The organism is Paraburkholderia sp. BL23I1N1, assembly GCF_003610295.1.
Taxonomy (GTDB): domain Bacteria; phylum Pseudomonadota; class Gammaproteobacteria; order Burkholderiales; family Burkholderiaceae; genus Paraburkholderia.
Genome location: NZ_RAPV01000001.1, coordinates 2467218 through 2524148, shown reverse-complemented (window position 1 = coordinate 2524148; position 56931 = coordinate 2467218). Strand labels below are relative to the sequence as shown.

Below are 56931 nucleotides of genomic sequence, written 5' to 3'. Positions count from 1 at the left end.
CGTGCGGTGTGCTGCGGCGTGGGCGAAGACGGCCGGCTGAGGCCGGTCAGCATCGGAGAACGGGATGAAAAGACGGGTAGTGGTGCAGGTGGCGGCGCTGGTCTTGTGTGCGACGCCGTGGTTGACGGCCGCTGCGAAAGATACGCAGCTGAACGTGTATAACTGGTCCGATTACATTGCCAAGGACACCATTCCGAACTTCACCAAGCAGTCTGGCGTCCAGGTCAAATACGACAACTACGACAGCGACGACACGCTGCAGGCCAAGCTCCTCACCGGCAATTCGGGTTACGACATCGTCGTGCCGACCAGCAACTACGCCGGCAAGCAGATCGCCGCCGGCATCTTCGCGCCGCTCGACAAATCGAAGCTGCCGAACCTCAAATACCTCGATCCTTCGCTGATGGCCCTCGTGGCCGGCGCCGACCCGGGCAACAAGTTCACGGTACCTTGGGCATACGGCACGACCGGCCTTGGCTACAACGTCACCAAGGCGCAGCAGATCCTCGGCAAGAACGTGCCGCTCGATAGCTGGGACGTTCTCTTCAAGCCGGAAAATATTTCGAAGCTGAAGGCTTGCGGCGTGTCCGTGCTCGACGCGCCGGACCAGATGTTCGCCGCCGCGCTGCATTACATCGGCAAAGATCCGATGAGCACGAACCCGGCCGACTACCGCGCCGCGCTCGAGATGATGAAGAAGATCCGCCCGTACATCACGCAATTCAACTCGTCGGGCTACATCAACGATCTGGTCGGCGGCGACGTGTGCTTCGCGTACGGCTGGTCGGGCGACGTCGTGATCGCCAAGCATCGTGCGGTCGAAGCGAAGAAGGCCTACAAGATCGAGTATTACATTCCGAAGGGCGGCGCCCCGGTATGGTTCGACGTGATGGCGATTCCGAAGGACGCGAAGAACAAGGAAGCAGCGTTCGAGTGGATCAACTACATCGAAACGCCGCAAGTCCATGCCGCGATCACCAACGCCGTCTACTACCCGAGCGCCAACCTCGAAGCGCGCAAGTACGTGGACAAGGACGTGGCGAATGACCCGGCCGTGTACCCGTCGCCTGAAGTCATCAAGACACTGTTCCTGCTGAAGCCGTTGCCGCCGGAAATCCAGCGGCTGCAAACGCGGCTGTGGACTGAATTCAAGTCCGGCCGCTGATCCACGGTCAGAGTGAACGGGTAAGTATCATCATGAAGCCCTCGGTGTCCACCGGGGGCTTTGTTCGTCAAACGCCGGAGTAAAGCATAGTGATGAGTAGTGACCAGTCGGGCGCGCTGGCAGGGGCCGCCGCATCATTCCCGGGTCTGAACGCCGAAGCGGGCGATGCAGCAGAGAATTTCGTCCAGATCGTCGACATCGTGAAGAAGTTCGGCGAGACCGCCGCGGTCAAAGGGGTCAACCTGTCGGTGAAGAAGGGCGAGCTGTTCGCGCTGCTCGGCAGTTCCGGCTGTGGCAAGTCGACCTTGTTGCGCATGCTGGCTGGCCTTGAGTCGATCACGTCGGGCAAGATCCTGATCGACGGCGAAGATCTCGCGCTATTGCCGCCTTATCGCCGGCCGGTCAACATGATGTTCCAGTCGTACGCGCTGTTTCCGCACATGACGGTCGAGGCCAACGTCGCCTTCGGCCTGAAGCAGGAAGGCGTGCCGAAATCCGAACTGAAAGACCGCGTGCAGACCGCGCTCGATCTCGTGCAGATGGGCCGCTTTGCGAAGCGCAAACCGCATCAGCTTTCCGGCGGTCAGCAGCAGCGGGTGGCGCTCGCGCGCTCGCTCGTCAAGCGACCGAAGCTGTTGTTGCTCGACGAGCCGATGTCCGCGCTCGACAAACAGATTCGTCAGCGCACGCAGATCGAACTGGTCAATATTCTCGACAAGGTCGGCGTGACCTGCATGATGGTGACGCACGATCAGGAAGAGGCAATGACGATGGCCGACCGTCTCGCCGTGATGAGTGAAGGCGAGATCATCCAGCTCGGCACGCCGCACGAAGTGTACGAATATCCGAACAGCCGTTTTTCGGCCGAGTTCATCGGCTCGACCAATCTGTTCGACGGCAACGTTGTCGAAGACGAGCCCGATCACGTGTTCATCGAAACGCCCGACCTGCCGGTCCGTCTCTACGTGAGCCACGGCATCACGGGGCCGCTCGGCATGCCGGTGACGATCTCGGTGCGGCCCGAGCGCATTGCGCTCACCCGCAAGCCGCCCGAAGGCGCGTACAACTGGGGCAAGGGCGTCGTAACGAATATCGCTTACATGGGCGGCTATTCGCTGTACCACGTGAAGCTCGACGCCGGCAAAACGGTGATCGCCAACGTGACGAGCCTTGCATTGACGGAGATCGATCCGCCCACCTGGGGCGACGAGGTGTATGTGCGCTGGAGCGCATCGGCCGGCGTGGTGCTGACGTCATGAAGCGCTCGATCAGTTCTCTTGCGTCGTGGCCGGTGCGCCGTTTCAACCTGACCGGCCGCACCGCGGTGGTGGCCGGGCCGTTCATCTGGCTGCTGCTGTTTTTCCTCGTGCCGTTCCTGCTGGTCGTGAAGATCAGCTTTGCCGATTTGCAACTTGGCATTCCGCCCTATACGGAACTCACCACGTATACGGACGGCGTGATTCACGTCGCGCTGGACCTGTCGCACTATGCGTTTCTGCTGACCGACAGCCTGTATTTCGCGACCTATGTGAATTCGGTGGTGGTCGCGGCGGTGTCCACGTTGCTGTGTTTGCTGATCGGTTATCCGATGGCGTACTACATTGCGCGATCGAATCCGGCGAACCGCAATCTGCTGATGATGGCTGTGATGCTGCCATTCTGGACGTCGTTTCTGATTCGCGTGTATGCATGGATCGGTATCCTGAAGAACAACGGCCTGCTGAACAATTTTCTGATGTCGGTCGGGCTGATCCATACGCCGGTCGAGCTGTATCACACGAACACGGCGGTATACATCGGCATGGTGTATTCGTACCTGCCGTTTCTCGTGATGCCGCTGTACGCGCATCTGGTGAAGATGGACATGACTTTGCTGGAAGCCGCTTACGATCTCGGCGCGAAGCCGTGGCGGGCGTTCTGGCAGATCACTTTACCGCTGTCCAAGAACGGCATCATTGCCGGTTGTTTGCTGGTGTTCATTCCGGCGGTGGGCGAGTATGTGATTCCGGAATTGCTGGGCGGCGCGAACACGCTGATGATTGGCCGTGTGATGTGGAATGAGTTCTTCGACAATGCCGATTGGCCGATGGCGTCTGCCGTGACGTGCGCGATGGTGTTGTTGTTATTGGTGCCGATGGCGTTTTTCCAGTACGCGCAGGCGAAGGCGATGGAGGAACGGCGCTGATGAAACCGAACCGGATTTTGCAGTTCATTGCGTTGGGGATTGGGTTTCTGTTTCTCTACATTCCGATCGTGAGTCTGATTGTGTATTCGTTCAACGAATCGCAACTGGTCACGGTGTGGACGCGCTTTTCTACGCGCTGGTATGCGGCGTTGTTGCAGGACGACGAGTTGATTGCGGCAGCGTGGTTGTCGTTGCGTGTGGCGTTGTTGACGGCGTTTGCTTCGGTGATTATCGGCACGTGGGCCGGGTTTGTGTTGGCCCGCATGGGGCGGTTTCGTGGTTTTACCCTTTACACCGGGATGATCAATGCGCCGCTGGTGATTCCCGAGGTGATTCAGGGGATTTCGCTGCTGCTGCTTTTCATCGAAATGGCGAAGTGGTTGGGATGGCCTGCCGGGCGTGGCGTTTTCACGATCTGGATCGGGCACGTGATGTTGTGTATTTCCTATGTAGCCATCATCGTGCAGTCGCGTGTGAAGGAGTTGAATCCTTCTCTTGAGGAGGCTGCGCTTGATCTTGGGGCTACGCCGCTGAAGGTGTTTTTCTTTATTACGTTGCCGTTGATTTCGCAGGCTCTGGTTTCTGGGTGGTTGTTGTCGTTTACCTTGTCGATCGACGATCTGGTTTTGTCGGCGTTTTTGTCAGGGCCTGGGTCGACTACGCTGCCGCTGGTGGTTTTCTCTCGTGTTCGGCTTGGGTTGAATCCTGAGATGAATGCGTTGGCTACGCTGTTTATTGCTGTTGTTACGGTTGGGGTTGTTTTGGCTAACTATTTTATGCAGCGGGCTGAGAGGAAGAGGGCTGTTATGGCGGTATAGGTTTTTTGCCTGCTCGGCGCTTTGTTTGTCTGTGTTTTTATGGTGTTGGCCTTTCCTTGTTTTGTTAGTGGTCTATTAGCGTTGCCCCTGTGCGGGGCGGCACTCACTTCTCTTTGCCTGCCGCAAAGAGAAGCAACCGTATTGGAAGTCAAGCGGCGAGCAGTTACTCAAGATAGAAATTGTCAGCGTCAGGGAGCATTTTGCGCGCGCGAGTCGTCCTCGCGACCTGCACGATTGAGTGACCTGCACAAGGGTGGGCACGGGGGCCGCGAGTGCCTGGGTTAAAGCGCCACAGGCGGCTCAGCCATGCGGGAAGTCAGTCAGCCGATGGTCTCCATGGGGTCGAGTTGTGGACCATGGTGTTGAGCGTCACGATGAGCTTGCGAATGCACGCGGTCATGGCCACCTTGAACGGTTTGCCAGCCTTGCGCAGACGGTCGTAAAAGGCCCTGATCACCGGATTAAAGCGCAGCGCAGGTATGCAGGCCATGTAAAGCGCGCGCCGCACGATGGCACGACCGCCGTGAATGCGACGCTTGCCGGTGTGCTTGCCGCTGTCGCAATTGAACGGCGCGACGCCGGTAAGGGCGGCGATCTCGCGGCGGTTCAGCGAGCCGAGCTGGGGCATGAAGGCGATCAGCGTAGCCGCGGCACCGGGGCCGATACCGGGCACCGAGCGCAGCAGATCTTCCCTCTGGCGCCAGGCGGGCGAAGAGCGCATGAACGAATCGATGTCCTTGTCCGCGACGGTGAGCTGCTGTTTGAGCCATTTGATGTGGTCATTGAGGCTTTCCTTCGCCGCGGCGTGTGCGCGCTCCAGGCGGGCCTTCTCGGCCACGAGCATGTCGATGAGCTGGGCACGGCGCAGCAGCAGCGCTTGCAGCTGCTCGGTCTGCACATCGTTCAGTGGACGCACGACGGGTTTGATGACGGCGGCGAAATGGGCAATGACGAACGCGTCGATGCGGTCTGTCTTCGCCCGTTTGCCGGTGGCTTTGGCAAAGTCGCGCACCTGCCGGGGATTAACCGCGACAGCGGGCAGGCCGGCCTGACAGAGCGCCTTGAGCACGGCAAGTTCGAGCTTGCCGGTGGCCTCCATGACGATCAGGGTGGGACCCCGCGTGATCAGACGCTGGACCAGCTGGTCGATGGCGACGGTTTCATTGTCGACACTGAAATGTTCGGTCGTGTCGTGGATGGCAACGTCGAGGGTGCTACCGCTGACGTCGATGCCGATATAAACGGAAGAGGAAGTCTGGTTCATCACGGTAACAAAACAAGGAAAGGCCAGCGCCACAGGCAAACAACCAAGCGCCGGGCAGGCAAAAAAACCTTCAAACCTTATACCCAATCCGAACCCCACCCCAATGCCGCCCGGCGACAACCACAGGCGCCGACGCATCCTTCATCAAAACAAACTGCCCGCCACCCATATCACGCCGATACGTCTGCAACAAAAATTTCTTAACATGCGAAGCAGCCGCAATCCCGGTACGATCATCGAACATCCGCCGGTTCCGGCAATTAGCCATATTCCAGACCACGTCCTCGCGCTGCGGCAACGAAAACTTCAGATTATGCGTAGGCAGATAACCACGCACATCGACAGCAGCACAAAACGCAACACGTGGATCGAGTCCGAGGAAGGGCTCCTGAATAGCGGGCAACACCCGATCGGTAAAAGCAGTAAACCGGGTAGTGAACTGAGCCGGATTGCTCCCCGCAACGGGCACATAGTGCTGATCGAACAGATCCTCAATCGACACTTCGCCCCGGGCAACAGCCGTTTCAAATGCCTTGCTCACCGCGGCCGCAGCCCGTTGCACAGCGTCGATAAACCGCGTATCGCTCGTCTCGACCCCCGTTGCCGCAGTCAGCTCGATCAACGTCTCGGACACGCCGAGCAAATTCCCCAGCCGGTCCTTCGCCTGGACAAAGTTCTCGCTCGAATCTTCGACGCCACTCGCTATCTCCAGCACCTTCGCCTCAAGCCCGTTGCATTGCGTTTCGATCTCGCCTGTCAATGCAGCGATCTGCCCAGCCTCATCGTTGAGCTGCGTAATCGCATCGCCCGTCGCATGCACGACGTCGCCGATCTTGCGCGTGCCTTCGCGTACGCGATGCGCCCGCGCCGTGTTCACCGAGCCCTCGTTGATCAACTGTTCGGTCTGCTGAGTGAGCTGAGCCAGCGTCGTCTCGATCTGGCCGGTCGCCTGCGCGGTCTTTGCCGACAGGTTCTTCACCTCGGCCGCCACCACCGCGAAACTCTTGCCGGAATCGCCGGCGCGCGCGGCTTCGATCGCGGCGTTCAGGGCCAGCAAATGCGTCTGGCGGGCAATCAGCGAAATCTCCTCGGAAACGCGGCTCACATGGGCCAATGCGCTACGCAATGCACCAATCTGGCTCTCGATCACCGTCACGCCTTCCACCAACCCGTGGATGTCGGCGAGCGATGCCTCCAACGTCTGCTGTGACGCCTGCACGCCAGTAGCGGCTTCAGCCGAGACGCTGCGCATTGCGCGTGCGGCAGTGGCAATGCGATGGTTGCCCGCAAGCGTCTGCGCGGCGGATTCGCGCAGTGCGCGGCACACCTGCGCCTGGTGCTGTACGCGTGAGGCAACTTCGTCGACGTGGCCCGATACGTCGCAGATTTCAATTCCCAATTTGCCGGCTTGCTCGGCAATATCGCCGACGACCGTTGGTGAACGGCTGCCCCGGCGAAAGCTGAAACGCGTCATGCCCGTCTCCTTGATGGCGCGGATGGTGCGGTTGGTCCGGTTGGTGCGATTGGTGCGATCAATCAGCGCGGTCATCCGGTGCGGATGCCGCGTCTTCTCAATGCGTTTACGGCACACTTTCGATCGACTTGATGCGGGGTATCCCGCAGTCGTTATGATGTGTACTCGCCGTGCAAGTCCGCGCCATTCGTCTTCTTACCCGCCAACCATGATCGACTCCTTCGCACGCGTTTCAGGGTGGCAGCAGCTCTATCACCTGTGGGAGCTGATCGTGATGCTCTGCAAATTTCTCTGGGGACTGCTGCGCTTGCTCGGGGGCGGCTAAGCCGTTGATCGCACGCCGCGCAATCAGCAAGGGTCAGACCGGCGCGCGGTGCGCGCCTTCGGTCAACGGAGCAACCCCGGCGTTCGTGCCGAGAAACGCGCGCAAATCGGTCATCACGCGCTCGGGCGCTTCTTCCATGGGGATGTGACCGAGTCCTGGGTACATCACGGATTTCGCGCCTGGAATGCGGCTCGCAAATTCGGCCGCGTGAGCAGGCGGGATCCAGCGATCCTTTGCTCCCCACAGGACCAGCGACGGCACCTTGAGCGTCTTCAGCACGTCGGTGTCGACGTCCTTGAAGTCGAGCGTCGGCACCATCTTGCCGATGGCCGTGCGCGTCCCTTCGCCGTGGAAGAATTCGATGTAACGCCGCAGCGTCACTGCATCGAGCTTGCGCGGATCGCCATACACGTTGCGCACCGCGCTCTTGATAATGGCTTCGGGCAGCCACCACGGCGAACTGACCCGCACCAGCGCGCTATTGAAGAGGCCGATGTAAATCGGCAGCTTCATCGGAAAACCGGCCGAGTCGATCAGGACGAGCCGCTCGACAGCCTCGCGATGGCGCACAGCGTAATCCCACGAAATCAGGCCGCCGAGCGAATTGCCGATCAGCGTCGCGCGTGAAACGCCGAGCGCCTGCATGAACGTGTCGATGAAGCCCCGGTAGGTGGGCAAATTCATCGTTTCGATTTCACCGGCGCTGGAGCGCAGCGGTCCGGTCACGCCGAACGGCGGCAGATCGAGGCGAATCACGCGGTGCGTGCGCTTGAGTTCGTCCGCGACACGATTCCACGTATGCAAGGAAGACGCGAAACCGTGAATCATCACGATCGTGTCGCCGCTGCCTTCGTCGACATAGTGCACGTCGGCGCCCATGATCTTGACGAACTTCGAACCGCTTTGTGTGTAGCGCCGCTGCAATTCGGTGCGCGGCACGCTGGTGATGCCGAGGCGCGCGGCGAGCGAGCGGGGCGGCAGGGGCGTTGTGGATACGGGTGTCGCGGATTCGATGCTTGCCATGGTTGTTGTCTCCCTTTAGTTCGAATTAGATCGCCGCTGTATCAGCCTCCGCCCCAGCCTCGCGAACAGCCCCTCAGTGGCCGCACGCCGCTTTAAGGCGCGAAACGATAATCGTGCGGCCGCACCCGCCGCGTGCGTTTGCGAAAGCTGAATGTGAAGCCCGGCCACAACGCCGTGACCTTGCCGCTTTTCGTTTGATACCAGCTATGGCAGCCACTGACCCACACGGAGTGCTGCATCTGCTTCTGCAGACGCTCGTTGAAATCGCGCTGGACGTCTGGCCGCAGGTTCATGGTTCGAGCCTTGCGCCGGCGCAATACGCGCAGGCAATCGGCGATGTACTGCACCTGCGACTCGATCATGTAGATCATCGAGTTATGACCGAGCCCGGTGTTCGGGCCAACCATCATGAAGAAGTTCGGGAAGTTGGCGACACTGACGCCGAGGTAGGCCTCCGGCCCGTCGCGCAGCCACAGTGCGCCGAGATCCGTGCCATTGAGCCCGGTCACCTCGAATGGCGCGCCCACGTTGTTGACCTGAAAACCCGTGCCGCAGATGATAGCGTCGGCCGGGTGGTGTGCGCCGTCGTCGGTCACGATGCCATCGGCGACGATTTCGCGAATGCCGGTCGTCACCACGTCGACGTTCGCTTGGCCAAGCGCCGGATAGTAATCGCTCGACAGCAATACGCGCTTGCAGCCGAGCCGGTGGTTCGGCGTCACTTTGGCGCGCAGCACGGGGTCCTTGACGCGCCGCTCCAGGTAGCTCAGGCCGAACTTCATCGGCATTTTCATCAGTTCCGGATTGACGACGAACGCAATCGCGCGCGATTCGAGTTGCCAGTAGATCGCATTGCGCACGAAGCGCTGCGTGAACGGCAGGTGGCGGAACAGCCAACGCGCGCGCGGGCCGACCGGCTTGTCCGGCTTGGGCATGATCCACGGCGCGGTGCGCTGGAACAGCTCGAGTTGCGCCACGCGCGGCTGGATCCGCGGCACGAACTGGATCGCGCTGGCGCCCGTGCCGATCACCGCGACGCGCTTGCCTTCGAGCGGATAGTCGTGGTCCCAGCGCGCCGAATGAAACAGCTTGCCTTCGAAACGGTCGAGCCCTGCGATCCGCGGCATGGCCGGCCGCGACAGCGGACCGCTCGCCGCGATCACCACGTCGGCCTCGATGCTTTCGCGTGTGCCGTTCGAGTCGATCTCGACTTGCCAGGTTTGCCGCGCTGCGTCGAAACGGGCCGAGGACACGCGCGCATTGCAACGCACGTAGCGATCGACGCCGTATTTGCGCACGCAATGCTTGAGGTAGGCGAAGATCTCCGCCTGGCCGCCGAACGCACGCGACCACGCGGGATTCGGCTCGAACGAAAACGAATACAGATGCGACGGCACATCGCAGGCCGCGCCGGGATAGGTGTTGTCGCGCCACGTGCCACCAATATCGCCGGCCGCCTCGTAAATCGTGAACGACGTGATGCCCATCCGGAGCAGACGGATCGCCATGCCGATGCCCGCAAATCCACTGCCGACAATGGCAATGCGTGGCGCGGCGGGTTGGGCGGATGAGGCAGGCGTCACGGCAGGTCTCCGGAGATAGGCAAAATTCGGATGTCTACAGTTGTCTACATCCGCATAACGCGCAGGGTAGACAACTGTACACTTCGCGTCAAGATCGTTTAGAGTACGACTATTAAACGCACGAGCCGCGCTCTGACTGAAAGCTCATGAACCCAGTACCTGAAGCGGCGCCCGCCGCGGACCATGGCGCTGGTGCCGGGCAGGACCTTCCGCCCGGCAAGCGCAAGCTGATCGAAGCCGCGTTGCGTCTGACCGCGGGCGGGCGCAGCTTTGCAAGTCTCGGTTTGCGCGAACTGGCGCGCGAGGCGGGGCTGAATCCCAACACGTTCTATCGCCATTTCGACACGCTCGACGACCTGGCGCGCGAGGCGGTCGAATCGGTGAGCCGCCGCTTGCGGCCGATGCTGCGGCGCGAGCGCTGGCTGGCGGCGCACGATGAGCCGCAAAGCGTGCCGCGTCGCGCGTGTGTGGCGTTCTTTGCGTTTGCGCTGGAGAATCGCGAGGCGTTTCTGAGCGCGCTGGCCGAGTATCACGGCACCTCGCGGGCGCTGCGTGAAGCGGTGCGGGCGAATCTGCACGAGGTGTCGGCGGAAATGGCGGACGACGTGGTGCAACTGGAGCTGATGCCGACGCTCGCCCGCGCAACCGTCGACGAAGTCTGCACGCAGATCGTGCTGCAACTGTTTCACCTGTCGGCGGAATACATCGAAGGGGATGCCGCGCGCCGGGAAGCGCTGGTCGCGTATGCAGAGCGTTTCATCGTCCGCCTGTTCGCGGGGTCGATGCTGCTGGCGCAACATGAGCCGGCGAGGGCGTAAAGAGAATCGACATAAAAAAACAGGCTCCGTTCAGGAGCCTGTTTTCATTGCGCTTGATTGTTCAGCGTTTGATTAGCTGCATCTCAAGCAAACTGGCGCTGCGTTTCTCAGGTATCGCTCCAACTGCTGGAATCGTCATTGCTACCCAAGTCGACGCCGCCGCCGCTGTTGTCGCTCCAGTCATTCGAGCCCTGGCCAAAGTCGAGGCCGCCGCCATTGCCGCCGTCACCGCCCCGGCGACGCGTTTCGTCATCGACGATGACATCGCGCTCCACGACGCGATCACGCCCGGAATTCAGCGCCTCGCCAAGCAGCACGCCGGTCAGCAGACCGCCCATGCCGCCGCCGAAACCGCTGCCACCTTGTTGCACGATGACCTGTGGCTGCTGCTGCGGATAGGGCGCCTGCGGCGGGTTGCCGAAACGCTCGGCTTCCTGCGCATACGGCGACTGCTGCGTGCCGGCGGCCGGTGCGGCATACGGATCGGGCCGCCCCTCGGCGCGGGCGCGCATGCTGGCGATGCGCTGCTCCAGTTCGTCGAGCTGATACGGCGGCACCGGATTCTTGCTGTTCGACAGCGATTCGACGAGACCACGCAATTGCTCTTCGGTCGATTCGACTTCTTTCTCCAGCGCCTCATGGCCTGGCACGGTGGAGAGCTTCACGTCGAGCTTCAACGAACGCACGGCGTTGAGCATCTCGGTGGCGCGCTTGAGCTGCACGCGACGATCGTCGTCGGCGCGCGAATCGTCTTGCGAGCGGGCGCGGCGCAATGTCCAGCGCAGCACCAGCGCGATCACGCCGATCAGGAGAATGATGCCGACCCACATGCCCATGCCGGGACCATGCCGTTGCGGCGCTTGCGGCACCATCGCCGACTGCTGCTGCACGGCTGGCGAATTCTGCTGCACGAACGGGTTGGCCGCGCGGCTCGTGGTGTTGCCGCCGGCGGCGCCGGCGCGCTCCGCGTTCTTGCGGATACGCGCTTCGGTTTGCGCGAAACGGGTCGGGTCGGTGAAGCGGATTTGCGGGTCGAGCGTCTTGGCCTGTTGCACCTGGGCGAGGGCGTCGGCAGAGCGGCCTTCGCGATCGAGCACCTGGCTGTACAGATAGTGCGCGCGTGCATTGTTCGGATGCGCCTGCAGCACTTCGCTCAAACCGGCATCGGCTTGTTGCCAGTTGCCTTGCGCCATGGCGGATTCGATCTGCTGGACCGTCGGCACTGCGAACGCCGCGGCCGATACGAACATCAGTGAGGCGAATGCGCTTGCGAGAAATTTTTTCATTTACGGACCGGGTGCGTTGCACCCGTCTCCTTCAATCGATTCCGGCGGCCGGCATTCCGGTGGCCCGGCATACCGGCTGCGCTCGTCGCGGCAGCCGGTATTCAATGCTGACGTAATTACTGGGCAGGCGTGTTGATCTGCTTCTTCAACGCTTCGAGACGATCTTCGACGGACGGGCCGCGGTTCAGATCCGCGAGCTTGTCGTCGAGCGCTTTGCCGCTCTTCACGTCGGCCGTATTCAGGCGCGCGTCGGAACGGGCATTCGACAACGCAACCTTGTCTTCGAGCTTCTGGAAATCTTCGGACAGATTCTTGCCACCGATACCGCCCAACGCGGTAGCTGCAACGTCTTTAGCCTCAGCGATCTGCTGCTTGGCTTGCAGAATGTTCGAGCGCGCGTTCAGGTCGTTACGACGGGTACGCATGTCGTCGATCTGGCTCTTCAATTGATCAACCGACGGCTCCAGCGTAGTCAGTTCCCGTGCCAGCGCATCGCGCTCGGCTTCGGCCGTGGCTTGCGCGCCGAGGGCTTCGCGCGCAAGCGCTTCGTCGCCGGATTGCAGCGCGCGCTTCGCGCCGTCTTCGTACTTCTTCGCCTTGTCGGCGGCAACATCGCGCTTGCTTTGCTGCGTGGCGACTTGCGCCTGAATCTCGATCAGCGAGTTCTCGGCTTTAGCGATGCTCTCGTCGAGTTCGCGCACAATCTGGCGCGAATCGCGCGACGGATCTTGCACGGAATCGGCTGCGTCGTTCAGGAGACCTTTAAGCGTGCGCGAAATGCTGTCAAAAAGCGACATGAAAACCTCCAAAGAATGAAATCGGCGCTGAATAATTCCCACGCGCTTTAACTGCTTTCCAATGCTACTTTACGCCGCTGCGCGAGAAGCTGCGCAACGTTCGGACCGGAGTTAGGGGCGCACTCGCCAATTGCAATAGCGGCGCCGAAAATTTACGGTTTTGAAACTGAATTGCAAACTGCCTTGGTGGTTAAAACGCGCGGTGTATCAATCAGCCGTTCGCGGATATTACACCACGCATTCTCTTAAAACCGCCTTAAAGGGCGCGATGACATAATCGCCGAATTTGTGTGCGGCGGGCATCCGTGCGGCGGGCATCCATACGGCGGCTGTCCGCAGGGCGAGTGTCCACGTGACGGGTGTCGCGCATGTGAACAGGCGCGGCGTGAGGGCGGCTTGCTGGCGTTTGAGCAGCCGCGCACTGATACGCATCGATGCGCCGTGGGCCAGGCCGTCTCGCCGCTCAACCTCCGTTTTAGGCGAAGCGGCCACCTTCCGTGCTCGGATCGCTTTGCGGATCGTCTTCGTCCCGCGCGGCATCGAGGCGCGGGCGCTTGAGCACATTGCGCAATGGCGTTTCCACGTCGCCTGGTTTCTGCGCCGAGTCCGCAATGGTCACCGCTTTGGCAGCGGCGACGCGCGCCACGGCTTCGGCGGCCGCGGCGGCTTCGATTTCCTCGGCGGTGGCGGTGAGCGCGGCCATAACCCCGGCCGGCAACAGCGGCCCTGGGCTTGCACCCGCGGGCGTGCCCAACAATTCTTCCGCCTGCGATGCGGTCGCGCTTTGCGCCGGTGCAGCGGCTTCGTTGTCACCGTGGGTTTGCAAGGCCGGCGGGAGCGCCGCGCGTGCGTGGCGCGTACCGCGCGCGACACGCTGCAGCGCCGCGTCGAGCGCGTCCGGCGCACGCGGCGCGCGCAACCGGTCGACGATGCTGGCCGCTTTCACCTGCTCGCTGGTCGCGCCGAAGCTCAACACCGCGCGCCGCATCAGTTCGCTGACGCTAATCCCCAGGTCTTCGGCGATGGCGGCGATCGCGCGTTTCTGCGCGGTCGTGACAAATACGACGATGCGTTCGCTGGGCTTGTTCATGGTCGGCTCGCATACTTGTTGGCATTGGCGGTTCAAGGCGTGTATTTTGCGTACGCCGTCGCGCGCGTCGATGACGACTCGCGCGCCGAGTCCATCATATGACGAGTTGCACCGATGCGGAACGGGCGCGACATGAAAATCCCGTGACATCAACGAGTTGTAACGTTTCCGGCGGGCTTGTCCACAGGCCTTTCAACATTTTCTGGGGATAACCCGGGCAGGCGGCGCCGGGCGCTTGTCTGACTGCCGCGATCTACTGTCGCGACACCACACGAAGGGAATTCTTACAAAAAAACTGTCTTGGACGGCGCTTGATTTCTTTAAAATGCGCTGTTACGTTGCGCCGGACGATGCTCTGGGCGTGCCGTGCGGCCGCCCGGGGGCGTAAGGGCCGCGCGGTGTTTTGCGCCTCATGCAGCCCGCTTGCTGTGACGCGCCCACTATTCCAGTCATGCCAATCATCAAACGACCGCATTCTTCAAATTCTCCGGCTGGTGAAGACCGGGACTCCTACCACCGCACTCCAGGACGCAACGCTGCTTCGCGCGACGCTGAGCCCGGCCGCCGTTCGATCGGCGCGAGCATCACCATCTGGTTTGTCAGTCTGCTGGCGACGATCGCCGTGGTGGGCGCGCTGATTGTCGGTTACGCGCTCGTGGTGATGGGGCCGCAACTGCCGTCGCTCGACGCGCTGACCGACTATCGCCCGAAGGTGCCGTTGCGGGTGTACACCGCGGATCACGTGTTGATCGGCGAGTTCGGCGAAGAGCGGCGCAGCATCGTGCGCTTCCAGGACATTCCGGATCAGATGAAGAAGGCCGTGCTCGCGATCGAAGACTATCGCTTCTACGAGCATGGCGGCGTCGACTTCGTCGGCATTTTGCGCGCGGGTATTTCCGACATTACGCACGGCGGTGCCTCGCAGGGGGCGAGCACGATCACGATGCAGGTGGCGCGTAACTTCTTCCTCTCGAGCGAGAAGACCTACACGCGCAAGATTTACGAAATGATGCTCGCGTACAAGATCGAGCGCGCGATGACCAAGGATCAGATCCTTGAGGTCTACATGAACCAGATTTATCTGGGCGAGCGCTCGTACGGTTTTGCCGCGGCCGCGCGCGTGTATTTCGGCAAGGATCTGAAAGACATTACGCTTGCCGAAGCCGCGATGCTGGCGGGCTTGCCGAAGGCGCCGTCCGCGTATAACCCGGTGGTCAATCCGAAGCGCGCGAAGATCCGTCAGGAATACATTCTGAAGCGCATGCTCGAACTGAAATACATCAGCCAGGATCAGTACGACCAGGCCGTCAAGGAAGAGATCCACACCAAGAACGCGGGCAACGAATACAGCGTGCATGCCGAGTACATCGCCGAAATGGTTCGCCAGATGATGTACGCGCAGTACAAGGACGAAACCTATACGCGCGGCCTGAACGTGACCACCACGATCGATTCCGCCGACCAGGAAGCCGCCTATCGCGCGGTGCGCAAGGGCGTGATGGACTACGAGCGGCGCCACGGCTATCGCGGACCGGAGGGCTTCGTGCAACTGCCCGCACCGGGCGACGACCGCGATCAGACCATCGACGACGCGCTCACCGATCACCCCGACAACGGCGAAATCATCGCCGCCGTGGTGACGGACGCGAATCCGAAGCAGGTGAAGGCGCAACTGGTCGACGGCACCGAAGTGACGATCAGCGGCGACGGCCTGCGCTTCGCAGCCGGTGCGCTTTCCGCGCGCGCGGCGGCCGCCACGAAGATCAAGCCGGGCTCGATTGTTCGCCTCGTTGCCGACGAGAACGGCAACTGGCAGATCACCCAGCTTCCGCAAGTGGAGGGCGCACTGGTGTCGCTCACCCCGCAGGACGGCGCGATTCGCGCGCTGGTGGGCGGCTTCGACTTCAACAAGAACAAGTTTAATCACATTACGCAGGCGTGGCGCCAGCCGGGTTCGAGCTTCAAGCCGTTCATCTATTCGGCGGCGCTCGACAAGGGGCTCGGACCGGCCACGATCATCAACGACGCGCCGCTGTACTTCCCGCCGAGCACGCCGGGCGGCGACGCCTGGGAGCCGAAGGACGACGACCAGCCGGACGGTCCGATGCCGATGCGCCTTGCGTTGCAGAAGTCGAAGAACCTGGTGTCGATCCGCATCCTGTCGTTCATCGGCACCAAGTACGCGCAGGATTTTGTCACGCAGCGTTTCGGTTTCGACGCCGACAAGACCCCGCCGTATCTGCCGATGGCGCTCGGCGCCGGTCTCGTCACGCCGCTGCAATCGGCGGGCGCCTACTCGGTGTTCGCGAACGGGGGCTACCGCATCAATCCGTATCTGATCAACGAGGTGACGGATGCGCGCGGCCAGCCGCTCTCGAAAGCGCAACCGTTGACGGCGGGCCGGGACGCGCCGCGCACGCTCGAACCGCGTAACGCGTACATCATGAACAGCCTGCTGCATTCGGTGGCCACGGCCGGCACGGGCGCGGGCACCAATGTGCTGCATCGTTCGGACTTGCAGGGCAAGACGGGTACGACCAACGACGCGAAGGACGGCTGGTTCGCCGGCTATCAACAATCGCTGGTGGCGGTGGCGTGGATGGGTTACGACCAGCCGAAGAGCCTCGGCAGCCGCGAGTTCGGCGCGCAGCTCGCGTTGCCGATCTGGGTCGAGTACATGCAGCGCGCGCTGCGTGGCGTGCCGCAAAGCGAGCCCGCGCAGCCGGACGGCGTGACCGCGATCGACGGCGAATTGTTCTACACGGACATGACGCCGGGCAACGGTTTCGTGGCCAGCATCGGTCTCGATTCGTCGAATCCGACTGCCGGTGCGAGCGACGCGGTGGGCGGTGTGGGGCCGGCGGGTATGACGCCGCCGGCGGTGCCGCCGCCGAGCGTCTCGTCGAATGAAAAGAAGCAGATCCTGGATCTGTTCGAGTCGAACAAGCCTTGATATAAGGCGAGCGTGTGCGGCTTGCCTCGGCCGCACACGCAAGCTTTTGAAAAGGCAGGGAAATCGCTGCCTGGCGCCGGTTGGGTGGCGCTATTCGGGTAAGCCCGGCCGGCAGTTTTTGTGCCCACCCTTTGCGGTGTGTTTTAATCACACCTGCGGTGCTTTCGTACGGGTCCTATACGGACGTTCGATTCCTAAGAGGTTTCAGCCTTCCGCACCGCAGCGTCTGGCCGTGAGCGAGGCGCCCATCGCCAAAAGTCGCGCCGCGTGAGACCCGTTTGACGCGCGCGTGCCACTTCGCTCGTGGGCAACACTCAGGTTGCCGCGGCCGGCGTGTTTGTCATCCAGCATCAACCGGGTCTTTACCGCGTGAAAAGTCGAATTCTCATCTGTCTGATGACAGGTCTGCTGCGTGCATTTGCCTTCCTGCCGTACGGCGTTGTCGCGCGTATCGGCACCGGCATCGGTGCGCTGCTATACCGCATGCCGAGCTCGCGCCGGCGTGTCGTGCATACCAATCTGAGGCTCTGTTTTCCCGACATGAGCGACGAGGAGCGTGAACGTCTCGCGCGCGCGCATTTCTGTCATGTGATCCGCAGTTATGTCGAGCGCGGCCCGCAATGGTTCGGCAACGCGCAGTCGCTGGCGCGTCTCGTCGAAGTGGAAAGTGCGATTGATCTCGACGATATGGAAGGCAAGCCGACGATTTTTGTCGGCTTCCATTTTGTCGGTATCGAGGCGGGTTGCATGATGTATTCGACGCGGCACCCGGTTGCGTCGCTCTATACGCCGATGTCGAACCTGTTGCTCGATTCGATGGCCAAGCGGCAGCGTGCGCGCTTCGGCACGGAAATGATTCCGCGTAGCGATAGTGTGCGGAAGGCTTTGCGTGCCTTGCGTGATGGCACGCCGGTGATGCTGGCCGCCGATATGGATTTTGGGCTGCGGGATTCGGTGTTTGTGCCGTTTTTTGGGGTGCCGGCTTGTACCTTGACTTCTGTTTCGCGGATGGCGAAGGCTGGGAATGCGCGGGTTGTGCCGTTTGTGACTGAGGTTTTGCCCGACTATCGGGGTTATAAGCTGACTATTTTTGATGCGCTAAGCGATTTTCCTTCGGATGATGTTGCTGTGGATGCTCGGCGCATTACCGAGTTTCTTGAGACGCAAGTGCGACGGATTCCTGATCAATATTATTGGGTCCATAAGCGGTTTAAGAATCGGCCTGTGGGGGAGGCTGGGGTTTATTGATCGGGTTTTTTGCGCGTGGCGCTTGGGCGTCTGTGTTTTTATGGTGTTGGCCTTTCCTTGCTTTGTTAGTGGTCTATTAGCGTTGCCCCTGTGCGGGGCGGCACTTACTTTCTTTGCCGCCGCCCCTCAAAAGAAAGATAAGCAAAGAAAGCGGCCCACACCGCTAATTCTTAAGCGGGTCCCCGCGCAGCCACGGTAGTGGTGCATCTGGAATCTGGGTTCTCGCACATTCGGCGTGAGTGACAAGGCCGTCATACCTCCGGCGGCGCTGCGCGCGCCGAGGCGGTACCTCGAACCACTGGGCGTGTGGCCGGCGCCTGAAATGTCTATGTCTGATTTCGTTGCGCGTTCAACGACTTACGTCGGATGTCCAGGTGTTATCAACAAGCCTCTCCACAAAATCTGTGGATAAGGCGTCTGCTCGAAATTTGGCCGGCCCCGCGAGCCGCGTTGTCGATCAGCCCTGCATCCGGCCGCACCGTACGAAACAAACCGATCCGTATCAAGCACTTAAGCGCGTAGCCCCAGAGTTATCAACAACCCTGTCAACATAAACTGGGGATAACGTTGTGACATGTTGAGGCCTCCCAACGGCCTCGTCTGCGAATAAAAAGGGTATTCGGCGCCCTCTGGTTCATTCCGCACCTCAGTCAGAAAACCCCGTGCGCTCAAGACGTTAGCGCGCTTGTCAGAATGTTTTCAACAGCCTCATCAACATAAACTGGGGATAAGTCCGCTAACGTCAGTACGGAATCCCAGGTTTAGTTAGATACCCCCACGCCCGACGCAGGAACCGCCGTTGCCGATGCCGTTGCGGAGGGGCCTGGCTCCACCGGCGGATTTCCCATCGCCTGGAATAAGGCCGCGGTGTCCGTCAGCCGCGCGCTCGTGTAACGGATCTCGTCAAGCTGCGCGTTGCGGAACTGCTGTTCGCTCGACCGCGTCGACGCAATCGGTAAGGCACCCAGCCGGTACCGTCCCGATGTCTCGTCGAAAATTCCCTGCGCCGAGCGCGCGGCAACGCTCGCCGCGTCAAGCGCCTGCGTGTCGTGCTGCAACGCTGCAAGCGTATCGGCAACGTTCTGGAACGCGGTCAGCACGGTCTGCTTGTATTGCGAAACTGTAGCGTCATAGGTGTCGACCGCGGCGCGGCGCTGTGCGAACAGGGCGCCGCCGTGAAACAGCGGTTGTGACAGCGAGGCGCCAATGCTCCAGATCGCCCCCGCGCCGGATAGCGCCACCGGCCAGCTAAAGCCGCCTTGTCCCATCGATGCACTCAGCGAAAGACTCGGGAACATCTGCGCGGTCGCGACGCCGACATCGGCCGCGGCGGCCTTCAGGGCCGCGTCCGCGGCCTGAATGTCGGGTCGGGTGCGCAGCAGCTCGGATGGCACCACGACAGGCACCTGCTCAGGTACGTGCAGTTGCGCAAGATCGAGGTCGTCCGGCGCCGCATCGGGCGTGCGGCCAAGCAGCACCGCCAGAGCATGGCGCGTCGTCAGCCATTGCTGCTTCAAACCCGGCAAACTCGCCGACAGACTCGCCGCGCTTTGTTGCGCGCTCAACTGGTCGGCGTGCGAGACGGCGCCCAAGGCGTAGCGCCGTTGTGTGTCGCGCGCCTGATCGTTGGCAAGCGTCACGAGGCGCTCGGTCGTGTCGATCTGTGCTCGCAACGCCGCACTCGTGATCGCCGCCGTTACGATGTTGGCGGCCAGCGCGCGGCGCGCGGCGTCGAACTGGTAGGCCTGCACATTCACGCGGGCCGCAAGCGCGGCATCGGCGAGACGCGAAGCGCCGAACAGGTCGAGCGTGTAGTGCGCCTGCAATTGACCGACGAAGATGTTGTACAGGAACGTATTCGGACCGGCCTCAGGGATCGCCAGCGCGCGATTGCGGGTGGCCTGGCCGCCCGCGTCAATGGTCGGCAGCAGCGAACTGCCGATCTGTGCGCGCAGTTGCTCGCGCGCCGCGGCGAGGCTCTTGTCGGTCGCGGCAAGCGTCGGGCTGTTGCGCAAGCCTTCGTCGACCAGCGCGTTCAACCCTTCCGATTGATATAGCTTCCACCATTCGGGCACGGGCTTTGCGCCAACCACGAATTGCTGGGTGACGCCCTGTGCGGGCACGGTTTGCGTCGGCTGCACTTCGGCGCCGTAGTGAGCCGGTTGCGGCATCGCGGGCGGCTCGCCGTTCGGGCCGAACGAGCAGGCGGCGAGGGCCAGTGCGGCGCCGCTAAGCAGCGTGAGACGCAGGTGTTGAGGGAATGCAAAGGTAGCCATGATCTCAGTTCCCCGAATGCGTCGTGCCGGACGGCGGCGGTGGCTCGCGCTCGTCGTCGCGTACTCTGAACGACATTGCGTACAGGGCCGGCAGATAGAACAGCGTGAGAATGGTCGCGCTCGTAATGCCACCCATCAGCGCGGTTGCCATCGGGCCGAAAAAGTTCGAGCGCAACAGCGGAATCAGCGCGAGCACGGCGGCCGCCGCGGTTAGCGTGATCGGCCGGAACCGCCGCACCGTCGCGCCGACAATCGCGTCGAAGCGCTTATGCCCCGCAGCAATGTCCTGCTCGATCTGATCGACGAGAATCACCGAGTTGCGCATGATGATGCCGAACATGGCGATCACCCCGAGCATCGCGACAAAGCCAAACGGCTGGCCGAACAGCAGCAGCGTCAGCACCACACCGATCAGACCGAGCGGCGCGGTCAGCACCACCATCAGCACGCGCGCGAAACTCTGCAACTGGATCATCAGGAGCGTCAGCACGGCGATGATCATGATCGGCATCTGCGCGTTGATCGATGTTTGCCCCTTGCCGCTTTCCTCCACCGAGCCGCCGATTTCGATCCGGTAGCCCACCGGCAGCGTGGCGCGAATCTGGCTCAAGGCTTTATCGACGGCATGCGTGACGTCGATCCCTTGCGCGCCCGGCGCGACGTCGGACTGCACGGTGATAGTGGGCTGCCGGTCGCGTTCCCAGATCACGCCGTATTCGAGGTCGTTGCGCAGATGGCCGAGCGTGCCGAGCGGCACGGGGCCGTTCGGCGTCGGCATCGCCAGTGTGAGGAGTTTCGAAGGGTCGACGCGTTCCGCCTTGGGTGCGCGCAGATCGACGCTGATGAGCTTGTCGCGCTCGCGATACTGCGTGACGGTGTAGCCGGAGAGCGTCATGGCGAGGAAACTCGAAACGTCTTCGGAGGTCACGCCGAGTTCGCGTGCTTTTTTCTGATCGACTTCGAAGTGCACCGAGCGCTCGGCAGGCTCGTCCCAGTCGAACTGGACGTTGCGGGTGCCGTGGTCGGCACGCAGGGTCGCAGCGACACGCTCGGCGATCGAACGCACGGTGGCGATGTCGTCGCCGCTCACACGGAACTGCACGGGATAGCCCACTGGTGGTCCGTTCTCGAGGCGCGACAAGCGTGTGCGGATCGCCGGAAAGTTATTGCGCAATTCCGGTTCGAGCCACTGCGCGAGCTTCTCGCGATCTTTCACGGATTTCGCCGTGATCACGAACTGCGCAAAATTCGGTTGCGGCAGTTGCTGATCGAGCGGGAGATAGAAACGCGGCGCACCGGTGCCGACGAAGTCCACCGTATGATCGATTTCCGGGCGGCCCACCAGCACTTTTTCCAACCGCTCTGCCTGGCGTAACGTTGCGTCGTACGAAGCGCCTTCGGGCAAGCGCACGTCCACCAGCAACTCGGGACGGTCCGAGCTCGGGAAGAATTGCTGCGGCACCAGCGTGAAGCCTGCCATGGCCAGAATGAACAGCCCGACGGTGATGGCCAGCACAACAAAACGCCGCTCGATGCACCAGCTGATCCAGCCACGCAACCGCTTGTAGAAGCGGGTGTCGTAGATGTCGTGTTCGTGGTCGTCCGCTTCGTGCGCCTGACGTTTGCGCTCCGGCAGCATGTGATAGCCGAGCAGCGGAATCAGCACCACGGCCGCGAACCACGAGGCGATCAGCGCGATCGCCGACACTTCGAAGATCGAGCGCGTGTATTCGCCGGTGCTCGACTTCGCCAACGCGATCGGCAGGAAGCCGGACACGGTCACGAGCGTTCCGGTCAGCATCGGAAAAGCGGTGCTGGTGTACGCGAAGGCCGCGGCGCGCGTGCGGCTCCAGCCTTGCTCCAGTTTCACCGACATCATTTCGACCGCGATGATCGCGTCGTCCACCAAAAGCCCCAACGCAAGCACCAGCGTGCCCAGCGACACTTTGTGCAGCCCGATGTCGAACAGATACATGCACAGCGCCGTGACGGCGAGCACCACGGGTATCGAGATCACGACCACCATGCCGGTGCGGACACCCAACGACAGCAGGCTGACCACCAGCACAATCGCAATCGCCTCGGCGACGGCTTCGAGAAAATCGTCGACAGAACGCGCGACCGCGTTCGGCATGCTCGACACTTCGACGAGCTGCAAGCCCGCGGGCAGGTAGCCCCGCAGCTTGACCATCTCCTGATCGAGCGCTTTACCCAGACGAATCACATCCCCGCCCGGCTGCATCGTGATGCCGATGCCGAGGACCGTCTTGCCGCCCGAGCGCATTTGCGTGACGACCGGATCGTCGTAACCGCGCTTGATGGTCGCGATGTCACCGAGACGGAACGAGCGGTTGTTGATGCGGATCAGCGTGTCGGCGAGCGCGTTGACGTCCTTGAACTGGCCGGTGGGGCGCACGAACACACGGTCGTCGGTGGTAGTCAGCGTGCCCGCCGGCGAGACGCTGTTCTGCGAATTGATGGCCTGGCCCAGTTGCTGCGGCGAGATACCAAGGCGCGTGAGTTGCGTGTTGGTGATCTCGATGTAGATGTGCTGATCTGGATCGCCGAAATAATCGACCTTGCCGACGCCCGGCACCCGCAGCAGCACCGTGCGCAACTGGTCCGCATAGTCGTGCAACTGCGCGGCGGAAAAGCCGTCGCCCTCGAGCGTGTAGATGTTGGTGTAAACGTCGCCGAATTCGTCGTTGAAGAATGGGCCTTGAATGCCTGGCGGCAAGGTCGCCGCGATATCTCCTACTTTCTTGCGCACCTGATACCAGGTTTCAGGCACGTCCTTGACGGGCGCCGAGTCTTTCATCGAGAAGAACATCAGCGATTCGCCGGGGCGCGAGTAACTGCGCACGAAATCGATGGCGGGCGTTTCCTGCAGTTTGCGGCCAATGCGGTCGGTGACCTGTTCCTGGACCTGGCGCGCGGTCGCGCCGGGCCAGAAGGTGCGGATCACCATGACGCGGAACGTGAAGGGCGGGTCTTCGGATTGGGCGAGACGGGTATAGGCGAGAATGCCGAACGCGGTTGCGAGCGCGATCAGGAAGACGACCAGCGCCTGATGGCGCAGCGCCCATGCGGACAGGTTGAAGCGTCCTTCTTCATGGGTAGTGCTCATGAAGCGAAGTCCTCGGGATGCAGCGGTGGGATCACGTGGACTTTTTCACCGGCGGTCACGGTATGCACGCCTTGCAGCACGACGCGGTCACCGTTCTTGAGCCCCTGGCCGATCACGATGGTGCGCTCGTTATAGCGGGTGACCGTCACGCGGCGCAGTTCTAGCGTACCGACGCCCGACGCGTTATCCGCAGGACGCACGATCCACACAGCCGGCTGTGTGCCGTCGTGGAACAGGGCGGTGGCAGGTACCGTGAAGGAACTGTTCTCGCTCGTGGCTGGGTTGGCTGATGAGCTGTCAGCGGACTTGCCACCTGGGTTCGAGGGCGAAGCTGCGGACAGCGCGATGTCGGCAGTCATGCCAAGACGCACGTCCGGGCCGGGATTGTCCAGCGTGAGCTTGGCGCGGTACGTGCGGCTTTGCGGATCGGCGGCGGGCGACAGTTCGCGCACGCGCGCGGTAAAGCTGCGGCCCGGCAGCGCGGCCAGCGTGACCTTCGCGGTCTGTCCGATCGAGAGCGCGGCTAGCGCGCTTTCCGACACGTCGCAGACCACGTCGACATCGCCGGTCCATGCGAGGTTGTAGACGGCCTGGCCGGCGGACACGTTCTGGCCGGTATCGGCCTGTTCGGCGGTAATCACACCGGCGTGATCGGCAACCAGCGTGGTGTACTGCAACTGATCTTTCGACAACGCCGCCTGTTGCGCGGCCTGATCGCGCTGCGCCGCGGCTGACGCGTAGGCGTTGGTGGTCTGTTCGAGCTGCGCGGGCGCGATCAGGTTTTCTTTCGCCTGTGCCTGATCGCGATCGAGTTGCTGCTTCGCATACACGAAACCGTGCTGCGCGGCTTCCAGCTGAGCCTGCGCGCTGGCGGCATTCTTTTGCGCGTCCGCCGGATCGAGCCGGGCGACGATCTGCCCATTCTTCACCACGTCGCCTAACCGCACACGCCGTTCAATGATCTTGCCGCCGACGCGAAACGACAGCGGTGTGGAATAGCGCGCCTGCACTTCGCCCGGCAACGATGCCGCGGCCAATGCGCTGCCGTCGGAATGCACGGCAACGGCGACTACCGGGCGCGGCGCGGGCGCAACCGGTTCTTTCTTCGAGCACGCGGCGAGCGCGACGATACCGGTGAGAGCGAGGGCGAATGCTGCGCGGCGCAAGCGCGCGGGACGGGCATGCGGATGGAACTGCTGGCGCATCGCAGACGATGCGGGAGGACCGGGACGCTTCACAATTACCCCAACTGGAGACACCGAACGAGCACGGCAAGCCGCAGTGGCTCGCCAACGAAGACGCGTGGGCCGAAACATGCATTTTGCATACGTGTCTGACTTCGAATGGATGTGTGAATTCTAATACACACCTGTATCTGAATGTTGATGTGAATTTAAATTCTTTTCGGTGCTAGACTTGCGCCCATGAAACGGCAACGACTTACACGCGAGCAGAGCAAAGATCAGACACGTCTGCGTCTGCTCGACGCTGCGCAAGCAATTTTTATGAAGAAAGGCTTTGTCGCGGCGAGTGTCGAAGACATTGCCGGGGCGGCGGGTTATACACGCGGCGCGTTCTACTCGAACTTCCGCAGCAAGAACGAGCTGTTTCTCGAACTACTGCGGCGCGACCACGAGACGATGCAGGCGGGGCTGCAGGCCATCTTCGAAAGCGCGGCCTCGCGCGAAGAGATGGAAGAACGCGTGCTGCGTTATTACGGCAGCCTGCATCGCGAGAACAAGTGCTTCCTGCTGTGGGTGGAGGCGAAGCTGCTCGCCGTGCGCGACGGCCGCTTCCGGATACGCTTCAACGCGTTCCTGCACGAGAAGCTCGAACAGTTGAGCGCCTACATCCGCGAGTTTTCGGCGCTGGTCGGCACGCCGCTACCGTTGCCGGCGGAGACGTTGGCGATGGGCTTGATGGGATTGTGCGACGGCGTGCAGTTCTTCTACACGGTCGATCCACAGAACGTGACGGGGGAAGTGGCTGAAAAGGTGCTGACGGGCTTTTTCGCGCGCGTGGTGTTCGGGCGCGACGCGTAGGGCGAATGCCGGCGAATCAGCTCGCCGGCAACTGCGCGCAGGCGTCCGCAACCGGCGTGGCGCAGACGAACGCGTACTGCCCGCTGTAGCGCAGGACTTCCTCACCGGCGTGCAGCACGACCTTGATGTCCGGGCACCGCTCGTAAGCGATGAAGGCCGAACAGGCCGCGGCAGACCAGCAAACCAGTGAAAACGCGATTTTTTCGAAAAGCTGAAAACGATGTGGCATAGCAATAGGTTCCTTTCGGGCGCTATGTTACCAGCATCTAAGGGTTTATACCTACCAAATATCCACAGTTCGTCCGCAAAACGCCTCGCAATCGTGTCGCGAGCGCCTCAGAAACCTGACCGGATTGTCATGTTCGGGTCAGGGTTGGGACAGGTCGGGTCGATACAATCGAATCGTTGGGCAAACCCGTGCGCACCTTGTCGTTCGGGTCGACACAGGCGGCAGCGTTGCGCCGGCCCGGCTTCACCGAGGCAGGAGTCGTCCCATGAATCAATTGCAGTCGATGCGCGTTTTCGTCAAGGTGGCTGACCTGGGCAGTTTCGTTGGCGCGGCGGGCGCGCTGGATCTTTCCACTGCGGTCGTCACGCGTCACGTCGCGGATCTGGAAGCGCGTCTCGGTGTGCGGCTGCTCAATCGCACGACGCGTCGTCTCTCGCTGACCGAAGCCGGTGCGACCTATCTGGAACGCGTACGCCACATTCTCGACGACCTGGAAGGCGTCGAGCAGATGGTCGTGGCGCGCAATCAGGAACCGGTTGGAACCTTGCGGGTCGTCGCGCCAGTGGTGTTCGGGCTGCACAGCCTTGCGCCGGTGGTGCAGTCATACGCCGAGCATTATCCGGACGTGATGCCCGACGTCACGCTCGCGGATCGCCACGTCGATCTGGTGGAAGAGGGGTTCGACGTTGGGATCATGGTGGCGCGGCAGATGCGCAGCGCGAGCATCGTCACGCGGCGTCTGACCACCGGTTATATGACGGTCTGCGCGACGCCCGCCTATCTTGAGCAGCACGGCACACCGACCCGTCCTGAAGATCTGCTGACGCATCCGTGTCTGAGCCGGCCTGCCGAGCAGGGCGGCGACGAGAAGGTATTCACCGGACCTAACGGCGAAGTGCGGGTAAGGCCCACCAACGCGATTGCGGCGAACAACACCGAGATGCTGCGGCAGTTTGCCTTGTTGGGCATGGGCGTGGCGATTCTGCCGAGCTATCTGATCGGCCGGGATCTGGCCTCCGGGCGACTCGTGCCCTTGCTGGGCGATTACCACCTGCCGAAAATCGAGATCACGATTGCCTATCCGAGCCGCCTGCATTTGCCGGCAAAGGTGCGCACGTTTATCGATCACCTCGTCGCGCACTTCCAGCAGATCGAAGCACAATCACGCGATCCGCGAGCCATGATGCTGGCGCGTTCGGCTGGGTGGTCGGCGGCCGCCGGGGCGCCGCTTGTCGGATCACCGGTCTATGCGGACGACCTGCCGGTGTCGGCGCTGCCGGTCGAGCGGGCGCGGCCGTTGCGCAAGGCTTCGGGCGGACACGTCGCGGTGCCTTCGCCAATTTGACGGGATCCAGGCGCGCCTGCACCTGAAACGGCGCGCCCGCAAGCGTTCACGGCGTTCGGCACCGGCTTTCACATCTGGGTTATCTTCTTGGGTCCCGAGGGCGGCATCGTCGCGCCAACTCAAGAAAATGTCCCGAGAGCCGAAGCACATGAACCTGAGTTTCGCCAACACCACACACGCCGACGTCGATACGCTCGTGGAAATCCGTATCGCGGCCATGCGAGAGAGTCTGGAACGCATCGGCCGCTTTGATCCCGTTCGCGCACGTGAACGCTTTGTTGCGTCGTTCGATCCCGGTTTCTGCCGCTTCATTCTGATTGACGGCGAGCGTGCCGGCTTCGTGCTGTTGAGACACGACGCCGACCATCTGCTGCTGGATCATCTGTACATCGTTCCGACTCAGCAGGGCAAAGGGATCGGCCAGGCCGTACTGGCCGAACTATTCGCCGAGGCCGATGCGAAATCGCTGCCGCTCAAAGTGGGTGCGCTGCGCGACAGCGATTCGAATCGTTTTTACCAGCGGCATGGCTTCGTCAAAGCGGCCGAAAGCGAGTGGGATATTTATTACGAACGCGAGCCGCGAGCGTGACCCGCTTCAAATCCACACATCGTTCGCCGCCGTGCGTTCGTTGCTTTCTTCGCCGGTGTTCTTGACGCCGCGCGGTTCAATCAGCAATAGCTTGACTTCGCGTTCGGCGTACGGCTTGTGCTCCGTGCCTTTGGGCACCACGAACATTTCTCCTGCTGACAGAAGCACGGATCCATCGCGCATGTCGATGCGCAATTGCCCGTCGAGCACGATGAAGGTTTCGTCGGTCTCGGCATGTTCATGCCAGACGAAATCGCCTTCGATGCGCACCAGCTTGAACTGGTAGTCGTTCATTTCGGCGACGACGCGCGGTTGCCATGGGTCGTTGATGAGCTGCAGTTTTTCAGCGAAGTTGATGGCGCGGTAAGGACGTTGAATCGCTTGAACATCGGACATTGCGGTGCTCCTCCTGAGTGATCATTTTCAAGCTGGAGCGTAGGGCGTGACGCGCTATCGGGTCTTGTACGTTTGTGCGCGCGGCTGCAATGCGACGGCGCTATGTCGGGACGTTCGTCGCCTCGTGCGTACGCGTTGCCGAGGGCCCCAGCATCTTCAGCCACTGTGCCGGCGCGACACCCCACGCGCGTTTGAAATGCCGCGTCATGTGACTTTGATCAGTGAAGCCGGCGGCCGCGGACGCATCGGCGAGCGATATCCCCTTGACGGCCAGTTCCCGCACGAGATCGAGACGCCGCATGGTCAGATAGCGATGCGGACTGGTGCCGAACAGCGCACGAAAATCCCGCGACAAACTCCAGCGGTCGCGTCCGGCGGCTGCCGCCAGTTCGTCGAGTGTGACGGCACTGTCGAGCGAGCCCAGCATGTACTCGCGCGCCCGTTCCGCCGCGAGGTAATCCACCGGCCGTCGCGTCGTCGCCGCCGCACCGACCACGGCGTCGAGCGCGATGGCCAGATCGTAGAGCGCATCGTCCTGTTCGAGCGAATCGATTGCGCGATCCATCGTGCGCAGCAGCCTCTCGGTCGCGGCAAAGAGACGCGGGTCGTTCGACAGGCCGCCTTCGAGGAACGGCAACGGCTTGCCGCCGAGCGCCTGCTGGAACAGCGCCGGATCGACATAGATCATCCGGTAGCGAAAGCCGTCGCGGGTGCCGGCCTGGCCGTCGTGCGGCTCGTCGGGATGCAGCACCATCGTGCCGCCCGGCAAGCTGCTACGCATGCTGCCGCGGTAGCGGAAGCTCTGCACGCCAGCCAGGGTGCGGCCTATCGCATAGGTATCGTGCCGGTGCATGGCATAGCCTGCACGATGGAAGAAGGCTTCGATTCGCTCGATGCCGCTCGTGCCGCCCGAATGCGGCGAGCGATGAATCCAGTCGGAAGCGGGCTTTGGATCGGACGAAAGCGGACTCAGCGTCAACACCTGCTTGCCGCTCATGCGCCCAGACCCGGCCCGTAATTGCCGCCGATCAGGCGCGTGATCGACGTGACGTCGGCGTAATCCTGTTCCGGCAAGCCGTCGAGCATCGACAGGACTTCGTTGCTCGCGCCGGCTTCGCGCGCGGCGTCGACTAGCGCGTCTTTGTAAGTCGGGAAACTGACTTCGCGCAGCACGTCGGCGATCTGCAGATCAATCGATTCGCCGGGAATAGTCGATGCGCTCATGCAAGTGCTCCCAAGGGCTGTTTTCAGGTCTGCAAGTGTTCGTTCTGGCCCGTGAAGCTTCGCTCCAGATGCCGCGACTTGGGCAGCGCAATGTATTGCCATTGTTGCGGACGAGTGTTGTCAGTGGCGGCGACGTCCGGCGCTGCGGGAGCGACGGGTGCGGCGTTGGCGCGTTCGGCAAGGCTATTGGCGGTCGTGCTCTCCGTCGCGGTATGAACCGGCGCGGCGAAACACGAGGCTGACAGTGTCACCATGGTCAACAGTGTCGAGGTTTTCATCACCCGACCTCCTAAGCTCATGCGGCGCTGACAAGTTGAGCAAGCGCTGCGCCATCCCCGCGTCGAAAGGAGGGCGCAACCTACACGCGGCGTTGCCCTATGCGCGCAGGGCGTATCTACCATCTTAGATGGCAAACCGTTCGGCCGCGCGCGCAAAAGAGACAAAACCTCATTGTAGATTTCACATGATGGCAGGAAAAAGGCAACGCAGTCGCGAACGGTCGTGCAGCGTTTATGGTGCGCTGCAATAGACGCTTGCGGGTTCTCCGCCTAGCGCAGCACCTCGAACCGCGTCCAAGGCCACGACGGCCGGTCGCGCATATAGCCGTTGAGCCAGTTCCACTGCGGATGGCGCTTCATGAACGCCTGGGCGTCGAACGGCCGCCCGCACGGGTGCCCCCAGCGCGCGGTGAAGGCCATGCTGCGCGCCATGTCGCTGTCGACCACCTTGCCGTCGTTGGCGCCCCACGGATTGAACGGTCCGTGATCGGTGCCCCCGAAGCGCGCGTCGTCCAGTTCCAGATGCCCGCAGATGGTGCGCGAGCACGGGTTGTCGTTGCGGTCGAGATAGACGTCGTGATGGTCGGCGATCATCTCTTTCGCGAGTTCGACGTCGATCTTGCCGTGATGCATTTCTTCGAGCTGCATGAAGCGCAAGCGGCGCGCGCCGTTCTTGCGCACATCCGTATAGTCTTCGCCTTCGCCGATGCATTCCTGGTTGCGGATTTTCAGATCGGTCGCGGTGTTGTAACCGCTATAGAAGCCGTTTTTCGTACTCTCGAAACCGGAATAGTGCAGCCCGAGTTCATAGCGCGCGATCTCGCCGGTCTTGGTGTCGCCGAGCAGCCAGCTGTTCGCATACCCGCCGTTATTGGCGACCGCGAACATCTCGCACCATTCGCCGATGTTGTTGGCGTACTGCGACGCGCGCCGTGAGCGATAGAACTCCGGCGCACCCGCCGCGTTGTAGCCGGCAAAGTTGGAGATGGTGGTTTCAGTCACCATCAGGCCGGCTTCGGTGACCCAGAAATCGGTGAGACTGGAGATGCAGCCCGGCAAGCCCTGCATCAGGATGCGATTGCCACGGTCCGGCACGATGTCGAATACGACGTTGAACGCATCGCCCGCGGCATAGCGGTCCCAGGAGTTATGCGCCATGACGATGCGGCCGTCCCGGGTGGCATTGCCGGTGGCGATGAACGCGCTGCAGTGATGGCCGCGGCGCCCGCGCCACGGTTTCAGGCCGTGCTGCGGCCGCTGGGCCGCCGCGTGGCTCGGCCACCAGCTTTGCAGCAGATCCATGTAGCCGTTCCAGGCCAATACTTCGGCGAACGGCAGCTTCGCGCCGTCGGCGATGCCCTGGATTTCGTCGGCGAATTCGGTGTCGAGTTTGTTGGCGAACTGGGAGACCGCGGCGTCGACGAAGGTATCGAAGTCTTCGCCGGTGTCCCATTTCGCAAGGTAGCGGGCGGTGCGGATCGCGTTCTGGATTTCGGTGGCGAGCAACTGGCCGTGCTGCTCGCCGCGATCGTACGGCTCGCCTTCGATATGCAGGAAAATCCAGCCCGCCTGGTCGCGGCGCACGGCATCGAGGGACGGTTCACTCATCTTCGCTCCGATCGAAAAGCGGGCGTCTCGGCGCGCCCGTCCTGGCGTAACGCGCGCTGCTCGCAATCGCTGCAGCGGTCTCCCCATTGTAGAGAATCTTCTGCGCTTTACACGGAGCGGGATCTGGCGCGCGGGACCTAGGAGTGTGCGCGGCAGAGATCTGATGTCATCCGATCAGGCGGGGTAAACGTTGTTAGAAGATGCCGACCAGCTATCTCCCCTACGAGCCGCAGCAGCAGATGTTGCTGCCCCATGCACTGCAAGACTGGCTGCCCGAAGGGCACCTTGCCTACTACATCAGCGATACGGTGGATTCGCTCGATCTGTCCGCCTTTCATGCGCGGTATGCCGGCGGCGGCCCGCGCAACCAGCCCTTTCATCCGGCGATGATGGTGAAGGTGCTCGTGTACGGCTATGCGACCGGCGTGTTCTCGTCGCGCAAGCTGGCCAGGAAGCTGCATGAAGATGTCGCGTTCCGGGTCCTCGCGGCGGGCAACTATCCGGCGCATCGGACGCTTTGCGACTTTCGCGCCTTTCACCTGAAGGAGCTGTCGGACCTGTTTGTGCAGGTGGTGAAACTGGCCAGGGAATGTGGACTGGTCAGGCTCGGGACGATTGCCGTTGACGGCACGAAGATCAAGGCCAATGCGTCGCGCCACAAGGCGATGAGCTACGACCGGATGAAGAAGGCCGAGCTGGAGCTCAAGGAACAGATCGATGCGCTGCTGGCAAAAGCGAAAGTGGCCGACGAGGTGGAGAAGAACGAGCCGGAACTCGATATTCCAGCCGAGATCACGCGGCGCGAGGACCGGCTTGCAGTGATTCGCGCCGCACGCGCGCGCCTGGAAGAACGTCAGCGCCAGGCCGATATCGCACGTGGTCGTAGCGACGACGCACCGTCAGATGACTCGAGCAAGCCGAAAAAGAAGTCCCGTTTCAAATACAAATTCGGCGAACCGAAGCCCGACGCACAGGAGAATTTCACCGACCCGGAAAGCCGGATCATGAAGCATGCCGGCGGCGGATTCGACTATTCCTACAACGCCCAGGCTGCAGTCGACGATACGGCTCACATCATCGTCGCGGCCGAACTGGGTAACAGTGCCGCCGACAGCGTGCAATTGCCAACCGTTCTGGCTGCGGTGCTACGCGATGCCGGCGCCGATCCCCGGCAAGTCCTTGCCGATGCGGGCTACCGGTCGGAAGCAACATTCGAGCAGTTGCGTGAGCACCCCGCCGACCTGATCGTAGCGCTCGGACGCGAGGGCAAGAAAGACGTGAAGATCGATGCCACCAAGCGGCCGCTATGCGCCGCGATGGCAGAAAAGTTTACTTCTGCGCAAACTCAGGCGGCCTATCGAAAGCGCAAATGGCTGTCCGAACCGCCGAACGGCTGGGTAAAAAGCGTTCTCGGGTTTCGACAATTCAGCATGCGCGGGCTGGCCAAGGCCCAGGCCGAGTGGAAACTCGTCTGCGCGGCGCTGAACCTGCGCAGAATGTCGAAAATGACGCCTGCGTAAGCCCAGAAGAGGGCAACCTCGCCTGGATTTCGCCGCCGGGTAAGCCATTTTTGCGCGCACTGGCGAGCAAAACCGCAATCGGCGTTGACGCCGCCCGATGCGGCGTCAACGCCGGCGGATCAAATTCTGTCTGCCGCGCGGACTCCTAGCGCGTCGGATTCATGCGGAAATACGCATCGAGCAAGGATGTCTTGTAGACCACTCCAGCAAGCTTCGGATCCGATGCGCTTTCGACCACCGGCAGCCGCTCGCCCTGAAACGCCATGAAGTGCTGCAACGCAACGCCGAGCGGCATATCCGGCGTGAGTACGTCGAAATGCGCCTGCAGATAATCCGCAGCGGTTTTCGCGGAGGTGTCGCGCTTGTCGAGCAGATCGGAGGTGATGTCCTTGAGCGCGACCACGCCGAGAAACGCGCCGGACTCGTTGGCGACGTACAGATACTTCACCGGATATTCGAGGAACACGCGCGTCATGTCCTGCACGGTCGCGTTCGGCGCCACGACGGTTTCGGCGGGACGGATGAGCTCACGCATCTGCGTCGCGCGCAGACGGCTGCGCTCCAGTTCCTCCTCATTGCGGCGCAGCGTGATGTCGTACATCGACGTCTTGCCGATCGCGCGCGAGACGAAATACGCGACTACGCACGACAGCATCAGCGGCAGCACCACCTGATAGCTGAGCGTCATTTCGAAGATCATCAGGATCGCCATCAGCGGCGCCTGCGTGGCGCCGGCCAGAAACGCGCCCATGCCGACCATCGCATAGGCGAACGGCGCCGAGGTGCCGTGCGGCCACAACGCGTGCATGCCCAGACCGAACAGCGAGCCGACCACCGCGCCGACGAAGAGCGTCGGCGTGAAGACCCCGCCGATCGCGCCTGACCCCACGGTCGCCGACGTTGCGACGATCTTGAACACCAGCACGAGGACGAGCGCGGTCCACGTCCACGGCGAATGCAGAATGGAATTGACCACGCTGTAGCCGTTGCCCCACACCTCGGGCGTCCACACCGACAGAATGCCGACGACGAGACCACCCAGCGCCAGCCGGATCGGCAGCGGCACGGGCAGCTTGCGAAAGTTGGTTTTCGAGAAGTCCATCAGCCGCAGAAACTGCGGCGCGGCCGCCCCGCACAGCAGCCCAAGCGCGACGAACAACAGGACTTCCGCGCCCGCCACTGGCGGAAACACCGGCATTTCGTACGGCGGCTTGTAGCTCGTGAACTCGCGCATGGTGATGTTGGCGACCACCGCCGAGACCACCACGGGCCCGAAGCTTTCCATCACGATCGAGCCGAGCACGATTTCGGTGACGAAAAACGCGCCGGCAATCGGCGCGCTGTACGCGGAGGTAATCCCGGCTGCCGCGCCGCACGCTACGAGCAGGCGCAGACGCGGCGGATCGAAATGCACCCAGCGGCCGATCAGCGACGCGGCGAGCGCCGCCAGTTGCACCATCGGACCTTCGCGGCCGATCGAGCCGCCGCTCGAAATCGTGAACAGCGACGACACGCTGCGCCAGAAGCTCAGCTTGACCGGCACTACGCCGTCGCCGATGGCGACTGCTTCCATGTAGTCGATGTGATTGCACTTGTCGACGTGACGCTGCGCGACCAGCAGAAAGAAGCCGGCGATCAGGCCGCCCGCGGCGGGCAGCCACACGCGCACCGTCCACGGCAGGCCGCGCGCCATTTCGACGAAACTGCCGGATTTGCCGACCACCGCCACTTGCAGCAAGGCGATGCCTTCGCGAAAGGCAATCGTCGCAAAGGCGCCCGCGACGCCGACCACCACCGACCAGACCAGCATCGTGTGGGCGTCGGACAGACGGAACAGGTCTTGGGCGCGGGTGCGCAGCTTCAGCAGGAATGAAAGCACGTCGGCAGGAGAGGGGGTAAAGGGTGAATGGAATGCGCGTACGGTAACAGCATCGCGCCCGCTAAAGGAAGCGGGCGCGATGCGCAGCGTTCGCGAAGGCGGCCGGCGTGGATCAAGTCGCCGCCTTATCGAGTTCCGGGTAGTGCCGGAAGATGCAGGCTTCGTTATGCTCGATGCGTCGGTCGGACTGGAGATAAGCGGCGATGTTCGGCCGCTCGATCACCGCGTCGTGCAATGCCGCGAGGCGCGGATAGTGTTCGCCGAAACGCTTGAGCGCGCGCGGAAATGCGTACAGCAAACCGTCGATCAACTGGAACATCGACAGGTCGACGTACGTGAGCGCGTCGCCCACCATGAACGTGTCGCCGGCAGGGTTCTGTTTCAGCACGCGCTCGAAGTACGTCATGAACTTCGGAATGCGGTTGTCGATGAAGTCATGCGCGCGCACTTTGGCGGCGTCTTTCTGGTCTTCGTAATAAAGCGCGCTGGCGAGCGGATGATGCGTGTCGTGCGCTTCGGTCACCATGTCGGCGACGGTCAGTTGCAGCCCGTTGGCGACATAGCGCAGGCTTTCGTCCGATGGCGCGAGCTTGAGCCTCGGGCCGAGGTAGAACAGGATGTTGGCGGTCTGCGCGATCACCAGATCGCCGTCTTTCAGAAACGGCGGCGCGAACGGCGGATGGGGCTCGTTCCTGCTCTTCATCAGCGCCATCATCGTGTTCGTGCCGAGGCCCTCCGATGGCTCGCCGCGCGCCACTTCCACGTAGTCCGCGCCGGCTTCTTCCAATGCCAGCCGCACGAATTCGCCGCGGCCTTGCAGGCCGTCCCAATAGTAAAGTTCCAGACTCATCGATCGGTCCTCATTCCGGTTGCATGAACGGGTTTGCATGAACAGATAACGTCAGCAACCAGTATGCCGTGCGTGCGTGCCGGATGGTTCTCCTGAACGCACAAAACCCCGCACGCGGCGGGGTGGGTCAGGAGGCGAGGGCGGTTTAGCCGAGCAGGTGCTGGACGGCCCATGTGATACCCAGTCCGCCGGAAATCAACCACACATACAGAATGAAACCGGTGGTCAAGGCGCGGGGGCCGGCCTGACGGATTTGCGCGATGCGGGTTTCGATACCGAGCGCGGTCATGGCCATGGTGAGCGCGAAGGTGTCGAGCATGTTCAGCGTGCTGGTCGCGCTTTCCGGCAGGACGTGCAGCGAATTGATCACGACGAAGGCAAGGAAGCCGAGCGCGAACCAGGGAATCGCCAGCTTGCGCGGCGCGTGGTGCTTGCCGTCTTCGGCCTTGGCGGCGCTGCGTGCCGAGCGGTTCACCCACATGCCGACCACCAGCAGCACCGGCACCAGCAGCATCACGCGGGTCATCTTGACGATGGTCGCGATGTGGGTCGCTTCCGGGCTCACGTTGCTGGCCGCGCCGACCACCTGCGCCACTTCGTGAATCGTGCCGCCGAAGAACAGGCCTGCGCCCACCGTGTCGAGATGCAGCCAGCCCGCCTTGAACAGTACCGGGTAGAGGAACATCGAGAGCGTGCCGAACAGCACCACGCTGCCCACGGCCATGGCGCTCTTGTGCGGCTTCGATTGCAGCGTCGACTCGAACGCGAGCACGGCTGCCGCACCGCAGATCGCGCTGCCCGCGGCCGTGAGGAGGGCCGTGTCGCGGTCGAGCTTCATGATCTTCATACCGGCCCACGTGCCGATCACCAGCGTGCTCACGACGATCAGCACCGATTCGGCGAGACCGGGCAAGCCGACCTGAGCGATTTCCTGCAGGCTGACGCGCAAGCCGAAAAACGCCACGGCGATACGCAGGAGCTTGCGCGCCGAGAAGTTGACGCCGGCCGCCCAGCTTTCGGGCATGCCGTCGCGCAGCGCGTTGCCGTAAATGGCGCCCGCCACGATGCCGACGATCAGCGGGCTCAAACCCAGGCCGGCGATGGCCGGGATCGACGCGATGCGGGTCACGGCAGCGGCAAAGAGCGCAACGAAGAGAATGCCGTTCAGCTGGCCCCGGGTGGATGACGCCGATGATCCGGCGGAAGTGGCAGAAGCGGTGAGATGTGGTGTGGACATGGCGTAGTGCCTTCCTATGGCTGTCTTGATTCGATAGCCCTAATCCTAAATTAGATATATCGATATGAAAAATCGTGATTTAGAATGTAAAGTATCAGTTGAGCGGATACTTTGACCATCATGACCCCAGACCAACTTATAACGTTTGCCGCCGTTGCCGAACATCGCAACATCAGCCGGGCGGCTGTGGCGCTGCATTTATCGCAGCCGGCCGTGTCCGGCCAATTGCGGCAGTTACAGGACGAATTCGGCGAGCCGCTGTACCTGCGCGACGGGCGCGGCGTGCGGCTCACGCCCGCCGGCGAACAACTCGCCAGTTATGCAACCCGGCTGCGGGATACCTGGCGGCAGGCGCATGCGTATCGCGACGCGTTGCGCGGGCTCGAGCAGGGCACCTTGCGCATCGGCGCGAGCACCACGCCGGCGAGCTATCTGCTGCCGTACCTGATCGCCGACTTTCATCGCCGCCATCCCGACGTGACGCTGCATACCGCCGATGGCAACACCACGGAAATCGTCGGCGCGCTGGGCTCAGTGGATATCGCGCTGATCGAAGGGCCGGTCGGCGCGGATCTGCCGCCGGACACTGCCGTGCATACGTGGCGCGAGGACGAGATTGTCGCGATCATGCCGCGCGCGCATCCGCTGGCGCAGGCGGCCGGCGCGGATACGGAGGGCGGGTACGGGGCGGGCATCGATGGCGGGCGGGTGGACCTGACGGCATTCGCCTCGCATCCGCTGGTGTTGCGCGAAGCGGGGTCGGGCGTGCGGCAGATTGTCGAGCGGGCCTTTGCGCGGGCGGGCGTGCCGATGCGCGTGGCGCTGGAGATTGCCGGGGTCGAAGGCGTCAAGGAAGCGGTGCGGGCGGGCATGGGCATCGGTTTCGTCTCGGCGATGTCGATGCGGCACGAGGACGGTGTGCTGTGCCTGTTCTCGCTGGGCCCTGAGCCGCTGACGCGGCGGCTGTCGATTCTGGTGCCGCATGCGAGTGCGCCGTCGCGGGTGGTCGAGCAGTTCCTCGCGCTTTGCCTGGCCGATGGCACCTGATCGAGCTGGCCTGGGGATTTCCACTATGGTGCATGACGCCGGGCCCGGCGCACTATTCCGGCATCGCAAGCGCCTCGGCGCTTTTTTTCGAAACGTGTTTGGAACCGGTTCCAAATGCCGATCAAATGCTGATACGGCACAGATTTGAGTAAATTCGACATGACTGACGCAGTGGACGTGGTGATCGTTGCAAGCGCATTCGGGATGGACGCGGTTCGCAAGGGCGGTCATCTGAAGTGGGCCGGCGCGAGCAAACAGGCCGGCGCGGCGGCGTTCGAAGTGCGCCGCGAACTGTTCGCGCACGAAGCCGACGCCGCGCCGCGAGCGTTGAGCGCGCTCGGCAAGTCGATCGCCGAACTGGGCTTGTGGTCGGTGTATTCCACTCCCGCTTCGCTTTACTCGTCCGACGGACACCTCGACGCCGGCGCACTGCGTCTCGCGCTCGACGAGGCGACCGCGTTCGGCGCGCGCTTCGTGAAGCTGCAGCTCGGTGGATTCGCTAGCGAGGCTCATGGCGCGGCGATTGCCGACCTTCTGCGCGGCGCGAATGTGCGGCTCGTCGTCGAAAACGGGCAACTGGCCGAAGGCGGCTCGCTCGCGCAATTCGTCGGCCTGTTCGACGCGCTGGCGCGCGAAGACCACGCGGATCTCCTCGGCATGACCTTCGACATCGGTAACTGGGCATGGCGCGATGTTGCGCCGCTGGATGCTGCCGGGCCGCTGGCCGCACACGTCGAATACATCCATTGCAAGACGGCGGTGGGCGAGGGCGCACGACGCTTTCCCGCCGCGCCGGCCGCCGACGACACGCAGTTCGCCGCGGTGCTCGACACGCTGCCGCGCCATGTGCCGCGCGGTATCGAATTTCCGTTCGACGCGAACCGTATCGATGCGGACGCGTCGCGCTACGTCGCATGGCTGGCCGCCGCGTAAGCGGCGCGTGGGACTTTAAAATAAATATGCAGGAGCAAAGCATGAGCAACACAAACGCAGCACTCGACGTCATCACCTACGGCGAAGCGATGGCCATGTTCGTGGCCGCCGAAACCGGGGCGCTTGCCGGTGTCGGGCAGTTCACCAGGCGCATTGCGGGCGCCGATCTGAATGTGGCGATCGGTCTGTCGCGCCTGGGTTTCAAGGTGGGCTGGATGAGCCGGGTCGGCAAGGATTCGTTCGGCCAGTACGTGCGCGACACGCTGACGAAAGAAGGTATCGACCAGCGCTGCGTCGCCACCGACGAGCGCTACCCGACCGGTTTCCAGTTGAAGTCGAAGAACGACGACGGCAGCGACCCGGCCATCGAATATTTCCGCAAAGGATCGGCGGCGAGCCACCTGTCGTTGGCCGACTACGCAGCCGATTACGTGCTGCCCGCACGTCACCTCCATCTGACAGGCGTGGCGCCGGCCATCTCGGCGAGTTCGCGCGAACTCGCCTTCCATCTGGCACGTGAAATGCGCGCTGCGGGCAAGACCATTTCGTTCGATCCGAACCTGCGCCCAACGCTGTGGCCCTCGCGCGCCGCGATGGTCGAAGGGCTGAACGCGCTCGCCGCACTGGCCGACTGGGCGCTGCCCGGCATCGGCGAAGGCGAGATCCTGACCGGCTATAAGCAGCCGGATGACATTGCAAAGTTTTACCTCGATCAGGGCGCGCGCGGCGTGATCATCAAGCTCGGTGCAGAAGGCGCGTACTTCCGCACCGCCGACGATGCCGCCGTGATCGCAGGCCAGCCGGTCACGAAGGTAGTGGACACGGTCGGCGCGGGCGATGGCTTCGCCGTCGGCGTGGTCAGCGCGCTGCTCGAAGGCAAGACACTGCCGCAAGCCGTCGCGCGCGGCAACCGCATCGGCGCGCTGGCGATCCAGGTGATCGGCGATTCGGAAGGCCTGCCGAGCCGCGCCGAACTCGACGCGCTCGAATGTGCCGATGTGGCGAGCGTCGCGACCGCGGCATGAGTTGACTCGATAACAGCAAGAGCGCTCGAACAGCGCCCCATGACCGCCCTCAATGCTTCGGGAAGCCGTTAGCAACTATCTTGCATGGGACCAGAGTAAGCGCTAAAGCGCCAACTCTGGTCGACAAAGGAGACTTCCATGACTTCATCGCTCGCGATTCGCCGTTGGTGGACGATCATGCCGATCGTATTCATCACGTACAGTCTGGCTTACCTCGACCGCGCGAACTACGGTTTCGCATCGGCCGCCGGCATCAACCAGGATCTCGGCATCAGCAAAGGGCTGTCGTCGTTGATCGGCGCACTGTTCTTTCTCGGCTATTTCTTCTTCCAGATTCCCGGCGCGATTTACGCGGAACGCCGCAGCGTGAAAAAGCTCGTGTTCTGGAGCCTGTTCCTGTGGGGCGGTTGCGCGGCGCTGACCGGCATGGTCAGCAATATCCCCTCGCTGATGGTGATCCGCTTCGTGCTCGGCGTGGTGGAAGCCGCGGTGATGCCGGCAATGCTGATTTTCATCAGCAACTGGTTCACGAAGAGCGAGCGCTCGCGGGCCAACACCTTCCTGATTCTCGGCAATCCGGTCACGGTGCTGTGGATGTCGGTGGTCTCCGGCTATCTGGTGCATTCGTTCGGCTGGCGTCATATGTTCATCGCCGAAGGTGCCCCCGCGATCCTCTGGGCGGTGTGCTGGTGGTTCATCGTGCAGGACAAGCCGCAACAGGTCTCGTGGCTCACGCAGCAGCAAAAGGACGACCTCGCCGAAACCTTGCGAGCCGAACAGGCCGCGATCAAGCCGGTGCGCAATTACAGCGAAGCGTTTCGCACGCCCGCGGTCATCAAGCTGTGCGCGCAGTATTTCTGCTGGAGCATCGGCGTGTACGGTTTCGTGTTGTGGCTGCCGTCGATCCTGAAGAACGGTTCGACGCTCGGCATGGTCGAAACCGGCTGGCTCTCGGCGCTGCCATATCTGGCCGCCACGATCGCCATGCTTGCGGCTTCGTGGGCATCGGATAAACTCAACCGCCGCAAAGTGTTCGTGTGGCCGTTCCTGCTGGTCGGCGCGATCGCGTTCGCCGCCTCGTACGCGATCGGCTCCACGCACTTCTGGATCTCGTACGCATTGCTGGTAATCGCCGGCGGCGCGATGTATGCGCCGTATGGGCCGTTCTTCGCGATCGTGCCGGAGCTGCTGCCGAAGAACGTCGCGGGCGGCGCGATGGCGCTCATCAACAGCATGGGGGCGCTCGGGTCGTTCGTCGGCTCGTATGTGGTCGGCTATCTGAATGGCGCGACCGGTTCGCCCGTGGCATCGTATGCGTTCATGAGCGTGGCGTTGGTCGCCGCGGTGATCCTGACGCTGATCGTCAAACCGCAGCCGCAAGCAGAGCCGTTAAACAAGGGCGCTACGCTCGCTACACCGTTGCAAGGAAAATAAGCTGATGAAGAAGATCGTCGCCTGGAAATCGTTGCCCGAAGATGTGCTCGCGTATCTGCAACAGCATGGGCAAGTCGTGCAGGTCGACCCCGCGCAGCACGACACCTTCGTCGCCGCGTTGAAGGACGCGGACGGCGGCATCGGTTCGAGCGTGAAAATCACGCCGGCGATGCTCGAAGGCGCGAGCCGGCTGAAGGCGCTGTCGACCATCTCGGTGGGCTTCGACCAGTTCGATGTCGCCGACCTCACGCGCCGCGGCATCGTGCTCGCGCACACACCGGACGTGCTGACCGAGTCCACGGCGGATACGGTGTTCTCGCTGATCCTCGCGTCGGCGCGGCGGGTGGTTGAACTCGCGGAGTGGGTGCAGGCGGGGCAGTGGAAGCACAGCATCGGCCCCGCGCATTTCGGCGTCGACGTGCAGGGCAAAACGCTCGGCATCGTTGGGCTGGGACGGATCGGCGGCGCGGTCGCGCGGCGCGCGGCGCTCGGTTTCAACATGAAGGTGCTGTACACGAATCGCAGCGCGAACGTAGAGGCGGAACAGGCTTACGGTGCGCGCCGCGTCGAATTGGCGGAGCTGCTTACTACCGCTGACTTCGTCTGTCTGCAGGTGCCGCTTACGCCCGAGACGAAGCACATGATCGGCGCGGCCGAACTCAAGTCGATGAAGAAGAGCGCGATACTGATTAATGCTTCACGCGGCGCCACCGTCGATGAACAGGCGCTGATCGAGGCCCTGCAAAACGGCACGATTCACGGCGCGGGTCTGGACGTGTTCGAGACCGAACCGCTGCCGGCCGATTCGCCGCTGCTGAAACTGGCGAACGTGGTCGCGCTGCCGCATATCGGATCGGCGACGCACGAGACCCGCCATGCGATGGCGCGCAATGCGGCGGAAAACCTCGTCGCTGCGCTCGAGGGCACGCTCGCCATCAACATCGTCAATCGCGAAGTGTTGAAGAAATGAGTACGCCGCCGCTTGCCGCCGCGCGCCGCGCGACGATTACCGACGTCGCGCGTGAAGCCGGCACGGGCAAAACCAGCATCTCGCGCTATCTGAATGGCGAGATGAGCGTGCTGTCGCCGGAATTGCGCGCGCGCATCGAGGCGGCCATCGAGCGTCTCGACTATCAGCCGAATCAAATGGCGCGCGGCCTCAAACGTGGCCGTAATCGCCTGATCGGCATGCTGCTCGCCGACCTGACCAATCCGTACACCGTTGAAGTGCTGCAAGGCGTGGAGGCTGCTTGCCACGCGCTCGGCTTGATGCCGCTGATTTGCCACGCAGCCAACGAAGTCGAAATGGAGCGGCGTTATCTGCAACTGCTGACCACGTATCGCGTGGAAGGCGTGATCGTCAACGCGCTCGGCGTGCGTGAAGAAACTCTGCGGCCGGTGGGCGGTGGCGGAATCCCGGCGGTGCTGGTTGACCGTTCGGTGGAAGGGCTTGTGGCCGACATGGTCGGGCTGGACAACCGGGCGGCGGCTGAACTCGGCACGCGGCATCTGCTCGACAATGGGTTCGACGACATCTGGTTCGTCGTGCAGCCCCTTGAGCAAGTCAGTTCGCGGCAACTGCGCGAGGCGGCGTTTCGCGAGGTGATGAGCGGCGAGAGCGGAACTGGCGGAATGGGCAAAGGTAGCAAGAGCGGTGCGCGTGGGCACACGCTGGTGCTGAACCTTGCGGAACCGGCCGCCGTGGAGCGTGCCCTCGCCGAACTGGACCGCGCAATCGATGCGGCCGGCGCTCCTGGCGCGGCCGTGAGCAGCGCAACAGAACACAGCGCACGCAACGCCACAGATCACGCGGCAGGCAACACCCTGGCTAGTGCCACTCATAGCGCTACCGGCAAAGCCCGGCGCATCGCCTTGTTCGCGGCCAACGCACCGGTCGCGCTGTGCCTCGCCCTTCATCTGAAAGCGCGCTATGGCGCGGATTGGCAGGCGCGCGTCGCGCTGCTGTCGATCGACGATCCCGAATGGGCCGAATTGACCGGCATCACCACCATCCGCCAGCCGACCTACGAGATCGGCTACCGCGCGGTCGAGTTCCTGCATGAGCGCATCGAAGGGGTTCAAACCGTTGCGCGCGACTGCCTCCTGCCAGGCGAGTTGATCGTCCGCGCCTCAACTTTGCGCTGACTTCGCGCTGATCTGCGATCATTCGGGCTGCGGCGCGCAGCGGGTGCGCGCCGGTCATCGCAAGGAAACTCATGGTTGTTGCACCGATTACCCTCACGAGCCTAGCCCTCGCGACCCTGCTGGTCGCAGTCTTACCGTTCCTGATCTACCGCCGTCTGCGCCAGCCGTTCGCGCTGAACCACCGCGACGCCATCGCCGGCATCGCCGTGTTCGCGCTGTTCGCCATGGTGATCGAGCGCGCGCTGAACGACTACGTGCTGCATCGGAACGAAGCGACCGCCACCTTCCTGTCCCATCCGCTCGCCTTTGTGGTGTATGGCGCGCTGGCTGCGGGGATTTGCGAGGAAGTGGGGCGTTTCATCGGGATGCGCCTGGTACTCAAGCGCGCGGCAGCGAAGTCCGCGGCCACTGCGAACACGAGTGACGGCTCGGCGCTGGCCTACGGCCTCGGCCACGGCGGCGCTGAAGCCTGGCTGGTCGGTGTGCTGGTGCAGCTTCAATGGATCGTGTTTGCCGTCTTCGAAAACCGCGGCGAGCTGGACAGCTACCTGAGCAATCTGCCGACGAGCTCGCTGATGCGCATCCACCTGATCCTCGCCAGCCTGTCGCCGCAGATGGCCGGCATTTTCGCGCTCGAACGGGTGGCGGCGCTGGTGTTCCAGATCGGCTTGTCGGTGCTGATGTGGCGCGGCGTGCGGGCGGGCTGGCGTGGCGTCCTGCCGCTCGCGATTGCGCTGCATGCGCTGGTCGACGTGCCGGCCGCGATGTTTCAGGCGCAACTCGTGCCGCTCGCCGCGGTGGACGGTGTGTATGCGCTGGGGGCGGTGATTGTTGCGGGCTTGCTGTTCAAAGTGTGCCGTCGCCCGGCGGTTGCCGCGTGAGCGTGTTGTGGGCCGCTTGTGAGTCCGTTGTGAGCCCCTTATGAGTCGCTCACGATCTGCTTGCTACACAGACCACCCGTGATTCTCTAACTTTCGGCGTACCCTTTCGGTACATCGATCAGGCTCATCTTTTCGGCACACTTCATGGAAGCTTACCAATACGACTGCGCGAATCCCGAGTTCGAGGAATTGGCGCGCGTCATCAGCGATCTGTTTCCCGAGCAGACACAGTTCATCCAGCGGGCGGGCGAAGACGGTACGCCGACGTTGGCGATTCACTGGGTTGCCATGCGTTTCGGTGCGGCTGCACGCCGTATCGTGATGACCGTGGTGATTGCGCCGACGGCGTTGGCGCGTTATCGGGCGTTGCCGGTACGGCTGCGTGGCCGGAGTTTCGCGGTGCTGCGGGCGTATGTCGAAGCGAGCATCGGTTCGCTCGAAGAGCAGTACGCGAACCGCGAGGCGGTGCCGCGCGATGTGACGGTGGATCTCGGCGACGAGTTCGCTTGAAGCGATTGGCTCAGGACCCTCGGCCGATTGGCTAAAAAGGCGGCCCTGAGTGCGGCTGGGATTGTTACGGTCAGCTGGCCACGATTCACCGGCTGCGGGTCACTGCTGCGGGTCACAACTACGACTCAATCGGCGAGCCGATAAACCTTCGCGAAGCGTGCGGCCTGCACCACGCCGTAATCGCCGGGGGCGTACTGCATGATCCAGTCGCCGGCGGCGCCGTGCAGCACGTCGCCGCCGCTCGCTGAGCGGGCCAGCGAAAACGCTTCGTTCATCTGCTTGGCCAGCACGACGGCCGGCCGGTTACGGTATGGGCCCGGTTCGCCATGAGCGAGACCGCTGTCTTCCGGCAGGTATTTTGCATCGAAGCGTTCGCGCGAGACGACCCAGCGGTCGCCCGTTGAACCCGTGATCAGCGCGTCGCCGCGGGCATAGCGGTTCGGGCCTTCCAGGCTCATCAGTTCGCCTTCGGCGGCAGCGAATTCAACGCTCACGGTTTCGTTTTTGACGACGCGTTGGGCGTCGGCATCTTTACTCAGATCGAGATTTTTGAGTTCGGTCATGAAGCGAGTCGGTGTGGAGAGATTGACCGCCGCGCCGAAACTTTGAGTCTTGACGCCACGTACCCGCAATCATGCCAGATGCATTTGAAGATCGGCTCGTTTTGATTTTGGCGGGGAAGGCGGCGAACAGATCAGGCTTGATCCCACGTTCGCCGATCCGAGCGGCTTGCGGTGTCCGGATGCGAAGCGCATACCCAGACATAAAGCGCCATGTGGTGCGGCTGATTAGCCTGAAACCGGCGCCGTAGGCCCTCGGATATCCCGCCGCCCGACGGCAAAAAAACCGGGCGCGCAGCGCGAAAACCCGCGCCGCGCGCTATCAACCGTGCAGCAAAAACCTGCAGTCAGGTGCTTACGGCTTCACAGTCGCATCGCTCTCCGGCGCCTTCTTGCTGCCGCCCTTGCCATGGTGACGATGGCCGCCTTCAGGGCCGCCCTGGTGGAACGTCACGTCGGCCAGCTTCTTCTGTTCCGGCGAGAAGCTGGTGTACAGCGGATCGAATGCATCGACCAGTTTCTTCATGCCGTCCGCATGCGCTTGCGCGATCGTCGCGTACTGCTTCATGTCGTCGAGCGCCGACAGGTTCGTGTCAGCCTTGCGCTGCTGGAACAACTGGCCCATCGTCTGGCCGTTGTTGCGCATGACGTCGGCGAAAGCGTTCCATTGCGACTCCTGCGCCGGCGTGATCTTCAACTGCGTGTGCAGGTAGGTGATACGGTCTTCGACATTGCGCTCGTGGCCAGCTTTTGCGGCGGGTGCTGAAGCCGAGGCGGCCATCGGCGCCGACGCCGGAGCGGAAGTTTGTGCGAATGCGCCGCTCATGGCGACTGCGGTGGCCAGCAATACGAGTGCTTTTTTCATCGAAACTCCTGATGTCTGTTCGAATTAGGACAAGGCGAGCATGGCGAGCGGCCCAACGTGCGCCAGCATAGCGACGCAAGGTAGCCGGCTGCCCACTTCGCCGTCGCCGCTATTAGTATCACGATATCCCTACAATGCGGCTCTTGTGCGACAAACGCTTACAACCGAAACGAACAGGAAATAGCGGGTGGACAAATTCGTCAGCATGGAAATCTTCGTCGCGGTGGTCGAGGCGGGCAGCCTCACCGCGGCGGCCGAGCGATTTGACATTTCGTCCGCGATGGTGGGCAAACACATCCGTTCGCTCGAAACCCGGCTCGCGACGCGGCTGCTGACGCGCACCACGCGCCGTCAGAGCCTGACTGAAATCGGCCGGCACTATTACGAGCAGTGCAGGCGCATTCTCGCGGATGTGAAAGCGGCGGAGTCTCTCGCCGAGGCCATGGCGGCCGCACCGCGCGGCGTGCTGAAGGTGACGGTGCCGCTGACATACGGCGTCGAAGTCTTCGCCCCGGCGATGACCGACTACCTGACCGCGTGGCCGGATGTAAGCCTCGAACTGGATCTGTCGAATCGCGTGATCGACCTGGTGGAAGAGGGCTTCGATGCCTCGGTGCGTATTGGCCATTTGCCGGATTCCAGTTTCGTCGCGCGACCGTTGAAGCCTTACCGCATGCGCGCATGCGCGTCGCCCGCCTATCTGGAGCGGGCCGGCACGCCGCGCACGCCGGCCGATCTCATGCAGCACGAATGCCTGGGCTTTCTGCACTGGGGCCGCGAGGGTTTGTGGCGACTAGGCGGCGAGACCGCGGACGAAAACCAGCTCCGCGCCGGACGGTTCCGGGCGAACAACGGCCAGGCGCTAAAGGTGGCCGCATTGCGCGGCTTCGGACTGGTGCTGCAGCCCGAAGCGCTGCTGGCACGAGAGATCGCCAGCGGCGAACTGGTCTCGGTGCTGGAAGACTATTTGCCCGAAGGCGCACCCGTTCATCTGGTCTATCCACGCGATCGCCGCGCCACGCCGAAGCTCACCAGCTTCATCGATTTCGTGATCGAACGGTTCGGGGTGTGATCCTTCGGGTTCCTCTGCCTGCCGCCCGATGCCCAAGACACGCGATAATCCGCTCCACTGCTGACCAACTTCCTGCTCCCGATGAGACCTCCGCGCCTCGACCAACTCGACGACCTCGACCGCAACCTGGTTGCGCTGCTGCAAGCCAACGCCCGTGAGAGCGTCGCCAATCTCGCGCGTCAACTGGATGTGGCGCGCACCACCGTCATTGCCCGCATCGCGCGGCTCGAGCGCAGCAACGTGATCGGCGGCTATAGCGTGCGGCTCGGCCAGGACGTGCTCGACTCGAGCATCCAGGCGTACGTCGGCATCATCATCGCGCCGAAGTACGGGCCGGCCGTGCAGAAACGTCTCGGCAAGATGCCCGAGGTGCAATTGCTATGCGCGGTGAGCGGCGAGTTCGACTATGTCGCGTGGCTGCGCGCCGATTCGCCCGACCGCCTGAACGATCTGCTCGACGAGATCGGCGGTCTGGAAGGCGTGGAGCGAACCACGACGTCGATCATCCTCGCGCGCAAGATCGACCGCGGCACGGTGTGATTCCGCAGCCCAATTTTTACGCCGTTTTAACATGTTTTCGACATATCGACTGATTTAATCGTCATAACGTCGAAATTCATGGTCATAGCGCAGCATTTTGCGCGTATGAACTGTTTTTGCTTCTCCCTAAACTGTGTCTCAAGGGTTCAGCCCGCCGGGCGCGGCGCCTAGGCGCCGCGCACTTCCCAAGCTGGAGACAGCACACAGAAAAAATGGAGAAGCGTATGAAAGTAGCCATTGTTGGCGCAGGTTTGATCGGTCACACCATCGCCCATATGTTGCGCGAAACCGGCGACTACGACGTCGTCGCGTTCGACCGCGATCAGCATGCGCTCGATAAGCTCGCCGCCCAGGGCATCCCGACGCGCCGCGTCGATTCCGCCGACGCCGCCGCGCTGCGTGCCGCCATTCAAGGCTTCGACGCGCTCATCAACGCGCTGCCGTACTACCTGGCGGTGAGCGTGGCCACGGCCGCCAAGGGCGCTGGCGTTCATTATTTCGACCTGACCGAAGACGTGCGCGCCACCAGCGCGATTCGTGCAATCGCGGACGACGCCGATCACGCCTTCATGCCGCAGTGCGGTCTGGCGCCGGGCTTCATCGGTATTGCCGCGCATGAACTGGCGAACCGTTTCACCGAAATCCGCGACGTCAAGATGCGCGTCGGCGCGCTGCCGGAGTTCCCGACCAACGCGCTGAAGTACAATCTGACGTGGAGCGTCGACGGCCTGATCAACGAATACTGCCAGCCGTGCGAAGCGATTCGCGACAGCCGTACGCAGTGGGTGCAGCCGCTCGAGGGCCTCGAACACTTCTCGCTCGACGGTACCGAATACGAAGCCTTCAATACATCCGGCGGCCTGGGTACGCTATGCGAAACGCTGGCGGGCCGGGTCGAATCGCTCGACTACAAGTCGGTGCGCTATCCGGGCCATCGCAACCTGATGCAGTTCCTGCTGGAGGACCTGCGTCTTTCGAGCGACCGCGATACGCTCAAGACCATCATGCGCCGCTCGGTGCCCGCGACCGCGCAAGACGTCGTGCTGGTGTTCATCACCGTGTCCGGCATGCGTGACGGTCAACTGGTGCAGGAAGTGTTCACCCGCAAGATCTTCGCGAAGACGGTGTGCGGCGTGCCGATGAGCGCGATCCAGATCACCACTGCCGGCGCGATGTGCGCGGTGCTCGATCTGTTCCGTGAGCAGAAGCTGCCGCAAAGCGGCTTCGTGCGCCAGGAGCAGGTGTCGCTGCGCGACTTCCTCGCGAACCGGTTTGGCCAGTTGTACGAAGGGCAGTCGTTGGATGCAATGGCAACGGTGTAAGCCGCGACTGTCGCGTTGAGGCTCAAATCCGAGGGCCGTGCGACCACGCTGCAATGACTGCCGTGTGCAATGAAAAAAGCCTCGTAGAAGGCCGTTTGATGAACGCCCCGCCATGCGGGGCGTTTTGCGTTTGAAAGCGTTTGAAACGCCGCGGCTACACAGGCAGCGGCGGCATCGTCGACGACCCATGCGGCTCGCCTACGAGTTGTGCGAGCAACGCTTCGTAGTCCGCGCGGCCTGGCGCGGTGTTGTCGAACATCACCAGATCTTTGCAAATCTCGCTGCTCGGCAAGAAGCGGCGCTGCCGGTACTCGTCCCAATGCGCGAGTTTGTAGGCATCGTTCGGATTACCACGGTCGACGATACGCTGACGCGCTGTCTCTTCCGACGTGTGGATCCACACCACCCGCAGCGTCACGTCCGCGCCGATGCCCAGCCACGCGCGATCGAACAGGCGCCGATCGCGCACCTCGCGCGACAGCGGTCCGACCACCAGCGCACTGATGCCGAGTTCGAGATTGTCGCGGGCGGTGTCGAGCAGGCCGCGATACTCGGGGTCGCGCAGGTGCTGCAGGAAAAGCGGGCTGTCGCGGTCGTTCGGATCGCCGGTCAGCATGCCCATGGCGGCCGCGCTGTAGCCGCCGAACAGCGTATCTTTGTCGAGCAGGCAGAAGGGCGAGGCGCTCGCCTGCATGAGCGGGCCGATCAGCTTCTTCGCCAGGGTGGTCTTGCCGGTACCGGCGTGGCCACAAAAGAACACCAGGTGGGTCACGAAGACGTGTCCTCGGGTGTGGCGGGTGGGGTGCCCGCGGCCTGCGGGTCGCGGGCGAATTTGCCGCCGGCCTCCAGCCACATCACATTGATGATGCCGAAGCCCAATGCCACGCCGATGCCGAGAATCCAGGTGAAATACCACATTGCAGTCTCCTTGGTCGTATGTCCGGCGAGGCAGGCGATGAAGCGTTGCGCATGGCCGGTACAGAGAAGCAAACTTGCCGGCAAACCAAAGTAGCGCGCGGCGGGTCTGAGGGTAAATCCGCAGCACACGGCGCCCACAGCGCGGCACTTTGCAGCGATCATGAAGAAGAACGCTTTCCTGTGCAAGAGGGCGCGGGGGCGCATAGATAACTGGCCGTCCGGCCAGGAAGGCGCAATACGCCTATAACAATGGCAACAAGAGCAACACCAGCAACCACACGGGAGACCCAGCATGCCGATGCGCCAGCACTTTTACTGCATAGCCGCGCTGCTTGCGTGGGTTATCGGCTCGCTCACCATCGCGTCGCTCGCCGGTTGCGCCTCGACCCCTGCCGAACCCGTTCCGTTCAAGGCGGTGCCGCAAGCGCGCATTGTCCAGCCCGGTTATACCGAGCCCGGCACCGGACTGGTTGCCGTGGACGTGCGGCGCGAACGCTCTCACGACGTTATGGTCCGGTTCCGCGATGCATTGGTGTATATCGACGGCGAGCAGGTCACCGATCTGATGAACGGCGAACATGTGGTCTTCTATCTGAGTCCGGCCGTGCATCGTATCGGTGTCTCCACGCAATTCGATCCGGTCGTGGAGATGCGCTTTACGGTCACGGCCGACACGCGCTATACGAACCGCGCGTCGGTCACCTTCGACGAAGCGCACCGCATCGCATTGCGCAGGGTTGCCCAATAGCGCAGGACCGCGACAGGCGGTGACGAACCGCGCCCGCCACCACCGCCGCACCCAAGCTTTAACAAATGGATACATTACGTTCACGCACTGCCCTTAACATGGCGGCTGTCGCGTATTCGACCATGCAGATCGGCCGCCGGGGCTGCCCACGACGCGAAGCCGGCCGGTCTGTTCCGTTTTCAAGGAAATTCAACATGCTGATCAATTGTGCCGCCTACCAGGACGGCCGGAAGCTGGCTGACATCGATATCGACAGCATCAGCGACTACGTGGCGCGGCCCGAATGCTTCGTCTGGGTCGCGCTGAAAGACCCGGAGCCGGACGAACTGGCCGTGATGCAACACGAGTTCGGCCTGCACGAACTCGCGATCGAAGATGCGCAAAATGGCCATCAGCGTCCGAAAATCGAGGAGTACGGCGAGTCGCTCTTCGCCGTCATGCATACCGTGGAAATGGACGAAGACGGCGAACTGCTGATCGGCGAGGTCGACGTGTTCGTGGGGCACAACTACGTGCTGTCGGTGCGCCGCGGCACGCGCGCCGGCTTCCAGAACGTTCGCGCCCGTTGCGAGCGCGAGCCGCAAGTGCTCAAGGAAGGCTCGGCGTTCGTGCTGTACGCGCTGGCCGACGACATTGTCGATCGCTATTTCCCGATCGTCGAGGCGATGAACGCCGAGATCGAAGCACTCGAAGACCGCATCTTCGAGCGCAACAATTCGGCGGCATCGCGGGTGATCATCGAGGATCTGTACTCGTTGAAACGTCGTCTCGTGATCTTGCAGCACCACATTGCTCCGCTGCAGGAAGCGATCGGCAAATTGACGGGCGGCCGCATTCCGAGCATCTGCGAAGGCATGCAAGCCTATTTCCGCGACGTCTACGACCATCTCGAGCGGATCGTCAGAATCATCGACGGCCGGCGCGAAATGGTGGTGACCGCGGTGCAGGTCAATCTGGGGATGATCTCGCTGGCCGAAAACGAAGTGACCAAGCGGCTCGGCTCGTTCGCCGCATTGTTCGCGGTGCCGACCATGATCGCCGGCATCTACGGGATGAACTTCCAGAGCATTCCCGAGTTGCATTACAAGTATGGTTACCCGGTCTGTATCGCCGTGATGCTGGCCGTCGATCTGGTCCTGTTCTGGCGCTTCCGTAAGTCCGGCTGGCTTTGAGACACCGGTAGCCCATCGCGCAGCGCTGTTCCCGCGTGCACCGTACGCAATAAAAGTCCAGCATCGACACACTTTGCGCGTACCGGTGCACCGCAACACCGTGAGTCGTTGACAGTCCGAACCGGGCGCGCTGAGAATAGGCCTCGCAAACGTTTGCGAAAATCGGTTCGCGAAGAACAAAAAATACGGCTTGCCTGCTTGCGAGCCCGATAAATCCTGGAGAGATGCATGAGCCATCGCATTCGCCGCCGCTTGCTGGCGGCCGCCGTTCTCGTCACCGTCACCGCTGCTTTGCCGTTTTCCTCCGCTTACGCACAAGCGGCGCCCGCTCATAAGCCGAAGGTTGCGCTGGTGATGAAGTCGCTCGCGAACGAGTTCTTCCTGACCATGGAAACCGGTGCGAAGGACTACCAGAAGCACAATGCCTCGCAGTTCGACCTGATCACCAACGGCATCAAGGACGAGACCGATACCGCGAGCCAGATCCGGATCGTCGAACAGATGATCGTCTCGAAGGTCGATGCGATCGTGCTGGCCCCGGCTGACTCGAAGGCGCTGGTACCGGTCGTCAAGAAGGCCATCGACGCGGGCATCATCGTCGTGAATATCGACAACCGGCTCGACCCGGACGTGCTCAAGTCGAAAGACCTGAACGTGCCGTTCGTCGGCCCGGATAACCGCAAGGGCGCGCAGAAGGTCGGCGATTATCTGGCCAAAAAGCTGAAGGCGGGCGATGAGGTCGGCATTATCGAAGGCGTGTCGACCACCACCAACGCGCAACAACGCACCGCGGGCTTCAAGGACGCCATGCAGACCGTCGGCGCCAAGGTCGTGTCGGTGCAATCGGGCGAATGGGAAATCGACAAGGGCAACGCGGTGGCTTCGGCCATGCTCAATGAGTATCCGAACCTGAAGGCGCTTCTCGCCGGCAACGACAATATGGCGATCGGCGCGGTCTCGGCGGTACGCGCGGCAGGTAAGCGGGGCAAGGTGCTGGTGGTCGGCTACGACAACATCAACGCGATCAAGCCGATGCTCAAGGACGGCCGCGTTCTCGCCACCGCCGACCAGTACGCCGCCAAGCAGGCTGTCTTCGGCATCGACACCGCGCTGAAGGCGATCAGTGAGCACAAGAAACAATCGCAGTTGTCCGGCGTGGTGGAAACGCCGTGCGACCTGGTGACGAAGTAAGCGCCAGGCCGTCGGTATCGCAACGCACTGCAATACGCACGGCAGGAGGCACCGTAACAAGCCCATGCACGCGGGTTCGCGCTCATGTCGCTGCATGCTGGATGCATGAAAAAGCTTGCGAATCCGCGCCAATTCAATAAACGCTCAAGAAACCTGCTGCGCCGCCGTTAAATCCAGAGGTAAGCGTCATGACGGTGGCTGCGCGGCGGGAGGGTGCGTGGTCGACAGCGCCTGCGCATTCCGCGCGTTGGGCCGGCATGACACGTGGCTCTCGTCGGCGGTCTCATGCGAGTGATTCGCATGAAGCCGCAGCGGGGCCCCGGAACCAGGATTGCGATGGATTCAACCGACCACGATGCCTTGTCTGCCGTGCTGTCTGTAAGCGGCATCGGTAAGACCTATGCCGAACCGGTGCTCGCCGACGTGTCGCAGTCGCTGCGCGCCGGTGAGGTATTGGCGCTAACGGGCGAGAACGGTGCTGGCAAGAGTACGCTGTCCAAAATTATCGGGGGGCTTGTCGGGCCGACTACCGGCACGATGCGCCTCGGCGGGACGGCCTACGCGCCGGCGAGCCGCACCGGAACCGAAACGCTGCTGCATGCCACCGGCACCCATGAAGCAGGGAGCCTGTCATGACCGATCAATCGGTGCGTGAAGGATCGAGTGGCACGCCGCCGGCCGACCCGTCCGCGCCGTTGGCGCCGGTTGCAAGCGGCAAGCCGGCCGGCACGCGGCTCGGCTTTTCGAACTACCTGGGCCTCGCCGGTGCATTGCTGGCGATGATCGTGCTGTTCTCGTTGCTGAGTTCGCACTTTGTGACGTACGACACATTCAGCACGATCGCCAATCAGATCCCCGATCTGGTGGTGATGTCGGTGGGCATGACCTTCGTGCTGATCATCGCCGGGATCGATCTGTCGGTCGGGTCCGTGCTGGCGCTGGGCGCCTCGGTGGTGAGCGTGGCGGCGCTGAAGTGGGGCTGGGGGCCGTTGCCGTCGGCACTGCTCGGGGTTGCCGCCGCGGCGCTGACCGGCACCCTTACCGGCGCGGTGACCGTGGGCTGGCGGATCCCCTCGTTCATCGTGTCGCTCGGTGTACTCGAAGCGGCGCGCGGCATGGCGTATCAGATGACGAATTCGCGCACCGCCTATATTGGCGACGCGTTCGATTTTCTGTCGAATCCGATCGCGCTGGGCATCTCGCCCGCGTTCCTGATCGCGGTGGCGGTGATGGTGATTGCGCAACTGGTGCTCACGCGCACGGTGTTCGGCCGCTATCTGGTTGGCATCGGCACCAACGAGGAAGCGGTGCGGCTCGCGGGCGTCGATCCGCGGCCTTACAAGATCATTGTGTTTGCGTTGATGGGCGCGCTGGCCGGGCTGGCGGCGTTGTTCCAGATTTCGCGTCTGGAAGCGGCCGACCCGAACGCCGGCGTCGGCGTGGAGCTGCAGGTGATCGCGGCGGTGGTGATCGGCGGCACGAGCCTGATGGGCGGTCGCGGCTCGGTGATCAGCACTTTTTTGGCGTGTTGATCATTTCGGTGCTGGCGGCGGGCCTCGCGCAGATCGGCGCGAACGAGCCGACCAAGCGGATGATCACCGGCGCGGTGATCGTGGTGGCGGTGGTGCTGGATACCTATCGCAGCCGCCGCAAGCGCCCATGAGGGTGGCGCCGGTGGCCGGCACGCTGGCGGACCGGGAGCAGTCGAAGCGGCAAGTGTGGCAACAGTGGAAAGTGTGGCGAGTGCGGTAATAGCGGTAAAGCGTCAGTATTCATGGGTTTGGTCTGTCTTCGATGAAGATGTCCGGTGGGTCGCCAGGTGGCGGGGCCGGCGGGAACAACAGGCAGGAGAGCAACAGGTTATGGCGACGATCAAGGATGTAGCGGCCGTGGCAGGCGTGTCGTTCACGACGGTATCGCACGTGGTGAACAACTCACGGCCGGTGTCGGCCGACGTGCGCGCGAAGGTCGAGCACGCGATCCGTCAGCTTCACTATGTGCCGTCGGCGGTGGCGCGCTCGCTCAAGGCGCGGGCGACGGCGACGATCGGTCTGGTGGTGCCGAACAGCACGAACCCGTATTTCGCCGAGATGGCGCGCGGTATCGAGGATGGTTGCTCGCGCAACGGCTACTGCCTGTTCTTCTGCAATTCCGACGACGATCCGGCCAAGCAGCGTAACTATCTGCGCGTGCTGCAGGAAAAGCGGATCGACGGACTGATCGTCGCCTCGGCGGGCGACGATGCGGTGCTGGCGCAGACGCTCGCCGACTCCCACGAGCCGCTGGTCGTCGTGGACCGCAATATCGAAGGCCTGAACGCGGATCTGGTGCAGATCGACCACGAGAAGGGCGGCTATCTTGCAACACGCCATCTGCTCGAACTGGGACACGTGCGGATCGGCTGCATCACCGGGCCGGTCAAGACGGCGGTGAGCGCCATGCGGGTGCATGGATTCATCCGCGCCATGACGGAGCGCGGCATCGAGATTCCGGCCGGAGCGATTGTCGAAAGCGATTTTTCGGGAACGGGCGGCCATCGCGCGGCGGGACAGCTGTTCGATACCGTGAACCCGTCGGCGATTTTTGCTGGCAACGACATGATGGGCATCGGCGCGCTGCGCGCTGCGGCGGAGCGCAATATCAGCGTGCCGCGCGATTGCTCGATCATCGGTTTCGACGATATCGAACTGGGACGATTCACCTATCCGGCGCTCTCGACCGTGGGGCAGTCGGTCCGCGCGCTCGGCGATATGGCCGCGCAGACGCTGATCGAACGCATTGCCGGGACCTCGACGGGCAGTCCTCCGCGCGCGCCGGGTCGCCGGCGTGTGGTGTCGCCGCGCCTGATCGTGCGCGAATCGACCGCGACATGGGCCGGTGTGGGCCGCCGCGATCTGGCGGCCTGATAGCGGTACTGTCGTATTGCCGGGCGCGAGCCGAAAGGCTTCGCACCCGGTCTTTCGTGCTGTTTTTGCGCTCTGCTGATCGTGCGAGAAAGTCGGCCACGCGGCAGGGCGTAAGCGCTTTGCGCCCATTCCTAAACGCGCCATTGCGTCCCGCAAGCCGGGCGCTCCGTTCACTCCCGCCTCGCACCTCCACCCGCACGATTCCGGTCTTCCGTGCCGTCTGAAAACACTTCCGTGACTGGCGGAAACGCTGCCGAACTACCACACGGCTCAAATCTGTTATTTGTTTGTAATTTCTTCCAATTGCTTACAACGGCTTTCTTCATACCATATAAAGCCTTCAAGTATGCAAAGGGAATGCCGTAAACCTGGGTATTAGAGCGCCATTTCAAATGAGCGCCATGCAGGCAGACGCCACACGCGATTCCGCGCTGCGCACGCAGCCTCTCTTTTGCCAGGTACAGGAACAAGCATGTTGAACAAAGGCATCACGATCAAGGCCCGGATTGGCCTAACGATGGCTTTTCTTGCCGCGTTGCTGGTGGCCATCGGCGTTTTCGGTCTGTTCGGCATGAGCCGTTCGAACGACGCTTACCAGGACACTTTCACTAACGCAATGCCGAGCGCTGTCGATATCGGCAACGCCGAGCTGTATGCGGCGCGCGAACGGCTGGCGCTCGACCGGGCGGCGTTCATGATCGGCACGCCGGACGCGGCGACCGCGGTCGAGCGTGCGCATGGCATGCGTGCGACGTCCGACACGTGGTGGAAAAAGTATATGGACCTGCCGCGCGACGCTGAGGAAGACCGTCTCGCGCAGGACGTCGTCGCCAAACGCGACGCGCTGCATCAGCAACTGGACGCGTTTGCGGCGCTCATCACAGCGAACGACCAGAGCAAGGTCGTCGAAGGCGCCAAGCGCCTGCAGGCGACCTACAACGAGCTCGCCAGCTCGGACGACGCGCTGCGCAAGTTCCAGTTCGTCTCCGCCAGGCAAGGTTACGACTCCGCGCAAAGCGGCTTCGAAGTGTTC

50 protein-coding genes and 3 pseudogenes (1 of these 53 cut by a window edge) are annotated in these 56931 nt (G+C 62.6%); 29 read left to right on the top strand and 24 right to left on the bottom strand.

Annotated features, from left to right (window positions below; all coding sequences use genetic code 11):
- Positions 1-64: 64 nt before the first annotated feature.
- From B0G76_RS11865 to B0G76_RS11850, 4 genes are all read left to right on the top strand, one after another.
- On the top strand, positions 65-1165 hold the full coding sequence (locus B0G76_RS11865) for a polyamine ABC transporter substrate-binding protein (RefSeq protein WP_120292316.1): 1101 nt from the start codon (positions 65-67) through the stop codon (positions 1163-1165).
- Between the two features lie 92 nt (positions 1166-1257).
- Complete coding sequence (locus B0G76_RS11860) at positions 1258-2424, top strand: ABC transporter ATP-binding protein (RefSeq protein ID WP_183082030.1); 1167 nt, start codon at positions 1258-1260, stop codon at positions 2422-2424.
- On the top strand, positions 2421-3350 hold the full coding sequence (locus B0G76_RS11855) for an ABC transporter permease subunit (RefSeq protein WP_120292314.1): 930 nt from the start codon (positions 2421-2423) through the stop codon (positions 3348-3350). The genes B0G76_RS11860 and B0G76_RS11855 overlap by 4 nt, the downstream gene beginning before the upstream one ends.
- Positions 3350-4168: an ABC transporter permease subunit gene (locus tag B0G76_RS11850; protein ID WP_120292312.1), complete on the top strand. Its 819-nt coding sequence runs from the start codon at positions 3350-3352 to the stop codon at positions 4166-4168. The genes B0G76_RS11855 and B0G76_RS11850 overlap by 1 nt, the downstream gene beginning before the upstream one ends.
- Before the next feature lie 316 nt (positions 4169-4484).
- On the opposite strand, the gene B0G76_RS11845 is transcribed toward B0G76_RS11850, so the two are convergent.
- From B0G76_RS11845 to B0G76_RS11830, 4 genes are all read right to left on the bottom strand, one after another.
- Entirely contained in the window at positions 4485-5432 is a 948-nt protein-coding gene (locus B0G76_RS11845; protein ID WP_120292310.1) for an IS110 family transposase, read from the bottom strand.
- Between the two features lie 70 nt (positions 5433-5502).
- Positions 5503-6906 (bottom strand): methyl-accepting chemotaxis protein, encoded by a 1404-nt coding sequence (locus B0G76_RS11840; protein ID WP_120296326.1) that lies wholly within the window; start codon positions 6904-6906, stop codon positions 5503-5505.
- Positions 6907-7264: 358 nt separating this feature from the next.
- Positions 7265-8254: an alpha/beta fold hydrolase gene (locus B0G76_RS11835; protein WP_120292308.1), complete on the bottom strand. Its 990-nt coding sequence runs from the start codon at positions 8252-8254 to the stop codon at positions 7265-7267.
- 92 nt (positions 8255-8346) lie between these two features.
- Complete coding sequence (locus B0G76_RS11830; protein ID WP_120292306.1) at positions 8347-9837, bottom strand: NAD(P)/FAD-dependent oxidoreductase; 1491 nt, start codon at positions 9835-9837, stop codon at positions 8347-8349.
- A 146-nt stretch (positions 9838-9983) separates the two neighbouring features.
- Here B0G76_RS11830 and B0G76_RS11825 point away from each other — a divergent pair, with 146 nt between their 5' ends.
- Positions 9984-10655 (top strand): TetR family transcriptional regulator, encoded by a 672-nt coding sequence (locus B0G76_RS11825; protein ID WP_120292304.1) that lies wholly within the window; start codon positions 9984-9986, stop codon positions 10653-10655.
- A 107-nt stretch (positions 10656-10762) separates the two neighbouring features.
- On the opposite strand, the gene B0G76_RS11820 is transcribed toward B0G76_RS11825, so the two are convergent.
- The 4 genes from B0G76_RS11820 to B0G76_RS11805 all read right to left on the bottom strand — a co-directional run bounded on the left by B0G76_RS11820 (position 10763) and on the right by B0G76_RS11805 (position 13828).
- The gene (locus B0G76_RS11820; protein WP_120292302.1) at positions 10763-11941 is read right to left on the bottom strand and encodes a tetratricopeptide repeat protein; all 1179 of its coding nucleotides are present in this window, start codon (positions 11939-11941) and stop codon (positions 10763-10765) included.
- Between the two features lie 116 nt (positions 11942-12057).
- A complete protein-coding gene (locus B0G76_RS11815; protein ID WP_120292300.1) occupies positions 12058-12738 on the bottom strand; it encodes a PspA/IM30 family protein in 681 nt (226 codons plus the stop codon).
- A 228-nt stretch (positions 12739-12966) separates the two neighbouring features.
- Complete coding sequence (locus B0G76_RS11810) at positions 12967-13170, bottom strand: hypothetical protein (protein WP_120292298.1); 204 nt, start codon at positions 13168-13170, stop codon at positions 12967-12969.
- Between the two features lie 43 nt (positions 13171-13213).
- Positions 13214-13828 carry a hypothetical protein gene (locus tag B0G76_RS11805; RefSeq protein ID WP_120292296.1) on the bottom strand — a complete coding sequence of 205 codons (615 nt, stop codon included), beginning with the start codon at positions 13826-13828 and terminating at the stop codon, positions 13214-13216.
- Between the two features lie 451 nt (positions 13829-14279).
- On the opposite strand from B0G76_RS11805, the gene B0G76_RS11800 reads away from it, so the two are divergent.
- A complete protein-coding gene (locus B0G76_RS11800; protein ID WP_120292294.1) occupies positions 14280-16781 on the top strand; it encodes a penicillin-binding protein 1A in 2502 nt (833 codons plus the stop codon).
- A gap of 396 nt (positions 16782-17177) precedes the next feature.
- Positions 17178-18029 (top strand): lipid A biosynthesis lauroyl acyltransferase, encoded by an 852-nt coding sequence (locus tag B0G76_RS11795; protein WP_259460820.1) that lies wholly within the window; start codon positions 17178-17180, stop codon positions 18027-18029.
- 761 nt (positions 18030-18790) lie between these two features.
- Here the strand turns inward: B0G76_RS11795 and B0G76_RS11790 are convergent.
- Genes B0G76_RS11790 through B0G76_RS11780 form a run of 3 tightly spaced genes read right to left on the bottom strand, consistent with a single transcriptional unit; the run spans position 18791 to position 24637 of the window.
- A complete protein-coding gene (locus B0G76_RS11790; protein ID WP_120292292.1) occupies positions 18791-20305 on the bottom strand; it encodes an efflux transporter outer membrane subunit in 1515 nt (504 codons plus the stop codon).
- Positions 20306-20309: 4 nt separating this feature from the next.
- A complete protein-coding gene (locus tag B0G76_RS11785; protein ID WP_120292290.1) occupies positions 20310-23432 on the bottom strand; it encodes an efflux RND transporter permease subunit in 3123 nt (1040 codons plus the stop codon).
- Entirely contained in the window at positions 23429-24637 is a 1209-nt protein-coding gene (locus B0G76_RS11780; protein ID WP_120292288.1) for an efflux RND transporter periplasmic adaptor subunit, read from the bottom strand. The genes B0G76_RS11785 and B0G76_RS11780 overlap by 4 nt, the downstream gene beginning before the upstream one ends.
- A gap of 219 nt (positions 24638-24856) precedes the next feature.
- On the opposite strand from B0G76_RS11780, the gene B0G76_RS11775 reads away from it, so the two are divergent.
- Positions 24857-25474, top strand: a complete 618-nt coding sequence (locus B0G76_RS11775; RefSeq protein ID WP_120292286.1) for a TetR/AcrR family transcriptional regulator — start codon at positions 24857-24859, stop codon at positions 25472-25474.
- Positions 25475-25490: 16 nt separating this feature from the next.
- On the opposite strand, the gene B0G76_RS11770 is transcribed toward B0G76_RS11775, so the two are convergent.
- The gene (locus B0G76_RS11770; RefSeq protein ID WP_120292284.1) at positions 25491-25703 is read right to left on the bottom strand and encodes a hypothetical protein; all 213 of its coding nucleotides are present in this window, start codon (positions 25701-25703) and stop codon (positions 25491-25493) included.
- Between the two features lie 265 nt (positions 25704-25968).
- On the opposite strand from B0G76_RS11770, the pseudogene B0G76_RS11765 reads away from it, so the two are divergent.
- Positions 25969-26928, top strand: a pseudogene (locus B0G76_RS11765) (LysR family transcriptional regulator); the annotation flags it as partial.
- 268 nt (positions 26929-27196) lie between these two features.
- Positions 27197-27637 carry a GNAT family N-acetyltransferase gene (locus B0G76_RS11760; RefSeq protein WP_120292280.1) on the top strand — a complete coding sequence of 147 codons (441 nt, stop codon included), beginning with the start codon at positions 27197-27199 and terminating at the stop codon, positions 27635-27637.
- Positions 27638-27643: 6 nt separating this feature from the next.
- Here the strand turns inward: B0G76_RS11760 and B0G76_RS11755 are convergent, their stop codons facing one another.
- The 5 genes from B0G76_RS11755 to B0G76_RS11735 form a co-directional block, all read right to left on the bottom strand.
- The gene (locus B0G76_RS11755; RefSeq protein WP_120292278.1) at positions 27644-28033 is read right to left on the bottom strand and encodes a cupin domain-containing protein; all 390 of its coding nucleotides are present in this window, start codon (positions 28031-28033) and stop codon (positions 27644-27646) included.
- A 100-nt stretch (positions 28034-28133) separates the two neighbouring features.
- Entirely contained in the window at positions 28134-29030 is an 897-nt protein-coding gene (locus tag B0G76_RS11750; RefSeq protein ID WP_120292276.1) for an AraC family transcriptional regulator, read from the bottom strand.
- Entirely contained in the window at positions 29027-29257 is a 231-nt protein-coding gene (locus tag B0G76_RS11745; RefSeq protein WP_120292274.1) for a DUF2795 domain-containing protein, read from the bottom strand. Before B0G76_RS11745 ends, B0G76_RS11750 begins: the two co-directional genes overlap by 4 nt.
- A gap of 23 nt (positions 29258-29280) precedes the next feature.
- The gene (locus B0G76_RS11740; protein ID WP_120292272.1) at positions 29281-29535 is read right to left on the bottom strand and encodes a hypothetical protein; all 255 of its coding nucleotides are present in this window, start codon (positions 29533-29535) and stop codon (positions 29281-29283) included.
- Positions 29536-29805: 270 nt separating this feature from the next.
- Positions 29806-31143, bottom strand: a complete 1338-nt coding sequence (locus B0G76_RS11735; protein ID WP_120292270.1) for a C45 family peptidase — start codon at positions 31141-31143, stop codon at positions 29806-29808.
- Positions 31144-31343: 200 nt separating this feature from the next.
- Here B0G76_RS11735 and B0G76_RS11730 point away from each other — a divergent pair, with 200 nt between their 5' ends.
- Entirely contained in the window at positions 31344-32663 is a 1320-nt protein-coding gene (locus B0G76_RS11730; RefSeq protein WP_120291248.1) for an IS1182 family transposase, read from the top strand.
- A gap of 145 nt (positions 32664-32808) precedes the next feature.
- On the opposite strand, the gene B0G76_RS11725 is transcribed toward B0G76_RS11730, so the two are convergent.
- The 3 genes from B0G76_RS11725 to B0G76_RS11715 form a co-directional block, all read right to left on the bottom strand.
- Positions 32809-34542, bottom strand: a complete 1734-nt coding sequence (locus tag B0G76_RS11725; RefSeq protein WP_120292268.1) for a ClcB-like voltage-gated chloride channel protein — start codon at positions 34540-34542, stop codon at positions 32809-32811.
- Positions 34543-34654: 112 nt separating this feature from the next.
- The gene (locus B0G76_RS11720; protein WP_120292266.1) at positions 34655-35392 is read right to left on the bottom strand and encodes a glutathione S-transferase; all 738 of its coding nucleotides are present in this window, start codon (positions 35390-35392) and stop codon (positions 34655-34657) included.
- 145 nt (positions 35393-35537) lie between these two features.
- Positions 35538-36629 carry a YeiH family protein gene (locus B0G76_RS11715; protein WP_120292264.1) on the bottom strand — a complete coding sequence of 364 codons (1092 nt, stop codon included), beginning with the start codon at positions 36627-36629 and terminating at the stop codon, positions 35538-35540.
- Between the two features lie 120 nt (positions 36630-36749).
- Here B0G76_RS11715 and B0G76_RS11710 point away from each other — a divergent pair, with 120 nt between their 5' ends.
- The 8 genes from B0G76_RS11710 to B0G76_RS11675 all read left to right on the top strand — a co-directional run bounded on the left by B0G76_RS11710 (position 36750) and on the right by B0G76_RS11675 (position 44604).
- Positions 36750-37676 (top strand): LysR family transcriptional regulator, encoded by a 927-nt coding sequence (locus tag B0G76_RS11710; protein WP_120292262.1) that lies wholly within the window; start codon positions 36750-36752, stop codon positions 37674-37676.
- Between the two features lie 159 nt (positions 37677-37835).
- Complete coding sequence (locus B0G76_RS11705; RefSeq protein ID WP_120292260.1) at positions 37836-38609, top strand: sugar phosphate isomerase/epimerase; 774 nt, start codon at positions 37836-37838, stop codon at positions 38607-38609.
- Between the two features lie 41 nt (positions 38610-38650).
- Complete coding sequence (locus B0G76_RS11700; RefSeq protein ID WP_120296324.1) at positions 38651-39634, top strand: sugar kinase; 984 nt, start codon at positions 38651-38653, stop codon at positions 39632-39634.
- Positions 39635-39772: 138 nt separating this feature from the next.
- On the top strand, positions 39773-41068 hold the full coding sequence (locus B0G76_RS11695; protein WP_120292258.1) for an MFS transporter: 1296 nt from the start codon (positions 39773-39775) through the stop codon (positions 41066-41068).
- 4 nt (positions 41069-41072) lie between these two features.
- Positions 41073-42038 (top strand): D-glycerate dehydrogenase, encoded by a 966-nt coding sequence (locus B0G76_RS11690; RefSeq protein WP_120292256.1) that lies wholly within the window; start codon positions 41073-41075, stop codon positions 42036-42038.
- Entirely contained in the window at positions 42035-43213 is a 1179-nt protein-coding gene (locus B0G76_RS11685; RefSeq protein ID WP_120292254.1) for a LacI family DNA-binding transcriptional regulator, read from the top strand. The genes B0G76_RS11690 and B0G76_RS11685 overlap by 4 nt, the downstream gene beginning before the upstream one ends.
- Positions 43214-43284: 71 nt before the next feature.
- Positions 43285-44094, top strand: a complete 810-nt coding sequence (locus B0G76_RS11680) for a YhfC family intramembrane metalloprotease (RefSeq protein WP_120292252.1) — start codon at positions 43285-43287, stop codon at positions 44092-44094.
- A gap of 144 nt (positions 44095-44238) precedes the next feature.
- Entirely contained in the window at positions 44239-44604 is a 366-nt protein-coding gene (locus B0G76_RS11675; protein WP_120292250.1) for a DUF3022 domain-containing protein, read from the top strand.
- A gap of 125 nt (positions 44605-44729) precedes the next feature.
- Here B0G76_RS11675 and B0G76_RS11670 read toward each other — a convergent pair whose 3' ends face one another.
- Positions 44730-45167, bottom strand: coding sequence for a PGDYG domain-containing protein (locus tag B0G76_RS11670; RefSeq protein ID WP_120292248.1), 438 nt, complete (start codon positions 45165-45167; stop codon positions 44730-44732).
- Between the two features lie 352 nt (positions 45168-45519).
- Positions 45520-46029, bottom strand: a complete 510-nt coding sequence (locus B0G76_RS11665; protein ID WP_120292246.1) for a Spy/CpxP family protein refolding chaperone — start codon at positions 46027-46029, stop codon at positions 45520-45522.
- Positions 46030-46216: 187 nt separating this feature from the next.
- Between B0G76_RS11665 and B0G76_RS11660 the strand changes: the two genes are divergently transcribed.
- The 3 genes from B0G76_RS11660 to B0G76_RS11650 all read left to right on the top strand — a co-directional run bounded on the left by B0G76_RS11660 (position 46217) and on the right by B0G76_RS11650 (position 48963).
- On the top strand, positions 46217-47101 hold the full coding sequence (locus tag B0G76_RS11660; RefSeq protein ID WP_120292244.1) for a LysR family transcriptional regulator: 885 nt from the start codon (positions 46217-46219) through the stop codon (positions 47099-47101).
- A gap of 81 nt (positions 47102-47182) precedes the next feature.
- Positions 47183-47641, top strand: coding sequence for an Lrp/AsnC family transcriptional regulator (locus B0G76_RS11655; protein ID WP_120292242.1), 459 nt, complete (start codon positions 47183-47185; stop codon positions 47639-47641).
- A 224-nt stretch (positions 47642-47865) separates the two neighbouring features.
- Positions 47866-48963 carry a saccharopine dehydrogenase family protein gene (locus B0G76_RS11650; RefSeq protein ID WP_115779996.1) on the top strand — a complete coding sequence of 366 codons (1098 nt, stop codon included), beginning with the start codon at positions 47866-47868 and terminating at the stop codon, positions 48961-48963.
- A gap of 154 nt (positions 48964-49117) precedes the next feature.
- Here the strand turns inward: B0G76_RS11650 and B0G76_RS11645 are convergent, their stop codons facing one another.
- Positions 49118-49735 carry an ATP-binding protein gene (locus B0G76_RS11645; RefSeq protein ID WP_120292240.1) on the bottom strand — a complete coding sequence of 206 codons (618 nt, stop codon included), beginning with the start codon at positions 49733-49735 and terminating at the stop codon, positions 49118-49120.
- A complete protein-coding gene (gene cydX, locus B0G76_RS11640) occupies positions 49732-49881 on the bottom strand; it encodes a cytochrome bd-I oxidase subunit CydX (RefSeq protein ID WP_120296323.1) in 150 nt (49 codons plus the stop codon). Before cydX ends, B0G76_RS11645 begins: the two co-directional genes overlap by 4 nt.
- A 292-nt stretch (positions 49882-50173) precedes the next feature.
- On the opposite strand from cydX, the gene B0G76_RS11635 reads away from it, so the two are divergent.
- The 7 genes and pseudogenes from B0G76_RS11635 to B0G76_RS11605 form a co-directional block, all read left to right on the top strand.
- Entirely contained in the window at positions 50174-50629 is a 456-nt protein-coding gene (locus B0G76_RS11635) for a hypothetical protein (protein WP_120292239.1), read from the top strand.
- 194 nt (positions 50630-50823) lie between these two features.
- Complete coding sequence (corA, locus tag B0G76_RS11630; protein WP_120296322.1) at positions 50824-51801, top strand: magnesium/cobalt transporter CorA; 978 nt, start codon at positions 50824-50826, stop codon at positions 51799-51801.
- A 228-nt stretch (positions 51802-52029) separates the two neighbouring features.
- The gene (locus tag B0G76_RS11625; RefSeq protein ID WP_120292237.1) at positions 52030-52992 is read left to right on the top strand and encodes a sugar ABC transporter substrate-binding protein; all 963 of its coding nucleotides are present in this window, start codon (positions 52030-52032) and stop codon (positions 52990-52992) included.
- Positions 52993-53328: 336 nt separating this feature from the next.
- Positions 53329-53586 (top strand): annotated as a pseudogene (locus B0G76_RS11620) (ATP-binding cassette domain-containing protein); the annotation flags it as partial.
- 38 nt (positions 53587-53624) lie between these two features.
- Positions 53625-54655, top strand: a pseudogene (locus B0G76_RS11615) (ABC transporter permease).
- 199 nt (positions 54656-54854) lie between these two features.
- On the top strand, positions 54855-55898 hold the full coding sequence (locus B0G76_RS11610) for a LacI family DNA-binding transcriptional regulator (protein ID WP_120292235.1): 1044 nt from the start codon (positions 54855-54857) through the stop codon (positions 55896-55898).
- Positions 55899-56370: 472 nt separating this feature from the next.
- Positions 56371-56931 carry the start of a methyl-accepting chemotaxis protein gene (locus tag B0G76_RS11605; RefSeq protein ID WP_120292233.1) on the top strand. 1200 nt of this gene lie beyond the right edge of the window, so the window shows 561 of its 1761 coding nt (coding positions 1-561); it begins with the start codon at positions 56371-56373; its stop codon lies beyond the right edge, outside the window.

Coding starts and splice junctions, on each gene's coding strand:
- B0G76_RS11730 (WP_120291248.1), top strand. CDS start 31,344: ATGCCGACCAGCTATCTCCCCTACGAGCCGCAGCAGCAGATGTTGCTG.
- B0G76_RS11675 (WP_120292250.1), top strand. CDS start 44,239: ATGGAAGCTTACCAATACGACTGCGCGAATCCCGAGTTCGAGGAATTG.
- B0G76_RS11745 (WP_120292274.1), bottom strand. CDS start 29,257: ATGAGCGCATCGACTATTCCCGGCGAATCGATTGATCTGCAGATCGCC.
- B0G76_RS11610 (WP_120292235.1), top strand. CDS start 54,855: ATGGCGACGATCAAGGATGTAGCGGCCGTGGCAGGCGTGTCGTTCACG.
- B0G76_RS11860 (WP_183082030.1), top strand. CDS start 1,258: ATGAGTAGTGACCAGTCGGGCGCGCTGGCAGGGGCCGCCGCATCATTC.
- B0G76_RS11845 (WP_120292310.1), bottom strand. CDS start 5,432: ATGAACCAGACTTCCTCTTCCGTTTATATCGGCATCGACGTCAGCGGT.
- B0G76_RS11715 (WP_120292264.1), bottom strand. CDS start 36,629: ATGTCCACACCACATCTCACCGCTTCTGCCACTTCCGCCGGATCATCG.
- B0G76_RS11795 (WP_259460820.1), top strand. CDS start 17,178: ATGACAGGTCTGCTGCGTGCATTTGCCTTCCTGCCGTACGGCGTTGTC.
- B0G76_RS11810 (WP_120292298.1), bottom strand. CDS start 13,170: ATGCGTATCAGTGCGCGGCTGCTCAAACGCCAGCAAGCCGCCCTCACG.
- B0G76_RS11840 (WP_120296326.1), bottom strand. CDS start 6,906: ATGACGCGTTTCAGCTTTCGCCGGGGCAGCCGTTCACCAACGGTCGTC.
- B0G76_RS11770 (WP_120292284.1), bottom strand. CDS start 25,703: ATGCCACATCGTTTTCAGCTTTTCGAAAAAATCGCGTTTTCACTGGTT.
- B0G76_RS11625 (WP_120292237.1), top strand. CDS start 52,030: ATGAGCCATCGCATTCGCCGCCGCTTGCTGGCGGCCGCCGTTCTCGTC.
- B0G76_RS11735 (WP_120292270.1), bottom strand. CDS start 31,143: ATGAGTGAACCGTCCCTCGATGCCGTGCGCCGCGACCAGGCGGGCTGG.
- B0G76_RS11685 (WP_120292254.1), top strand. CDS start 42,035: ATGAGTACGCCGCCGCTTGCCGCCGCGCGCCGCGCGACGATTACCGAC.
- B0G76_RS11720 (WP_120292266.1), bottom strand. CDS start 35,392: ATGAGTCTGGAACTTTACTATTGGGACGGCCTGCAAGGCCGCGGCGAA.
- B0G76_RS11865 (WP_120292316.1), top strand. CDS start 65: ATGAAAAGACGGGTAGTGGTGCAGGTGGCGGCGCTGGTCTTGTGTGCG.
- B0G76_RS11775 (WP_120292286.1), top strand. CDS start 24,857: ATGAAACGGCAACGACTTACACGCGAGCAGAGCAAAGATCAGACACGT.
- corA (WP_120296322.1), top strand. CDS start 50,824: ATGCTGATCAATTGTGCCGCCTACCAGGACGGCCGGAAGCTGGCTGAC.
- B0G76_RS11635 (WP_120292239.1), top strand. CDS start 50,174: ATGCCGATGCGCCAGCACTTTTACTGCATAGCCGCGCTGCTTGCGTGG.
- B0G76_RS11695 (WP_120292258.1), top strand. CDS start 39,773: ATGACTTCATCGCTCGCGATTCGCCGTTGGTGGACGATCATGCCGATC.
- B0G76_RS11825 (WP_120292304.1), top strand. CDS start 9,984: ATGAACCCAGTACCTGAAGCGGCGCCCGCCGCGGACCATGGCGCTGGT.
- B0G76_RS11855 (WP_120292314.1), top strand. CDS start 2,421: ATGAAGCGCTCGATCAGTTCTCTTGCGTCGTGGCCGGTGCGCCGTTTC.
- B0G76_RS11835 (WP_120292308.1), bottom strand. CDS start 8,254: ATGGCAAGCATCGAATCCGCGACACCCGTATCCACAACGCCCCTGCCG.
- B0G76_RS11750 (WP_120292276.1), bottom strand. CDS start 29,030: ATGAGCGGCAAGCAGGTGTTGACGCTGAGTCCGCTTTCGTCCGATCCA.
- B0G76_RS11705 (WP_120292260.1), top strand. CDS start 37,836: ATGACTGACGCAGTGGACGTGGTGATCGTTGCAAGCGCATTCGGGATG.
- B0G76_RS11760 (WP_120292280.1), top strand. CDS start 27,197: ATGAACCTGAGTTTCGCCAACACCACACACGCCGACGTCGATACGCTC.
- B0G76_RS11690 (WP_120292256.1), top strand. CDS start 41,073: ATGAAGAAGATCGTCGCCTGGAAATCGTTGCCCGAAGATGTGCTCGCG.
- B0G76_RS11650 (WP_115779996.1), top strand. CDS start 47,866: ATGAAAGTAGCCATTGTTGGCGCAGGTTTGATCGGTCACACCATCGCC.
- B0G76_RS11800 (WP_120292294.1), top strand. CDS start 14,280: ATGCCAATCATCAAACGACCGCATTCTTCAAATTCTCCGGCTGGTGAA.
- B0G76_RS11665 (WP_120292246.1), bottom strand. CDS start 46,029: ATGAAAAAAGCACTCGTATTGCTGGCCACCGCAGTCGCCATGAGCGGC.
- B0G76_RS11780 (WP_120292288.1), bottom strand. CDS start 24,637: ATGCGCCAGCAGTTCCATCCGCATGCCCGTCCCGCGCGCTTGCGCCGC.
- B0G76_RS11700 (WP_120296324.1), top strand. CDS start 38,651: ATGAGCAACACAAACGCAGCACTCGACGTCATCACCTACGGCGAAGCG.
- B0G76_RS11815 (WP_120292300.1), bottom strand. CDS start 12,738: ATGTCGCTTTTTGACAGCATTTCGCGCACGCTTAAAGGTCTCCTGAAC.
- B0G76_RS11805 (WP_120292296.1), bottom strand. CDS start 13,828: ATGAACAAGCCCAGCGAACGCATCGTCGTATTTGTCACGACCGCGCAG.
- cydX (WP_120296323.1), bottom strand. CDS start 49,881: ATGTGGTATTTCACCTGGATTCTCGGCATCGGCGTGGCATTGGGCTTC.
- B0G76_RS11710 (WP_120292262.1), top strand. CDS start 36,750: ATGACCCCAGACCAACTTATAACGTTTGCCGCCGTTGCCGAACATCGC.
- B0G76_RS11655 (WP_120292242.1), top strand. CDS start 47,183: ATGAGACCTCCGCGCCTCGACCAACTCGACGACCTCGACCGCAACCTG.
- B0G76_RS11670 (WP_120292248.1), bottom strand. CDS start 45,167: ATGACCGAACTCAAAAATCTCGATCTGAGTAAAGATGCCGACGCCCAA.
- B0G76_RS11755 (WP_120292278.1), bottom strand. CDS start 28,033: ATGTCCGATGTTCAAGCGATTCAACGTCCTTACCGCGCCATCAACTTC.
- B0G76_RS11785 (WP_120292290.1), bottom strand. CDS start 23,432: ATGAGCACTACCCATGAAGAAGGACGCTTCAACCTGTCCGCATGGGCG.
- B0G76_RS11820 (WP_120292302.1), bottom strand. CDS start 11,941: ATGAAAAAATTTCTCGCAAGCGCATTCGCCTCACTGATGTTCGTATCG.
- B0G76_RS11850 (WP_120292312.1), top strand. CDS start 3,350: ATGAAACCGAACCGGATTTTGCAGTTCATTGCGTTGGGGATTGGGTTT.
- B0G76_RS11680 (WP_120292252.1), top strand. CDS start 43,285: ATGGTTGTTGCACCGATTACCCTCACGAGCCTAGCCCTCGCGACCCTG.
- B0G76_RS11740 (WP_120292272.1), bottom strand. CDS start 29,535: ATGAAAACCTCGACACTGTTGACCATGGTGACACTGTCAGCCTCGTGT.
- B0G76_RS11790 (WP_120292292.1), bottom strand. CDS start 20,305: ATGGCTACCTTTGCATTCCCTCAACACCTGCGTCTCACGCTGCTTAGC.